The sequence below is a fragment of the Pantoea sp. genome (assembly GCF_028283705.1).
GTDB lineage: Bacteria > Pseudomonadota > Gammaproteobacteria > Enterobacterales > Enterobacteriaceae > Pantoea.
In genome coordinates this window covers 170617-226603 of the sequence record NZ_JAPWKD010000032.1, presented here as the reverse complement: position 1 = coordinate 226603, position 55987 = coordinate 170617, and the positions used below count along the sequence as shown (strand labels likewise).

General features: G+C 55.2%; 57 protein-coding genes, 3 tRNA genes and 2 rRNA genes (2 of these 62 running past the window's edge). 43 read left to right on the top strand and 19 right to left on the bottom strand.

Annotation, left to right across the window (positions count from 1 at the left end; translation table 11 throughout):
• The 4 genes from PW844_RS24095 to dkgB form a co-directional block, all read left to right on the top strand.
• Window positions 1–1132: ribosomal RNA gene (locus PW844_RS24095) — 23S ribosomal RNA — on the top strand; it begins 1772 nt to the left of the window's first position.
• Window positions 1133–1238: 106 nt separating this feature from the next.
• Window positions 1239–1354, top strand: a 5S ribosomal RNA gene (gene rrf, locus PW844_RS24090).
• Window positions 1355–1428: 74 nt separating this feature from the next.
• Window positions 1429–1505 (top strand) — tRNA-Asp (locus PW844_RS24085).
• Window positions 1506–1675: 170 nt separating this feature from the next.
• Window positions 1676–2479: a 2,5-didehydrogluconate reductase DkgB gene (gene dkgB / locus PW844_RS24080; protein ID WP_299457265.1), complete on the top strand. Its 804-nt coding sequence runs from the start codon at window positions 1676–1678 to the stop codon at window positions 2477–2479.
• Window positions 2480–2490: 11 nt separating this feature from the next.
• On the opposite strand, the gene yafC is transcribed toward dkgB, so the two are convergent.
• On the bottom strand, window positions 2491–3399 hold the full coding sequence (gene yafC, locus PW844_RS24075; RefSeq protein ID WP_299457263.1) for a DNA-binding transcriptional regulator YafC: 909 nt from the start codon (window positions 3397–3399) through the stop codon (window positions 2491–2493).
• A 98-nt stretch (window positions 3400–3497) separates the two neighbouring features.
• On the opposite strand from yafC, the gene PW844_RS24070 reads away from it, so the two are divergent.
• Complete coding sequence (locus tag PW844_RS24070) at window positions 3498–4676, top strand: MFS transporter (protein WP_299457261.1); 1179 nt, start codon at window positions 3498–3500, stop codon at window positions 4674–4676.
• A gap of 146 nt (window positions 4677–4822) precedes the next feature.
• On the top strand, window positions 4823–5626 hold the full coding sequence (locus PW844_RS24065; protein WP_299457258.1) for an endonuclease/exonuclease/phosphatase family protein: 804 nt from the start codon (window positions 4823–4825) through the stop codon (window positions 5624–5626).
• A 60-nt stretch (window positions 5627–5686) separates the two neighbouring features.
• On the opposite strand, the gene mltD is transcribed toward PW844_RS24065, so the two are convergent.
• Together mltD and gloB are read right to left on the bottom strand one after the other, a co-directional pair.
• On the bottom strand, window positions 5687–7066 hold the full coding sequence (gene mltD / locus PW844_RS24060) for a murein transglycosylase D (RefSeq protein ID WP_084872902.1): 1380 nt from the start codon (window positions 7064–7066) through the stop codon (window positions 5687–5689).
• Window positions 7067–7137: 71 nt separating this feature from the next.
• Window positions 7138–7893, bottom strand: a complete 756-nt coding sequence (gene gloB, locus PW844_RS24055; protein WP_299457255.1) for a hydroxyacylglutathione hydrolase — start codon at window positions 7891–7893, stop codon at window positions 7138–7140.
• A gap of 40 nt (window positions 7894–7933) precedes the next feature.
• On the opposite strand from gloB, the gene PW844_RS24050 reads away from it, so the two are divergent.
• On the top strand, window positions 7934–8668 hold the full coding sequence (locus PW844_RS24050; protein WP_299457252.1) for a class I SAM-dependent methyltransferase: 735 nt from the start codon (window positions 7934–7936) through the stop codon (window positions 8666–8668).
• Here the strand turns inward: PW844_RS24050 and rnhA are convergent.
• Window positions 8653–9219, bottom strand: a complete 567-nt coding sequence (gene rnhA, locus PW844_RS24045; protein ID WP_299458298.1) for a ribonuclease HI — start codon at window positions 9217–9219, stop codon at window positions 8653–8655. The two genes, PW844_RS24050 and rnhA, sit on opposite strands and share 16 nt — an antisense overlap.
• Here rnhA and dnaQ point away from each other — a divergent pair.
• Both dnaQ and PW844_RS24035 read left to right on the top strand, forming a co-directional pair.
• Window positions 9173–9904: a DNA polymerase III subunit epsilon gene (gene dnaQ / locus PW844_RS24040; RefSeq protein ID WP_299457250.1), complete on the top strand. Its 732-nt coding sequence runs from the start codon at window positions 9173–9175 to the stop codon at window positions 9902–9904. The two genes, rnhA and dnaQ, sit on opposite strands and share 47 nt — an antisense overlap.
• Before the next feature lie 134 nt (window positions 9905–10038).
• Window positions 10039–10115, top strand: a tRNA-Asp gene (locus tag PW844_RS24035).
• A gap of 90 nt (window positions 10116–10205) precedes the next feature.
• On the opposite strand, the gene PW844_RS24030 is transcribed toward PW844_RS24035, so the two are convergent.
• A complete protein-coding gene (locus PW844_RS24030) occupies window positions 10206–11702 on the bottom strand; it encodes an NCS1 family nucleobase:cation symporter-1 (protein WP_299457248.1) in 1497 nt (498 codons plus the stop codon).
• A 145-nt stretch (window positions 11703–11847) separates the two neighbouring features.
• Between PW844_RS24030 and PW844_RS24025 the strand changes: the two genes are divergently transcribed.
• From PW844_RS24025 to puuE, 3 genes are read left to right on the top strand one after another with little or no spacing between them, the layout of a single operon-like run.
• Window positions 11848–12564, top strand: a complete 717-nt coding sequence (locus PW844_RS24025; RefSeq protein WP_299457246.1) for a GntR family transcriptional regulator — start codon at window positions 11848–11850, stop codon at window positions 12562–12564.
• Window positions 12564–13295, top strand: coding sequence for an allantoin racemase (gene hpxA, locus PW844_RS24020; protein WP_299457244.1), 732 nt, complete (start codon window positions 12564–12566; stop codon window positions 13293–13295). Before PW844_RS24025 ends, hpxA begins: the two co-directional genes overlap by 1 nt.
• A gap of 34 nt (window positions 13296–13329) precedes the next feature.
• The gene (gene puuE / locus PW844_RS24015) at window positions 13330–14292 is read left to right on the top strand and encodes an allantoinase PuuE (RefSeq protein ID WP_299457243.1); all 963 of its coding nucleotides are present in this window, start codon (window positions 13330–13332) and stop codon (window positions 14290–14292) included.
• 67 nt (window positions 14293–14359) lie between these two features.
• Here the strand turns inward: puuE and hpxZ are convergent, their stop codons facing one another.
• From hpxZ to PW844_RS23995, 4 genes are read right to left on the bottom strand one after another with little or no spacing between them, the layout of a single operon-like run.
• Entirely contained in the window at window positions 14360–14743 is a 384-nt protein-coding gene (hpxZ, locus tag PW844_RS24010; RefSeq protein WP_299457241.1) for an oxalurate catabolism protein HpxZ, read from the bottom strand.
• A gap of 2 nt (window positions 14744–14745) precedes the next feature.
• Window positions 14746–16143 carry an AtzE family amidohydrolase gene (locus PW844_RS24005; RefSeq protein WP_299457239.1) on the bottom strand — a complete coding sequence of 466 codons (1398 nt, stop codon included), beginning with the start codon at window positions 16141–16143 and terminating at the stop codon, window positions 14746–14748.
• On the bottom strand, window positions 16140–16325 hold the full coding sequence (hpxX, locus tag PW844_RS24000) for an oxalurate catabolism protein HpxX (protein ID WP_084872924.1): 186 nt from the start codon (window positions 16323–16325) through the stop codon (window positions 16140–16142). Before hpxX ends, PW844_RS24005 begins: the two co-directional genes overlap by 4 nt.
• A gap of 11 nt (window positions 16326–16336) precedes the next feature.
• On the bottom strand, window positions 16337–17923 hold the full coding sequence (locus PW844_RS23995) for a gamma-glutamyltransferase family protein (protein WP_299457233.1): 1587 nt from the start codon (window positions 17921–17923) through the stop codon (window positions 16337–16339).
• A gap of 122 nt (window positions 17924–18045) precedes the next feature.
• Between PW844_RS23995 and hpxU the strand changes: the two genes are divergently transcribed.
• The 9 genes from hpxU to uraH all read left to right on the top strand — a co-directional run bounded on the left by hpxU (window position 18046) and on the right by uraH (window position 25262).
• Window positions 18046–18885, top strand: coding sequence for a MurR/RpiR family transcriptional regulator HpxU (gene hpxU / locus PW844_RS23990; protein WP_299457231.1), 840 nt, complete (start codon window positions 18046–18048; stop codon window positions 18883–18885).
• 192 nt (window positions 18886–19077) lie between these two features.
• The gene (locus PW844_RS23985) at window positions 19078–19863 is read left to right on the top strand and encodes a transporter substrate-binding domain-containing protein (protein WP_021186143.1); all 786 of its coding nucleotides are present in this window, start codon (window positions 19078–19080) and stop codon (window positions 19861–19863) included.
• 12 nt (window positions 19864–19875) lie between these two features.
• On the top strand, window positions 19876–20544 hold the full coding sequence (locus PW844_RS23980; protein ID WP_299457226.1) for an amino acid ABC transporter permease: 669 nt from the start codon (window positions 19876–19878) through the stop codon (window positions 20542–20544).
• On the top strand, window positions 20541–21197 hold the full coding sequence (locus PW844_RS23975) for an amino acid ABC transporter permease (RefSeq protein WP_299457224.1): 657 nt from the start codon (window positions 20541–20543) through the stop codon (window positions 21195–21197). Before PW844_RS23980 ends, PW844_RS23975 begins: the two co-directional genes overlap by 4 nt.
• The gene (locus PW844_RS23970; RefSeq protein WP_299457222.1) at window positions 21178–21909 is read left to right on the top strand and encodes an amino acid ABC transporter ATP-binding protein; all 732 of its coding nucleotides are present in this window, start codon (window positions 21178–21180) and stop codon (window positions 21907–21909) included. Before PW844_RS23975 ends, PW844_RS23970 begins: the two co-directional genes overlap by 20 nt.
• Window positions 21910–21930: 21 nt before the next feature.
• Window positions 21931–23166 (top strand): alanine--glyoxylate aminotransferase family protein, encoded by a 1236-nt coding sequence (locus PW844_RS23965; RefSeq protein ID WP_299457220.1) that lies wholly within the window; start codon window positions 21931–21933, stop codon window positions 23164–23166.
• Window positions 23163–24422, top strand: coding sequence for an allantoate amidohydrolase (gene hpxK / locus PW844_RS23960; RefSeq protein ID WP_299457218.1), 1260 nt, complete (start codon window positions 23163–23165; stop codon window positions 24420–24422). Before PW844_RS23965 ends, hpxK begins: the two co-directional genes overlap by 4 nt.
• 13 nt (window positions 24423–24435) lie before the next feature.
• Window positions 24436–24930 carry a 2-oxo-4-hydroxy-4-carboxy-5-ureidoimidazoline decarboxylase gene (gene uraD, locus PW844_RS23955; protein ID WP_299457216.1) on the top strand — a complete coding sequence of 165 codons (495 nt, stop codon included), beginning with the start codon at window positions 24436–24438 and terminating at the stop codon, window positions 24928–24930.
• The gene (uraH, locus tag PW844_RS23950; RefSeq protein WP_299457214.1) at window positions 24927–25262 is read left to right on the top strand and encodes a hydroxyisourate hydrolase; all 336 of its coding nucleotides are present in this window, start codon (window positions 24927–24929) and stop codon (window positions 25260–25262) included. The genes uraD and uraH overlap by 4 nt, the downstream gene beginning before the upstream one ends.
• Before the next feature lie 9 nt (window positions 25263–25271).
• Here uraH and PW844_RS23945 read toward each other — a convergent pair whose 3' ends face one another.
• The gene (locus PW844_RS23945; RefSeq protein ID WP_299457212.1) at window positions 25272–26039 is read right to left on the bottom strand and encodes an amidohydrolase; all 768 of its coding nucleotides are present in this window, start codon (window positions 26037–26039) and stop codon (window positions 25272–25274) included.
• Complete coding sequence (locus PW844_RS23940) at window positions 26027–27187, bottom strand: pyridoxal phosphate-dependent aminotransferase (RefSeq protein ID WP_299457210.1); 1161 nt, start codon at window positions 27185–27187, stop codon at window positions 26027–26029. Before PW844_RS23940 ends, PW844_RS23945 begins: the two co-directional genes overlap by 13 nt.
• A gap of 132 nt (window positions 27188–27319) precedes the next feature.
• Here PW844_RS23940 and PW844_RS23935 point away from each other — a divergent pair, with 132 nt between their 5' ends.
• The 3 genes from PW844_RS23935 to PW844_RS23925 are packed head-to-tail and all read left to right on the top strand — an operon-like array spanning window position 27320 to window position 29158.
• Entirely contained in the window at window positions 27320–27934 is a 615-nt protein-coding gene (locus tag PW844_RS23935) for a methylthioribulose 1-phosphate dehydratase (RefSeq protein ID WP_299457208.1), read from the top strand.
• Entirely contained in the window at window positions 27931–28614 is a 684-nt protein-coding gene (gene mtnC / locus PW844_RS23930) for an acireductone synthase (RefSeq protein ID WP_299457206.1), read from the top strand. Before PW844_RS23935 ends, mtnC begins: the two co-directional genes overlap by 4 nt.
• Before the next feature lies 1 nt (window position 28615).
• Entirely contained in the window at window positions 28616–29158 is a 543-nt protein-coding gene (locus tag PW844_RS23925; RefSeq protein WP_299457204.1) for an acireductone dioxygenase, read from the top strand.
• 55 nt (window positions 29159–29213) lie between these two features.
• Here PW844_RS23925 and mtnA read toward each other — a convergent pair whose 3' ends face one another.
• Window positions 29214–30233, bottom strand: a complete 1020-nt coding sequence (gene mtnA / locus PW844_RS23920; RefSeq protein WP_299457202.1) for an S-methyl-5-thioribose-1-phosphate isomerase — start codon at window positions 30231–30233, stop codon at window positions 29214–29216.
• 105 nt (window positions 30234–30338) lie between these two features.
• Between mtnA and mtnK the strand changes: the two genes are divergently transcribed.
• On the top strand, window positions 30339–31538 hold the full coding sequence (gene mtnK / locus PW844_RS23915; protein ID WP_299457200.1) for an S-methyl-5-thioribose kinase: 1200 nt from the start codon (window positions 30339–30341) through the stop codon (window positions 31536–31538).
• Window positions 31539–31585: 47 nt separating this feature from the next.
• On the opposite strand, the gene fadE is transcribed toward mtnK, so the two are convergent.
• Window positions 31586–34030: an acyl-CoA dehydrogenase FadE gene (gene fadE, locus PW844_RS23910; RefSeq protein WP_299457198.1), complete on the bottom strand. Its 2445-nt coding sequence runs from the start codon at window positions 34028–34030 to the stop codon at window positions 31586–31588.
• A 254-nt stretch (window positions 34031–34284) separates the two neighbouring features.
• Between fadE and lpcA the strand changes: the two genes are divergently transcribed.
• Entirely contained in the window at window positions 34285–34863 is a 579-nt protein-coding gene (lpcA, locus tag PW844_RS23905) for a D-sedoheptulose 7-phosphate isomerase (protein ID WP_208714109.1), read from the top strand.
• 52 nt (window positions 34864–34915) lie between these two features.
• Window positions 34916–35683, top strand: a complete 768-nt coding sequence (locus tag PW844_RS23900) for a class II glutamine amidotransferase (RefSeq protein ID WP_084872965.1) — start codon at window positions 34916–34918, stop codon at window positions 35681–35683.
• Here PW844_RS23900 and dpaA read toward each other — a convergent pair.
• Entirely contained in the window at window positions 35654–36400 is a 747-nt protein-coding gene (gene dpaA / locus PW844_RS23895; protein ID WP_084872968.1) for a peptidoglycan meso-diaminopimelic acid protein amidase, read from the bottom strand. The two genes, PW844_RS23900 and dpaA, sit on opposite strands and share 30 nt — an antisense overlap.
• Before the next feature lie 242 nt (window positions 36401–36642).
• Between dpaA and dinB the strand changes: the two genes are divergently transcribed.
• Window positions 36643–37701: a DNA polymerase IV gene (gene dinB, locus PW844_RS23890; protein WP_299457191.1), complete on the top strand. Its 1059-nt coding sequence runs from the start codon at window positions 36643–36645 to the stop codon at window positions 37699–37701.
• 29 nt (window positions 37702–37730) lie between these two features.
• Here the strand turns inward: dinB and PW844_RS23885 are convergent, their stop codons facing one another.
• The 4 genes from PW844_RS23885 to pepD form a co-directional block, all read right to left on the bottom strand.
• Complete coding sequence (locus PW844_RS23885) at window positions 37731–38801, bottom strand: sugar ABC transporter substrate-binding protein (protein WP_299457189.1); 1071 nt, start codon at window positions 38799–38801, stop codon at window positions 37731–37733.
• Between the two features lie 27 nt (window positions 38802–38828).
• Entirely contained in the window at window positions 38829–39827 is a 999-nt protein-coding gene (locus PW844_RS23880; protein WP_299457186.1) for an ABC transporter permease, read from the bottom strand.
• The gene (locus PW844_RS23875) at window positions 39824–41329 is read right to left on the bottom strand and encodes a sugar ABC transporter ATP-binding protein (RefSeq protein WP_299457184.1); all 1506 of its coding nucleotides are present in this window, start codon (window positions 41327–41329) and stop codon (window positions 39824–39826) included. Before PW844_RS23875 ends, PW844_RS23880 begins: the two co-directional genes overlap by 4 nt.
• Before the next feature lie 259 nt (window positions 41330–41588).
• Window positions 41589–43049 carry a beta-Ala-His dipeptidase gene (gene pepD / locus PW844_RS23870; RefSeq protein ID WP_299457183.1) on the bottom strand — a complete coding sequence of 487 codons (1461 nt, stop codon included), beginning with the start codon at window positions 43047–43049 and terminating at the stop codon, window positions 41589–41591.
• Between the two features lie 255 nt (window positions 43050–43304).
• On the opposite strand from pepD, the gene gpt reads away from it, so the two are divergent.
• From gpt to crl, 3 genes are all read left to right on the top strand, one after another.
• A complete protein-coding gene (gpt, locus tag PW844_RS23865) occupies window positions 43305–43763 on the top strand; it encodes a xanthine phosphoribosyltransferase (protein WP_021186168.1) in 459 nt (152 codons plus the stop codon).
• A gap of 120 nt (window positions 43764–43883) precedes the next feature.
• Window positions 43884–45131 carry an esterase FrsA gene (gene frsA, locus PW844_RS23860; RefSeq protein WP_299457177.1) on the top strand — a complete coding sequence of 416 codons (1248 nt, stop codon included), beginning with the start codon at window positions 43884–43886 and terminating at the stop codon, window positions 45129–45131.
• Window positions 45132–45177: 46 nt separating this feature from the next.
• A complete protein-coding gene (gene crl / locus PW844_RS23855) occupies window positions 45178–45579 on the top strand; it encodes a sigma factor-binding protein Crl (RefSeq protein WP_084872982.1) in 402 nt (133 codons plus the stop codon).
• Between the two features lie 67 nt (window positions 45580–45646).
• Here crl and PW844_RS23850 read toward each other — a convergent pair whose 3' ends face one another.
• Window positions 45647–46762 carry a porin gene (locus tag PW844_RS23850; RefSeq protein ID WP_299457171.1) on the bottom strand — a complete coding sequence of 372 codons (1116 nt, stop codon included), beginning with the start codon at window positions 46760–46762 and terminating at the stop codon, window positions 45647–45649.
• Window positions 46763–47013: 251 nt separating this feature from the next.
• Between PW844_RS23850 and proB the strand changes: the two genes are divergently transcribed.
• From proB to PW844_RS23790, 12 genes are all read left to right on the top strand, one after another.
• Window positions 47014–48117, top strand: coding sequence for a glutamate 5-kinase (gene proB / locus PW844_RS23845; RefSeq protein WP_299457168.1), 1104 nt, complete (start codon window positions 47014–47016; stop codon window positions 48115–48117).
• A gap of 10 nt (window positions 48118–48127) precedes the next feature.
• Window positions 48128–49381 carry a glutamate-5-semialdehyde dehydrogenase gene (gene proA, locus PW844_RS23840; protein ID WP_299457166.1) on the top strand — a complete coding sequence of 418 codons (1254 nt, stop codon included), beginning with the start codon at window positions 48128–48130 and terminating at the stop codon, window positions 49379–49381.
• Window positions 49382–49625: 244 nt separating this feature from the next.
• Window positions 49626–50357, top strand: a complete 732-nt coding sequence (locus PW844_RS23835) for a S24 family peptidase (protein WP_299457164.1) — start codon at window positions 49626–49628, stop codon at window positions 50355–50357.
• 307 nt (window positions 50358–50664) lie between these two features.
• A complete protein-coding gene (locus PW844_RS23830; RefSeq protein ID WP_299457162.1) occupies window positions 50665–50943 on the top strand; it encodes a hypothetical protein in 279 nt (92 codons plus the stop codon).
• A gap of 160 nt (window positions 50944–51103) precedes the next feature.
• Window positions 51104–51571 (top strand): glycoside hydrolase family protein, encoded by a 468-nt coding sequence (locus tag PW844_RS23825; protein WP_299457160.1) that lies wholly within the window; start codon window positions 51104–51106, stop codon window positions 51569–51571.
• The gene (locus PW844_RS23820) at window positions 51568–51918 is read left to right on the top strand and encodes a hypothetical protein (protein WP_299457158.1); all 351 of its coding nucleotides are present in this window, start codon (window positions 51568–51570) and stop codon (window positions 51916–51918) included. Before PW844_RS23825 ends, PW844_RS23820 begins: the two co-directional genes overlap by 4 nt.
• A 29-nt stretch (window positions 51919–51947) precedes the next feature.
• A complete protein-coding gene (locus PW844_RS23815; protein ID WP_299457156.1) occupies window positions 51948–52085 on the top strand; it encodes a hypothetical protein in 138 nt (45 codons plus the stop codon).
• Between the two features lie 134 nt (window positions 52086–52219).
• Window positions 52220–52295 (top strand) — tRNA-Thr (locus tag PW844_RS23810).
• 99 nt (window positions 52296–52394) lie between these two features.
• Window positions 52395–52625 carry a hypothetical protein gene (locus PW844_RS23805; protein WP_299457154.1) on the top strand — a complete coding sequence of 77 codons (231 nt, stop codon included), beginning with the start codon at window positions 52395–52397 and terminating at the stop codon, window positions 52623–52625.
• 157 nt (window positions 52626–52782) lie between these two features.
• Window positions 52783–54738, top strand: coding sequence for a hypothetical protein (locus PW844_RS23800; protein ID WP_299457152.1), 1956 nt, complete (start codon window positions 52783–52785; stop codon window positions 54736–54738).
• A gap of 200 nt (window positions 54739–54938) precedes the next feature.
• On the top strand, window positions 54939–55403 hold the full coding sequence (locus tag PW844_RS23795) for a DUF6130 family protein (RefSeq protein ID WP_299457151.1): 465 nt from the start codon (window positions 54939–54941) through the stop codon (window positions 55401–55403).
• A 283-nt stretch (window positions 55404–55686) separates the two neighbouring features.
• A protein-coding gene (locus PW844_RS23790; RefSeq protein ID WP_299457150.1) for an HAAAP family serine/threonine permease crosses the window boundary here: on the top strand, window positions 55687–55987 show its beginning. It continues 989 nt past the right edge of the window; 301 of the gene's 1290 nt are visible here — the first part of the coding sequence; the start codon lies at window positions 55687–55689; its stop codon lies beyond the right edge, outside the window.

Sequence of the window (55987 nt, the reverse complement as noted above, 5' to 3'; positions counted from 1 at the left end):
TGTTTATTAAAAACACAGCACTGTGCAAACACGAAAGTGGACGTATACGGTGTGACGCCTGCCCGGTGCCGGAAGGTTAATTGATGGGGTTATCCGTAAGGAGAAGCTCTTGATCGAAGCCCCGGTAAACGGCGGCCGTAACTATAACGGTCCTAAGGTAGCGAAATTCCTTGTCGGGTAAGTTCCGACCTGCACGAATGGCGTAATGATGGCCAGGCTGTCTCCACCCGAGACTCAGTGAAATTGAAATCGCTGTGAAGATGCAGTGTACCCGCGGCAAGACGGAAAGACCCCGTGAACCTTTACTATAGCTTGACACTGAACATTGAGCCTTGATGTGTAGGATAGGTGGGAGGCTTTGAAGCGTGGACGCCAGTCTGCGTGGAGCCGGCCTTGAAATACCACCCTTTAATGTTTGATGTTCTAACGTAGGCCCGTGATCCGGGCTGCGGACAGTGTCTGGTGGGTAGTTTGACTGGGGCGGTCTCCTCCCAAAGCGTAACGGAGGAGCACGAAGGTTGGCTAATCCTGGTCGGACATCAGGAGGTTAGTGCAATGGCATAAGCCAGCTTGACTGCGAGAGTGACGGCTCGAGCAGGTGCGAAAGCAGGTCATAGTGATCCGGTGGTTCTGAATGGAAGGGCCATCGCTCAACGGATAAAAGGTACTCCGGGGATAACAGGCTGATACCGCCCAAGAGTTCATATCGACGGCGGTGTTTGGCACCTCGATGTCGGCTCATCACATCCTGGGGCTGAAGTAGGTCCCAAGGGTACGGCTGTTCGCCGTTTAAAGTGGTACGCGAGCTGGGTTTAGAACGTCGTGAGACAGTTCGGTCCCTATCTGCCGTGGGCGCTGGAGAATTGAGGGGGGTTGCTCCTAGTACGAGAGGACCGGAGTGAACGCACCACTGGTGTTCGGGTTGTCATGCCAATGGCATTGCCCGGTAGCTAAGTGCGGAAAAGATAAGTGCTGAAAGCATCTAAGCACGAAACTTGCCCCGAGATGAGTTCTCCCTGACCCCTTGAGGGTCCTGAAGGGACGTTGAAGACGACGACGTTGATAGGCCGGATGTGTAAGTGCAGCGATGCATTGAGCTAACCGGTACTAATGACCCGTGAGGCTTAACCTTACAACGCCAGAGGCGTTTTGGTTGAGAGACCAGAGAAGATTTTCAGCTTGATTCATCCGGATAGATTCGTGCGGCCTGAGAGGGCGGTGCGGATAAACAGAATTTGCCTGGCGGCTGTAGCGCGGTGGTCCCACCTGACCCCATGCCGAACTCAGAAGTGAAACGCCGTAGCGCCGATGGTAGTGTGGGGTCTCCCCATGCGAGAGTAGGGAACTGCCAGGCATCAATTTAAGGTACTTACCTGAAAAGGTAACACCGGTTATCAGCGAGACCCCGCTGGTAATGCAGTATTCGGTGGTGCGGTAGTTCAGTCGGTTAGAATACCGGCCTGTCACGCCGGGGGTCGCGGGTTCGAGTCCCGTCCGCACCGCCACTCTCTTGATTAGCCCTGACTGAAAAGTCAGGGCTTTTTCATTTCTGGCATATCAACATTGATTGTTGACTGAAACGCAAAATTCCTCTGCTTATAAGCGGATTTTTCAGCAGCAATGATACTGTCACAATATCCCTCATCGAAATATTCCATTCACTGATGAGGAAATCATGACAATTCCAGCTTTTGGTTTAGGTACTTTCCGTCTGCAAGACGACGTTGTTATTCATTCAGTTAAAACTGCACTTGAGCTGGGTTATCGTACTATCGATACCGCTCAGATCTATGAAAACGAAGCCGCAGTAGGTCAGGCGATTGCCGAAAGTGGCATCGAACGTAGTGAGCTGTTCGTGACGACTAAGATCTGGGTAGAAAACCTCTCTGCCGAAAAACTGATTCCCAGTCTCAAAGATAGCTTGTTCAAATTGCGCACCGACTACGTCGATCTTACCCTGATCCACTGGCCATCCCCAGGAGCCGCTGTTTCAGTGAAAGAAAGTATGCAGGCATTAATGGCTGCCAAAGAAGCGGGTTTGACGCGCCAGATCGGCATTTCAAATTTCCCCATCGCGCTGATGAAAGAGGCAATTGAAGCCGTAGGTGTGGAAAATATCGCGACGAATCAGATCGAGCTGCATCCGTATTTGCAGAATGAGCAGGTAGTGGAGTTTGCTCAGGAGCAGGGCATTCGCATTACCTCCTATATGACGCTGGCTTATGGCCAAGCGCTGAAAGACGAAGTCATTAAGGCGATTGCGCAAAAACATCAGGCCACTCCTGCACAGGTTGTGCTGGCGTGGGCAATGCAGCTGGGTTATGCGGTGATTCCATCATCGACCAAACGTGAGAACCTTGCAGGCAATCTGCATGCGCAGGATCTGACGCTGGATCGTGAAGATATGGATAAGATCCATGCTCTGGATCGAGCACAACGTATGGTCAGCCCGGAAGGTCTGTCACCGTCCTGGGATTAAGCGTGAAATGATCAGTCCTGGCTACGCCAGGGCTGGTTCTGCACCCACTCGCTAAGAAAATCAATAAATGCCCGCACACGCTGGCTCACACCAAGATCACTGTAGTAAACCGCATTAAAGGGCATTTCTACCGGTAGACGCAGCTGCATCAGCAATTCCACCAGGGTCCCCTCAGCAATTTCTTTATCGACCATATAGTCCGACAAACAGGCAATACCATTGTCATTCAGGCAAAGCTGTTTCAGTGTCTCTCCGCTGTTTGACGACATACCTGGCTGGATATCATAAAGTTCGCCATTTTCCTGTGCCACTGGCCAGCGATTGAGGCGTAAGGGTTCAACGAAGCCCAGACATTCATGACTGGCCAGATCGGCCACCGACTCAGGAATGCCATATTTCGCCAGATAAGCCGGCGTTGCGACCAATTTACGGTAGCTGATAAACAGCAGGCGAGCGCGCAGGGTGGAGTCCGTCAGTGTTCCTGCCCGAATGGCAACGTCGACTTTTCGCTCAATAAGATTAATAAAGCTTTCTGAGGAGATGAGCGAGAGCGTGACATCTGGATAACGTTCGCGAAAAGGCTTAATCATTGGCAGCAGCAGATGCAGAATCACCGGTGTTGCTGCATCAATACGCAGCAAACCCTGCGGAGCTTGCTGACGTTCAATCAACTCGTTTTCGGCAGTCGACATTTCCTGCATCAATTTCTGTACGCGACGGAAATAGTGTTCGCCTTCATGAGTGAGTGCCAGCTGACGCGTAGTACGGGTCAATAAAGCCACTCCCAGCTTAGTTTCAAGCTTTTTAACCGTGCGGCTGACGGCCGAATTGGCCATATTTAACTGCTCTGCAGCGCGGCTAAAACTGCCACTTTCGACCACAGCGATGAACACCTTCACTTCATCTGACGATGCCTTCATTATCCCTCCATAAGCAAAAGTCTATTGTTACTTTGCACCTTTTTGTCATTAAAGCATAAGCAGATACTGACGCCCATCAAAACCAATGGGAGTCAATCATGCCACTTGCACTCTGGGCGCTGACCATCAGCGCCTTCGCTATCGGAACAACTGAATTTGTCATCGTTGGGTTAATCCCGACCATTGCGCAACAGCTCGCCATCACGCTTCCTTCTGCCGGGATGCTGGTCTCTATCTATGCTCTCGGGGTTGCCGTAGGTGCGCCGATACTTACTGCTCTCACCGGGAAATTGCCGCGTAAGCATTTGCTGATGGGATTGATGGCACTATTTACTCTGGGGAACCTGGTGGCCTGGCAGGCACCGAACTATGAAACGCTGGTAATTGCCCGTTTGCTAACCGGCCTGGCTCACGGTGTATTCTTCTCTGTAGGCTCCACCATCGCTACCAGCCTGGTAAGCAAAGAGAAAGCGGCCAGTGCGATTGCGATTATGTTTGGTGGTCTGACTGTCGCGCTGGTGACGGGGGTGCCGCTGGGAACGCTGATAGGACAGCATTTCGGCTGGCGTGAGAGTTTTCTTGCAGTATCTATGCTGGGGGTGATTGCCCTGATCGGTAGCATGTTGCTGGTGCCGCGTAACATTGCACAGCCGCCCGCTACGTCGTTACTGCAACAGGCCCGGGTGCTGACCAATCCACGTTTATTATTGATCTATGCGATTACTGCGTTGGGCTATGGTGGCGTGTTTACGGCCTTTACCTTTCTGGCACCGATGATGCAGTCTCTGGCAGGCTTCTCTCCCTCAGCCGTGAGCATTATTTTGCTGGGATATGGTATCGCTGTGGCAATAGGTAATATCTGGGGTGGAAAACTGGCGGACCGTCGGGGTGCCGTGCCAGCCCTGACCATAATATTCGCTGCCCTGGCGATTTTGTTAGCCGTCTTTCAGTTCACGGCCAATACGCACTACCTGGCGTTAGCGACAGTGATCATCATGGGCATCTTTGCCTTCGCCAACGTGCCTGGCTTGCAGGTTTACGTGGTACAGAAGGCAGGACACTATGCCCCCGGAGCGGTAGACGTTGCCTCTGGACTCAACATCGCCGCCTTTAATATTGGTATCGCACTGGGTTCTACGGTTGGCGGGACTATTGTGCAGCATTATGGATTAGCACAAACGCCGTGGGTGGGGGCAGTGATTGTCTTTATTGCCTTGTTGCTGGTACGCCTCAGTGGTTTGCTGGATAAGCCACGCACCTTTATGGCTGCGGAATAATCTTCAGAAACAGCCTGCCAAATGTCAGGCTGTTTACGTTTAAGCCGAAATATCCACTCCGACAATCAAGAACACCAATTGAAACCCCGCGCTAAAATCCCTATAACAGTCAGGTGAAGTATGTTTGTAACTAGCCAGGCGGGAAAGTGCGGAAAAAAACCTATGCAATGCGTTATGTAGCAGGTCAGCCTGCCGAGCGGATCTTTCCGCCGGGGGCGATGCTGCATCTTGGGCAGGCACTGCCGCCCGGCGCGCCATTGCCAGCCAACCCAACGTTGAGGGTCCTGGTCTGGAACATCTTTAAACAGCAACGAGCAGACTGGATGTCAGTGCTGCAGGGCTTTGGCAAAGATGCGCATCTGGTGTTGTTACAGGAAGCACAGACCACGCCTGAGCTGGTCAGATTTGCTACCAGCAATTATCTGGCTGCCGATCAGGTGCCCGCATTTGTCCTGCCTCAGCATCCTTCTGGCGTGATGACGCTGGCATCGGCGCATCCTGTTTATTGCTGCCCATTGCGTGAGCGTGAGCCGTTACTGCGGCTGGCAAAATCAGCACTGGTGACGGCTTACCCGCTACCGAACGGCGAAATGCTGATGGTGGTGAACATTCATGCGGTGAATTTCAGCCTTGGCATTGATGTCTATAGCAAACAGCTGGGGCCGATTGGCGAGCAGATTCAGTATCACCGTGGTCCGGTGATTATGGCGGGCGATTTCAACGCCTGGAGTCGTCAGCGCATGAAGGCGCTGTTTCGCTTTGCTCAGGAGATGTCATTAAGGGAAGTGACTTTTACTGATGACCATCGACGGAAAGCCTTCGGCCGCCCACTGGATTTTGTGTTTTATCGCGATATGAAAGTGAATGAGGCGTCGGTACTGGTGACTCGAGCTTCAGACCACAACCCATTGCTGGTTGAATTTAACTCCACCTGGGCAGCAGCGCGCTAAAACCGATTTTCCCCGATAAGAAAATGAAAAAGGCCGACAAATGTCAGCCTTTTCGAGCCATTAGGTATCTGGCGTTGCGCTATTATGGACAAACAGCGTGAGGTTATCCCCCGGCTGAATGCTTTTCGCAGCAGTTAATACACTGTTCCAGCGCATAACGTCCTGGATGTTAACACCATGACGTCGCGCGATACTGGCAAGAGAATCACCCTTACGAACACGATAGGTGATGCTGTTGCCGTTATCGGCCAGCTGCGAGCCTTTGTCGCCAACGGTCAATTTCTGACCGATTCGAACTGAGGCACCGCGCAGGTTATTCTGCTGTTTCAGTGCATTGACGCTAACACCGAGCTTGCTGGCAATGCCAGACAAGGTGTCACCTTTGCGCACCGTGTAGCTGCTAACGGCATCACTGGCTTTCGCCAGCTGCGGCTGCACGGAGGCAATATCACCGGATGCCAGTGAATTGCGTAGCTGAGCAACATTGGACTTGGGCACCATAATGTAGTGCGGTCCATTCGGCGCTGTCGTACCGTGTTTATAGCCGGCATTGAAGCTTTTCAGCTTACTTAACGACATACCAGCCATATCTGCGGCCTGCGTCAGCTCAATCTGCTGACCCACTTCCACGCGAGCCAGTGCACGGCTCTCATTTGGGGTCGGCAATTTGATGCCGTAACGCTTGTTGTTCTTGAGAATATCGCTCAAGGCCAACATTTTCGGAACATAAACCGTGGTTTCGCGTGGCAGCGACAGGTTCCAGAAGTCGGTCGGCTTACCGCGCGCCTTGTTCTGTTTAATCGCTTTCAGCACTCGTCCCTCACCGCTGTTATAGGCGGCGATGGTCAGTAACCAGTCACCGTCAAACATGGTGTTGAGACGCTGCATCATATCCAGCGCAACCTTGGTAGAAGCCACCACATCGCGGCGACCGTCATACCATTGGTTCTGTTTCAAACCATAGTTTTTGCCCGTTGTTGCAACAATCTGCCAGATGCCAGCGGCATTCGCAGAAGATGTTGCATGTGGGTCAAAAGCGCTCTCCACTATGGGTAGCAGTACCAGTTCCATCGGCATTTTACGTTTCTGTATCTGCTCGACAATCCAGTACATGTACGGCTCTGCCCGTAATGTTACATCGTGGAGATAGCTCTTATTTCTTAAGTACTTTGTTTTTTGTTCGCGGATCCGGGGGTTATCCGGAATCCCCATCTTCAACTCGTCACTAATGTGATTCCAGAGATCAGTGTCTTCTGCGAGGCTTGTTCCATCATCTTGCCAGCGCGGCGACAACAAGCGATCTCCGTACTTTCCATTTTCACCTTGACCAGCTGAAGACAGGCTCTGAGCATGCTGTTCTGGGATCGTGGCGTCATTCCTTGATGCCTGACATCCTCCCACCAGCAAGACAGAGGCGATTAATATCGCTTTTGCCTTCATGTGTGTGTCAATAGTTCGCTTAAAAGACGAGCAATCATACGTGACGGTCTGACACAACACAACCATAAAAATTAAAAACGATCTTTCTTCTCGCGTAGAACAGCAAAAGTTTGCCATAGCGGGGCGGTTGCTAAATTAACGCCTAAAGCCTTTTGCAAATCAGGATCTTGCGTGCGCAAAAATAAATTTATTTCCCTCTCCAGCGCCAGGTTTGTGGGCAAAGTAATGCGATTTTCTGCACGTAAGTCCTTAATTTGCTGATACCTTGCCAAAATTTTCGGGTCATGAGGCAGAATAGCCGCAGCAAACTTCATATTGGATAAAGTGTACTCATGGGCACAGCAAATTAAGGTGTCGGCAGGGAGTTCATTAAGCTTTTGAAATGAATCAAACATTTGCTGCGCAGTGCCTTCAAATAATCTGCCGCAACCGCCAGAAAACATCGTGTCGCCACAGAAAAGATAAGGCGAGCTGAAATATGAGATATGTCCTAAAGTGTGTCCGGGGGTCGCGATGACACGAAAATTTCTCCCTGACAGCGTAAATTCATCTCCATCGGCAACAATGTGCTTTGCCCCTTTATCTGCAGTTTCCTGTGGACCGAAAACGGCCATATCGGGGTAATGCTGGAGCAATTCGCTGACGCCACCCACATGGTCGTGATGATGATGAGTCAGTAAAATCGCCACCGGATGCCAGCGATTGGCCTTAATTTTATCCAGTACCGGTTGAGCTTCACCAGGATCGACAATCAGGCAATTTTGCTGGTCATCCGTCAGTGTCCAGATGTAGTTATCCTGCAATGCGGGAATACTGGTAAGATTCATAAACACCTCTCAGGCCGTAGAAAAAGGAAGATGGTAAAGCATGAAGCCGGCTAAAACACGCCAAATCCTGACTGCGCCGCGCTCCTGGCGCGACATGCCCTGGGGCGACTACTTTCGCGACGCACTCACACAGCAACTTCAGCCTTCGCTCGGCAAGCTGTATGGCTTTCATATGCTTAAAATTGGCAGCCTTAGCGCAGAAATCAATACCAGCCATTGTGCTATTTCGCATCAGGTTAATGTCGGCGAAGAGGGTGAAGGGCTGCAGGTGATTGCCCGTGCTACTCAGCTGCCATTTGAAGCCAAATCGATTGACGCCTGCTTGCTGGCACATACGTTAGCCTGGAGCCAGGACCCGCATCGCGTGCTGCGCGAAGTGGACCGGGTCCTGATTGACGATGGCTGGATGATTATCAGCGGTTTTAATCCCTTTAGCCTGCTCGGTATCAGCAAAGGCATTCCGGGCTTACATGGTCGTGCACCCTGGAGCGGACGGATGTTTAGCCAGATGCGACTGCTGGACTGGCTGAATCTGCTGAATTACGAAGTCGTCTACCGTACCCGCTTCCAGGTGGTGCCGTGGCACCGGCAGGGCGGCAAAGTGATCAGTGCGCATCTGCCTGCGCTGGGTTGCCTGAATGTGGTGGTGGCACGTAAACGCACCTTCCCGTTAACGCCCACCAAAGTGAAAAAAAGCCTGAGTAAAACGCAGCTGCGACAGGCGGTGAACGCTACGCGGCAGTTTCGGAAAATGAAGGATCAGGATTCGGGCTGATAGCCAATATCGTCCTGCGACGGCTGGCTGGCGGCACTGCGCGCCAGTTCGTCACAGCGTTCATTCTCCGGGTGACCGGCATGGCCCTTTACCCATTCCCACACTATCTGGTGTGAACTCAGCGCCAGATCCAGTCGTTGCCACAGATCGACATTCTTCACGGGTTTTTTATCTGCGGTTTTCCAGCCACGTTTTTTCCAGTTGTGGATCCAGCTGGTAATACCCTGGCGCACATACTGGCTATCGGTGCTGATCACCACTTCACACGGCTGCGTCAGCGCTTCCAGCGCGACAATGGCGGCCATCAGCTCCATACGATTATTGGTGGTGAGGTGATAACCGGCACTGAAGGTTTTTTCATGCTGGCGATAACGCAGAATGGCACCATAGCCACCAGGACCGGGATTGCCAAGACAGGATCCATCGGTGAATATTTCTACCTGTTTACGCATCTCTGGTAGACTTCCTTCTGACAAAACGCCAAGTCTGACATAAACGAGTCCTATGAGCACTGCAAATAACCGCCAGATCGTCCTCGATACAGAAACCACCGGCATGAACATGATCGGTGTGCACTATGAAGGACACCGCATCATTGAAATCGGTGCGGTTGAAGTTATCAATCGCCGCCTGACCGGCAACAACTTCCATATCTACCTCAAGCCCGACCGGCTGGTGGATCCGGAAGCCTTTGGTGTGCATGGTATTGCCGATGAGTTTCTGGCGGATAAACCCAGCTTCAGTGACATCGCTGATGAGTTTCTTGAGTATATCCAGGGTGCTGAGCTGGTGATTCATAACGCAGCGTTCGATATCGGCTTTATGGATTACGAGTTTGCCATGCTGAAACGCGACATTGGCAAAACGGAAACCTTCTGCCAGATAACCGATAGCCTGGCGATGGCGCGTAAGATGTTCCCCGGCAAGCGTAACAGCCTTGATGCGCTCTGTAACCGTCTCGAAATTGACAACAGCAAGCGTACGCTGCATGGCGCATTACTCGATGCCGAAATCCTGGCGGAAGTGTTCCTGACCATCACCGGTGGCCAGACGTCGCTGGCATTCTCGCTGGACAGTGAGCAAAGCAACCAGGCCGATGGTGAAAATATTCAGCGTATTGTGCGTCCGGCATCCGGGCTGCGCGTGGTCAGCGCCAGTGATGAAGAATGTCTGGCACATGAAGGGCGTTTAGATCTGGTGATGAAGAAGGGCGGCAGCTGCCTGTGGCGCGCCTGAAATCGCTGATTTTGCGTGGAAAAGCGGCGTTAAGTCGAAAAAAGCAGCAAACGAAACAAAGCCACAGAAAAAGCGTTGACGGCTGATCGCCCTGCCATTAATATGCGCCTCGTTCCCGACGGGGAACACAGCGCGGTGCGGTAGTTCAGTCGGTTAGAATACCGGCCTGTCACGCCGGGGGTCGCGGGTTCGAGTCCCGTCCGCACCGCCAATCTCTTTAAAGAAGCCGATTCAGCAATGAATCGGCTTTTTGCTTTTTCAGCGACATAAATCAAACGGCGCGCTAATCGCGCCGTTCGGGTTAATCCTTCTGTACCGCCACCTTGCCACGATACGCCCCTGCTACCGGAGCTTCACGTTCAGCACGTGCCAGCCAGCGATAGCAACCCATGCCCAGTGCCACACCGATAAACCAGCTAAAATTTGCCACCTCATGCAATGACGGAATAAAGCTGATAATCAGACCAATTCCCACCGAAGGCAGCAGCGCGGCGATCGCTTTCGGGTTAAAGCCCCCTTGATACCAGTAGCGACCTTTCGACGTATCATCAAACAGGTCATCGACATACACCTTGCTGCGTTTGATCAGATAGAAATCGGCGATCAAAATGCCAAACAGTGGCCCGATAAAGGAACCCAGCACATCCAGCGTGTAATGAATCAACTCAGGTGACTGGAACAGGTTCCACGGCGTCAGCAGCACGGAACCGACGGCGGCGATCATGCCTCCAGTACGGAAGCTGATTTTCTGCGGTGAGCAGTTGGAGAAGTCGAAAGCCGGTGAAACGAAGTTCGCCACGATATTGATACCGATGGTGGCGGTGATCATGGTCAGCAGGCCAATCGCCACCGCCAGATCGTTACCCACCATGCTGACCGTTTCAATCGGGTCGGTAATCATGCGGCCAAACAGCGAATTGCTGCCGGAGACAATCACCACGGTGACGATGGAGAACAGCAGGAAGTTAAACGGCAGACCCCAGCGATTGCCGCGACGAATCTCGCCCATATTCTTGCCATAACGGGAGAAGTCACCAAAGTTGAGCAGCGGACCGGAGAAGTAAGACACCACCAGCGCCGTGGCGGTGATCATCTGCCAGGTCTGCTCACCGGCACTTAACTGCTTGCTGGCGAGGGTAAAGGAGATACCGTTAAAACCAGTCTTGTATACAATCCATCCGGCCAATGCCACCATCACGACGTATACAGCCGGGCCGGCAACATCGATGAAACGTTTAATCGCGTTCATCCCGTGCCAGAACACCAGCGCCTGCAGGAACCACATGATACCGAAGCAGCACCAGCCCAGCTGCGATAAGCCCAGCCAGCTGCTGTGCGTCATGCTGGCGAGTGAGGGGAAGAACTTCAGCAGGACCAGCATCAATGCATTGGCTGCCAGGTAAGTCTGAATACCATACCAGGCGAAGGCGATCAGGCCACGAATCACCGCCGGGATATTAGCTCCGAAAACACCAAATGCCTGACGTGAAATGACCGCGTAAGGCACGCCTGCCATCTGGCTTGGCTTCGCCACCAGGTTGGCGCACAGCTGGACAATGCAAATTCCTACCAGCAGACACAGTAGCACCTGCCAGCTTGCCAGGCCGAGGGTAAAGAAGCTGGCAGCCACCACATAGCCGCCCATACTGTGTACATCCGACATCCAGAAAGAAAAAATGTTGTACCACGACCAGTTCTGGTCACGCGTTGGTGCCAGATCTTCGTTGCACAGTCGTGGGCTGTAATGGGCGTTGGCTTCAGAGGCCACCGCAGAGGTCACTTCAGAATGATTTGGCATGAAACCTGCTCCTCTCTTAATAATGAAAAAATAATCACAGCGTGAAACGGTATTGCAGGATCCAGGCCAGAATTGATTTCTTGTATACAAAAATTGTTTTTCGCGTATACGATGTGCTGTGCACAGACATTTACCGGAGCGGGAAATGAAGAGTGAAACAGGCCAGAGAACGGCCGCAGATCTGAATGATAGAGACGAACCCATCTACCAGGCGTTGCTGAACGCCATTGTCGAACATCAATTACCGCCAGGCAGCAAATTGCCGGAAGAAGCCTTATCCGAGGTGTTTGGTGTCAGTCGCACGGGCATTCGCAAGGTGCTGCAACGCCTCGCGGCGGTGCAAATGATTACCTTATCGCCCAGGCGTGGTGCACAGGTTGCGACGCCTGGCGTGGAAGAGGCGCGTGATATTTTCGCCACGCGTAGTTTACTGGAGTGTGCCAACCTGCCTGCGGTCGTCGCGCATGTCCAGCCGCCGCATCTGGCGGCGCTGGCGGGTCTGATTGCCGAGGAGCAGCAGGCACACGAACAGAATGATGGTGCCGCCGCTATCCGTCTGTCGGCTGCCTTCCACATCCAGCTGCAGGCGATATCCGGTAATCAGGTGCTGACCGAGATGGTGACGCGTCTGACGCAACGTTCCTCGCTGGTGATTGCCGCCTGGGGCGCGCCCTGGCAGCGTGGTTGCCGTTGTGATCATCACGATCGGCTGGTGGAGCTGTTGCGCCAGAAGGATCTGCCTGCACTGACGGCATCACTTCAGCATCATTTCGAACATATTGTTGCCAGCCTGCACTTTGAGCGCAGCGGTGAAACCCTCCCTGACTTTGCCCGGTTATTTGCCGGGAAAGGAGAACCGTAATGAGCCTGATCCAGGTCATCAATCCCAACACCAGCCTGGCGATGACGGAAACCATCGGCCAGGCGGCGCGTGCCGTTGCTGCACCGGGCACGGAAATTATTGCGGTGTGTCCGAGCCAGGGCGTACCTTCGATTGAAGGCCATTTTGATGAAGCCATTGCGGCGATTGGGGTGCTGGAACAGGTGACGCTGGGCAAAGCGCAGGGGGTGAGTGGGCATGTGATTGCCTGTTTTGGCGATCCCGGCTTATTAGCCGCCCGCGAGCTGGCAAGCGGCCCGGTGGTCGGCATTGCGGAAGCGGCGATGCACACTGCCACGCTACTGGCGACGCGTTTTTCCATCGTCACCACGCTGCCACGCACGCTAATTATCGCGCGCCATTTATTACAGCAATATGGTTTTACCCATCACTGCGCCGGGGTGCACGCCATCGATCTGCCGGTGCTGGCCTTAGAAGATGGCAGCGGAATTGCACAGGAAAAAGTACGTCAGCGTTGTATCCAGGCGAAGCGGGAAGACGGTAGCGGGGCGATTGTGCTGGGTTGTGGCGGGATGGCTTCGCTTGCTCAGGATCTGACCCGGGAACTCGGTCTGCCAGTGATCGACGGCGTCGGTGCGGCGGTCAAAATGGTGGAATCGCTGGTAGCGCTGGGCTTTGGCACCAGCAAACATGGCGATCTCGATTACCCGCTAGAAAAACCGCTCACAGGTGCTTTTCAGCACCTAAACTAAGCACTGGTTGAGGTTTACCACAGGAACTTACAGAATGAGTGATGTATCTGAAAAGAAAGAGTACAGCTTCAACAAAAACTATCCACGCGACCTGATCGGCTATGCCAGTCAACCACCCCATGCCCGCTGGCCGGGTAAAGCGCGCGTCGCGGTGCAGTTTGTCCTCAATTATGAAGAGGGTGCAGAGAATAACGTGCTGCACGGCGATGCCGGTTCCGAGCAGTTTCTTTCCGACATCATCGGTGCAGCCAGCTATACCGATCGCCATATGTCGATGGACTCATTATACGAGTACGGCTCACGCGCCGGTTTCTGGCGCATCCACAATGAATTTCAAAAACGCGGTTTGCCGCTGACCATTTTTGGTGTGGCGATGGCACTGGCTCGTCACCCGGAAATTGTCGAAGCGATCAAAGCCGCTGACTATGACGTCGTCAGCCACGGTTGGCGCTGGATCCACTATCAGGGCATGGATGCGAAAACCGAGCGGCAGCATATGCAGCAGGCGGTGGATGTGCTGAAGGATTTGTTCGGTAAAGCGCCAACCGGCTGGTACACCGGGCGCGACAGCCCCAATACCCGCCGTCTGGTGGTGGAGCAGGGCGGCTTTAGCTACGACAGCGATTACTACGGCGATGACTTACCGTTCTGGACCCAGGTCACCTGTCAGGATGGTACGGTTAAACCGCATCTGATCATTCCGTATACGCTGGAATGTAACGATATGCGCTTTGCCTCGCCGCAGGGGTTCAACACCGCCGAGCAGTTCTATACCTATCTGCGTGACACCTTTGATGTGTTGTATGAAGAGGGGGAAAGCGCGCCGAAGATGATGTCGATTGGTATGCATTGTCGTCTGCTGGGGCGTCCGGGCAAATTCCGTGGCCTGCAACGCTTCCTCGATCATATCCAGCAGCATGATCGGGTCTGGGTATGCACCCGCCAGCAGATCGCCGATCACTGGATGGAAACGTATCCAGCCCCGGTGGCTGGTTAATACGCCTGTAGCGGCGCGATGCTGGAAAAATCCGCGCGATAAATCGCGCCGCTACGGCAATATATCTTTAGTTCATCAAACTTACCTGCGCGGCAACAATACGCCAGCCGCACGGCAGCCGCACCCAGGTTTGCTGCTGACGGCCAATCCTCTCCGTTCCTTCACGGGTAAATTCGGTGCTGCACACCGCATAGTCATCGCCAAAGGTGGTGATCACCGTGTGGCGTAACGTACGATCCAGTCCGGTCGAGGGACGTGCGGCACGAAACGCGCGGATTTCTTCGATGCCATACAGATTCTCACCGGCACCGAGACGTACCGTGCGGCTGTCATGCCAGAACAGCTCATCCAGAACGTCCACGTCATTACTGATCAGCGCTTGCTCGTAGCGATAAAACGCCGCTGTCACTTCGGCGACAATTGCCGGACGATCAATATGTTCAGGTGTCATGCTTATGCGTCCATCAGGGTGGTTTGCGGCAGAGTAAGCCCTTGCTGTTGCAACGCCCAGGCGGCGCGCAATGCGAGGTGTTCTTTAAACGGTGCGGCGATCAGCTGTAATCCAATCGGCAGGCCGCTCGCCGTCGGCAGCGGTACGGTACACACCGGCAGGCCAAGGAAGGAGATCGGCTGAGTCAGCATCCCCATACTGGCGCGCGTCGGCAGATGCTGGCCGTTGATATGAATGGTTTCCTGGCCGATGGTGGTCGCGCTGCACGGCGTTGCCGGGGCGATCAACACATCGAACTGCTCAAACAGCGGCAGTATCTGTTGCTGGAAATGACGACGGAAGCGTTGTGCCTGCACGTACCAGGCGGAGGGCAGCATCGCACCAGCCAGCAGGCGTTCGCGTGAGTTCGGTTCGAAACGTTCTGGCATCTCGCGCAGTTTTGGCAGGTAGTGATTGCCTCCTTCCGCTGCTGTGAGGATAAAGGCGGCAGAGCGGGCAATCTCAGCATCTGGCATCGTGACTTCATCGTTGGCTGCCAGCGCTTTGGCCACCACGGCCAGCGCAGCTCGGGCATCATCATTGCACCAGGTGGAGAAGAAGCCGCCTAACACGCCACAACGTAACCCTGCCGATCCCTGCGTCAGTGTGTCGCTTGCCGTCATCACCGGTTGCGCGGCCTGAAAGGCATCGCTGGCGTCAGCCCCCTGCAAAATGTCATACACCAGGCTGAGATCTTCCACAGAACGCGCGAAGGGGCCGATATGGTCGAGGCTGGCGACAAACGGGTGGCTGCCGCTGCGGGATAAACGGCCAAAGGTAGGCTTCAGGCCGAAAATGCCGCACAGCGAAGCCGGGACGCGAATCGAGCCGTTGGTATCGCTGCCGAGCGAGAAGTGCACCAGCCCGGCCGCGACGGCGGCTGCCGATCCGCCTGAGGAACCGCCCGCCACCCGCGTCAGATCGCGCGGGTTGTGGGTGGGGCCATAATGGGTGTTCTCGGTGGTGAAGCCGTAGGCATAAGCATCCATATTCAGCATCCCGGAGAGCAGCGCCCCTTGTTGTCGCAGCTTGCTCACCGCCCAGGCATCTTCGCGCGCTGCCGGGCGTTCACTGAACAGGCTGGCACCGGCCAGGGTACTGTGACCGGCGACGTCAAACAGGTTCTTCACCGCATAGGGAATGCCCGCCAGCGCCGGTAAGGTTTCCCCGCGCTGGCGTTGTGCATCCAGCTGATCCGCTTCTTTCAGCATGCGCTGACCGGTGACTTCGGTCCAGGCGTTGAGTGCCGGGTTATGCTGTTCAATCGCGCTTATCGTGTGTTCGGCGATGTCACGCGCACTAATCTCGCCGTTGCTCAGTGCCTGTTGCAGCGCGCTGATTGAGAGGGCCGAAAGTTTCATAGCTTATACACTCCCGCCACTTCCAGACGATCGTCGAGCGGATAAGCCATCAGCGGTTCAGCCATCGCGGCAATGCGGTTAAATTGGGTCAAAAGTTCGGCGCGGCGCGCCTCATCCAGCTCCAGCGCCAGAATCTGTTCCATCTGGGCGATATAGGCGGCCCAGTCCGGTTGTGCACTCATCAGTATTCTCCTTAGAAACCAGCGGCGCTGCCGTTGCTGCGCGGATCAAACGCGCCTTCCAGCATGCCGTTGTTATGGCGAACGATGGCACCAGCATGGCCGACCACCTCGCTAAAATCAGGTAACAGCTCCACTTCATGACCCAGTGCGCGCAACTGCTGTACCGTTTCCGGTGCCACACGCGCTTCCAGCTTGAGGGAGTCAGAGGATTGGCCCCAGGTGCGGCCCAGCAGCCAGCGCGGCGAGCTCACCGCCTGTTGCAACGGTAATCCCTGGATAACATGGCGGGTAAAAATCGCCGCCTGGGTCTGTGGCTGACCGTCGCCGCCCATCGAGCCATACACCATGGTGCGGCCATCTTTCAGGCGTGCCGCCGCCGGGTTAAGGGTGTGGAACGGTTGTTTGCCGGGTGCCAGCGCCAACAGGTGGCCGGGCTGCAAACTGAAGGCCGCGCCACGGTTTTGCCAGGTGATACCGGTGCCTGGCAGGACCACGCCACTGCCAAATTCGTGATAAATGCTCTGGATAAAGGAGACCGCCAGCCCGCTGCTGTCCATCACCCCCATCCACACGGTATCTCCTGGACCTTTACCGGTGCCCCACGGGGCGGCATTGGCATCATCAATCTGCGCGGCCAGGCCAGCAAGATGATCAGCATCCAGCAGGCTTTGCACATCAATGTCGATATGGCGCGGATCGGTAATATGTTGATCGCGCAGGGCAAAGGCTTTCTTGGTGGCTTCAACGATGCGATGCACGGTCTGCGTTTCATCGGCATCCGCCATATTGAGCTGGTCGGTAATGCCCAGAATCGCCAGCGACACCAGCCCTTGGGTGGGTGGCGTCATGTTCCAGATATCGCCTTCGCTGTGCGCCAGATGCAGCGGCGTGCAGCGGCGTGCCTGCTGGCGTTGCAGATCTTCGAGGGTGACCGGCATGCCGAGTGCCGACATTTCCCGTGCCAGATGATGCGCCAGTTCACCGCGATAAAAACTGTCTAATCCCTGCTCGCACAGCAGGCTGAGGGTATTGGCCAGAGCCGGTTGGGTGAAACGGCTACCTGCCGCAGGCACTTCGCCATCGGGCAAAAAGGTGGCAGCAAACCCCGGCTGATCCTGCAATTCATGGCGTTTAGCGGCGGTTGCGGCGGCCTGCGAGTCTGTGACGGGAATGCCGTCAGCCGCATAGCGGATAGCGTCACGCAGCAGGCGTGGCAGCGGCAATGCTGTGGCTCCCAGCTCGGCAGAATAAGCCAGGGCTTCCTGCCAGCCGCTGACAGTGCCTGCCACGGTGAGCGCCGCTTTCGGTCCGCGATGTGGAATTTTTGTTGCGCCGTGATAAAAATCGAAGTGCGCCAGTGAACCGGCAGCACCGCTGGCATCGATAGCGATGGGATCGCCACCCGGCGGCACAATCAGCCAGAAGCCGTCACCGCCCAGCCCGTTCATATGCGGGTAGACCACGGCGATAGTGGCGGCAGCCGCGACCATGGCTTCAATGGCGTTGCCACCTTCGCGCAGCACCGCTAAGGCGCTTTCGCTGGCGAGATGGTGCGGGGTTACGGCCATGCCTAATGGCGCCATATTGCTCTGTATCATAGTGAACTCATTTTTCGGGTACGTGGGGAAGTTATAGCAAGAGCTGTTCCAGTTTTGGCAGGAAAACCATTGTGGATCGATTTATGCTAGCTTGTGATGAAACGAAAGTTACAGGACGAATGATGAAACAGTTAGATGAACGCCTCCGTAGCCACTATCCGCAACTGTCGCCGCAGGAGCAGCGCATTGCCGATTTTGTCTTTGATCATTTTGACGACCTGATCAGCTATAACAGCGCGGAACTGGCGCGGCTGAGTGGTGTGTCAAAAGCGACGGTGAGCCGCCTGTTCAAGCGCCTTGGCTACGAAAAATACAAAGACATGCGTGATGAGCTGCGCACGCTGCGCCAGAGCGGTATGCCCCTGACGGACAACCGCGATGCAGTGCAGGGCAATACGCTGCTGTCGCGTCATTACAAGCAGGAGATGGCGAACCTGACGCAGTGGGTCAACAGCATTGATCCGCAGCAGTTTGGCGAGGTGATTCAGGCGCTGGCACAGGCGAAACGGCTGTTTATCGTCGGCATGCGTAATGCCTATCCGGTAGCGCTGCATCTGCGCCAGCAGCTGATGCAGGCGCGTCCTCAGGTCCATGTGCTGCCGCAACCCGGCCAGACGCTGGGTGAGGAGCTGGTGGATATCACCCCGGAAGATGTGGTGGTGGTGATGGCGTTTCGCCGTCGGCCCCGCATCCTCCGCCCGCTGATGCAGCAGCTACAACAAAGTAATATCCCGGTGCTGGCGCTGTGTGAACCGCAGGCGCAGGGCGTGCTTACCCTGGCGCGCTGGCAACTGTGTGCACCGCTCGACAGCGTCTCCGCCTTCGACAGCTATGCCTCCGCCATGAGTCTGGTGAATCTGCTGGCTAATGCCCTGTTGCATGAAATGTTGTCGCAAGGTCGACAGCGTATCCATCAAATCGCCGACCTCTACCAGCATCTGGATGAGCTGGAACACCGTTAAAGGGCACCGTTTTGGTGCTTTGCACCTTTTTTGATCGCTTTAACGTCCCGACGCTGCGCCGGTTTTTTTCACCCTGATAAAGCTGCAACCCTGATTTTTCTTGGAAGTGTTCTTTTTGTTTCGGTTGGCACATTAGTTGCAGAACGATTCATCAAGAATCTTTTGTTTCACGTAAACTCACCGGGGTGCATAATGAAAAAAGTTTTAATGGCAGTGGCAGGCGCTGCGTTAATGATGGCGCAGGTCGGTAGCGCGATGGCCGATCAGCTGCAGGACATCCAGAAACGCGGTGTTATCCGCATTGCCGTACCGCAGGACTTCCCGCCGTTTGGTTCCGTCGGCACCGATTTACAGCCGCAGGGCTATGATATCGACATGGCGAAGTATCTCGCCAAAGAGATGAAACTGAAGTTGCAGCTGGTGCCTGTCTCCAGTGCTAACCGCGTGCCGTATCTGCAAACCGATAAGGTCGATCTGGTGATCTCCAGCATGGGGAAAAATGCCGAACGTGAAAAAGTGATCGACTTTAGCCGTGCTTACGCGCCGTTCTTCCTGGGTGTGTTTGGTCCGAAAGGCGAAGAAATCAAAGATGCAGCGGCTCTGAGCGGTAAATCCATCGGCGTTACCCGTGGTGCAGTCGAGGATATGGTACTGACCGGCATCGCACCGAAAGACGCCGAGGTGAAACGTTACGAAGATAACAACACCACGCTGTCGGCTTATCTGTCTGGTCAGGTGCAGTTTATCGCCACAGGCAACCTGGTCGTGGCGGCGATTGCGCGTCAAAACCCGGCCAAGGCTCCGGTCGCGCAGTTCATGCTGAAAGATTCCCCGTGCTTTATCGGTCTGAAAAAGGACGAGCCTGCGCTGAAAGATAAAGTGAATGCGTTGATCGAGCAGGGCATTAAAGACGGCACCCTGAACAAGTTGTCCGAAGAGTGGCTGAAAGCGCCACTGCCGGCCAACCTCGGCGCATAAGAAGGACAGCCAATGATTGGGCAACTTAACTTTGCTGCACTCTGGCCGCATTGGCCGGAGCTGCTGGCGGGGCTGTGGGTCACCATCCAGCTGACGGTACTGGCGACCGTAGGGGGCGTGTCGCTCGGTATCCTTGGTGCGGCACTGCGCAGCGGCAAACCCAGCTGGCTGAGCCGTATCTGGGGCGTTTATGTCGAGCTGATTCGCAACACCCCGTTTGTGGTGCAGCTGTTTTTTATCGTCTTTGGTTTGCCCAATCTTGGTCTGAAACTGACGGCGGGCGAAGCAGCGCTGTTGGCGATGCTGATTAACCTCGGTGCCTACAGCACTGAAATCATCCGTGCCGGTATCCAGGTGACGCCGAAAGGGCAATGGGAGGCTGGACGAGTGCTCGGCCTGACCCGCAGCCAGACGTTTCTGCGCGTGGTGTTACCGCCCTCCTTGCAACGTATTTATCCGGCACTGGTCAGCCAGTGCATCATCGTGATGCTGGGATCGTCAGTGGTGTCGCAGGTCTCCTATGAGGAACTGACCTTCGCCGCCAACCTGATTCAGTCGCGAACCTTTTTGAGTTTTGAAGTCTATCTGGTGACCACGTTGATTTACCTGGCGTTGTCGATTGCCATGCGTCAGCTGCTGCTGGCAGTGGGACGTAAATGGTTTGGAGCGCTGCCATCATGACGACCTTTACCGACTGGGACATCCTGCGCAACCTGCTGCTGGCGGCGCGCTGGACGATTTTGCTGTCGCTGGTGGCCTTCTTTGGTGGCACGCTGGTGACCCTGCCGCTGCTGTTTTTGCGCCTGCTGCGTAAACCGTGGCTGATGCGGTTGATCCGTGGTTACACCGAATTGTTTCAGGGCACGCCACTGCTGATGCAGCTGTTTCTGGCGTTCTTTGGCGTCGGGTTGTTCGGTATCGACGTTGCCCCCTGGACCGCCGCCTCACTGGCGTTGACGCTCTACACCAGCGCGTTTCTGGTGGATATCTGGCACGGTAGCATCCGTGCGTTACCGAAAGGCCAGTGGGAAGCGTCGCGCTGCCTCGGCCTGACTTTCGGCCAGACGTTGTACCGCGTGATTGCTCCGCAGGCGATCCGCATTGCTATCGCGCCGACCGTCGGCTTTGCCGTGCAGGTGATTAAAGGCACGGCGCTGGCGTCCATCATCGGTTTTGTCGAGCTGACCAAGGCCGGCACCATTTTGACCAATGTGACTTATCAGCCGTTTAAGGTATTTGGCCTGGTGGCGTTGGGTTACTTCCTGATGTGTTATCCGCTGTCTCGCTACAGCCAGTACCTGGAGAAAAAATTCAATGCCGCTCATCACCATTAATCAGGTACAGAAGTACTACGGCGACAACCATGTGTTGAAAGGGGTCGATCTCGATATCGAAATGGGCGAGGTGATCTCCATCATCGGCCGCAGCGGATCGGGTAAAAGTACCTTGCTGCGCTGTATGAACGGGCTGGAAGGCTATCAGGAAGGCAGCATCAAACTTGGCGGCATGACCATTACCGATCGGGAATCCCAGGCGCGTGACATCAGCCGTTCGGTCGGCATGGTGTTTCAGAGCTTCAACCTGTTCCCGCATATGACGGCGCTGGAAAATGTCATGCTGGCACCGCGTCGCGTGCTGAAAAAGAGCGAGGCGGAGTGCCGGGAACTGGCAAAACAGATGCTGGAAAAAGTTGGCCTCGGTGAGCGCCTCGACTATTACCCGGCCAATCTTTCGGGCGGTCAGCAGCAGCGCGTGGCGATTGCCCGTGCGCTGGCGATGCAGCCCAAAGTATTACTTTGTGACGAGATCACCTCGGCGCTTGACCCTGAGCTGGTAGGCGAAGTGCTGAAGGTGCTGGAGCAACTGGCGGCTGAGGGTATGACGCTGATTCTCGTGACACATGAAATGAACTTCGCCCGCGACGTGGGCGATCGTGTGGTCTTTATGCATCAGGGACGCGTCTGGGAACAGGGTGACAGCAAAACGCTGTTCTCCAATCCGCAAACAGCGGAACTGAAACAATTTATCTCGACGGTTCGTCTCTAAGCCAATAACAAGGAATTCATCATGGACATCGCGCAGTTTCCGCAAATCAATCCACCGCAACGCCTGCTGATGGGGCCGGGGCCGATCAACGCTGATCCGCGCGTACTGCGCGCGATGTCTACACAGCTGATTGGTCAATACGACCCGGCGATGACGAATTATATGAATGAGGTGATGGCGCTGTATCGCGGCGTATTCCGTACCGAAAACCGCTGGACCATGTTGATCGACGGCACCTCACGCGCCGGGATCGAAGCGATTCTGCTGTCGGCGATCCGTCCGGGCGACAAAGTGCTGGTGCCGGTATTCGGTCGTTTTGGTCATCTGCTGTGTGAAATTGCCCGCCGCTGCCGTGCGGAAGTGCACACCATTGAGGTGCCGTGGGGCGAGGTGTTTACGCCGGATCAGATCGAAGATGCCATCAAGCGTATCAAGCCGCGCCTGCTGCTGACTGTGCAGGGTGATACCTCTACCACCATGCTGCAACCGCTGGCTGAGCTGGGTGCCATTTGCCAGAAATATGGCGTGTTGTTCTACACCGATGCCACCGCCTCCCTCGGTGGTAACGCGCTGGAAACCGATGCCTGGGGGCTGGATGCGGTTTCGGCGGGGATGCAGAAATGCCTCGGCGGTCCGTCGGGTACGTCACCCATTACCCTTAGCCCGCAGATGGAAGCGGTGATCCGCAAACGTAAATGTGTGGAAGAGGGGATCCGTACCGCCGATCATCAGGACGGCGAGGACGAGATGATCTACTCCAACTACTTCGATCTCGGCATGGTCATGGATTACTGGGGCCCGGAGCGTCTGAACCACCATACCGAAGCCACCACGGCGTTGTTTGGTGCGCGTGAGTGCGCGCGTCTGATCATGCAGGAAGGGCTGGATAACGGTATCGCCCGTCATAAGCTGCATGGCGATGCGCTGCTGAAAGGTATTCAGGGCATGGGTCTGGAAACCTTTGGTGACCTGCAACATAAGATGAATAACGTGCTGGGTGTGGTGATCCCGCAGGGCGTGAACGGCGATCAGGTACGTAAGCGGGTGTTGGAGGATTTCGGTATTGAGATTGGTACCTCGTTTGGCCCGCTGCACGGCAAGGTTTGGCGTATCGGGACCATGGGCTACAACGCGCGCAAAGATTGCGTGATGCAAACCCTGACGGCGCTGGAAGCGGTGCTGAATCATCTGGGCTTCCGTTCCACACAGGGGGCGGCGCTACAGGCGGCCTGGGATCATTACGGGAGCCACGCATGAGTGAAAGCCTGATGACTGCCAGCGAGGCGCAGTCAGCCGCCGCACGCGTCATGGCACGCTGCGATGCGCTGGCTGAGATCAGTGAAACTGAAGATGGCCTGATGCGGGTCTACCTCTCGCCGGAACAAATGCGTGCTAATCAGCGCGTCGGTGAGTGGATGCAGGCCGCAGGTATGACGGTATGGCAGGATGCGGTTGGCAATATCTGCGGCCGCTATGAATCCGCCACGCCGGGGGCACCGGCGCTTCTGCTCGGTTCACATCTCGATACCGTACGTAACGCCGGTCGCTACGATGGGATGCTTGGCGTATTGAGCGCGATTGAAACCGTACAGTGGCTGCACGATCACCAGCAGCGCCTGCCGCTGGCGATTGAGATTGTTGGCTTCGGCGACGAAGAGGGCACACGTTTTGGTATTACCCTGCTGGGCAGCCGTGGCATCACCGGCAGCTGGCCGGAAAGCTGGGTCACTCATCCCGATGGCAACGGCATCACTGTCGCGCAGGCGATGCAGGATGTTGGTCTGGATGCAGCGAACATCCTTGACGCCGCGCGTGATGTTAACGACATCGCGGCCTATCTGGAGCTGCATATCGAGCAGGGGCCATGCCTCGAGCAGGAAGATCTGGCGCTTGGCGTGGTGACGGCCATCAACGGGGCGCGTCGCCTGAATTGTCGTTTTACCGGCGAAGCAGGCCATGCGGGTACGGTGCCGATGACGCATCGTAAAGACGCGCTGGCCGCGGCTGCTGAGTGGATGGTGTTTATCGAGCAGGCCACCCGTGAGCTGGATCCGCAGCTGGTGGCGACGGTGGGAACGCTGCACTGCGCACCGGGGGCGGTGAATGTCATCCCGGGTGACGTGCAGTTGTCACTGGATGTGCGCGGTCCTCAGGATGAACCGCTGGCACGTCTGCTGTCGCAGTTACTGACCCAGGCGGAAGCCATCGCCTTACGCCGTGGCCTGACCTTCAGCGCGGACGAATATTATCGTATTGCTGCGACTGCCTGCGATACGCGGTTGCAACAGGCGCTGAGCCATGCGCTGGAAACGGTGCAGGGGCGCAGTTTGTCGCTGCCAAGCGGTGCCGGACACGATGCGATAGCCATTGCTGAGCGCTGGCCGGTGGGGATGTTGTTTGTGCGCAATCATCGCGGCATCAGCCACCATCCGGCGGAGTCGGTGCAGACGGCGGATGTGGCGTTGGGGGTGCAGGCGTATTTGCAGGCCGTGTGCGATCTGGCACGAGCATAACAGGAGTGGTGGCATGAATCTGGAGAGCTTTAATCAGTTGTCACCCGCGCAGGCTCAGGCGGCGATTGCCCATTGTGTCGCCATTCCCGCCTGGCAACAGGCGTTGGTAGCGGCCCGCCCGTTTGCCGATAGCGCCCGGCTGATCGCTGAAGCCGAGGCGCTGGCCCAACGGTGGCAGGGGGCGGAACTGGAACAGGCGCTGAGCGCTCATCCACGCATTGGTGAGAAAGCCCAGGGCGAGGGCAAAGAAGCCACGTTTTCGCGCAGTGAGCAGTCAGCCATGAATGAGGCTGACGGCGCGTTGCAGTTTGCCATGCTGGCGGGTAATCAACGCTATGAACAGCGCTTTGGCCGGGTCTTTCTGATTCGTGCCAAAGGTCGTAGCGGCGAGGAAATGCTGGCGGAGTTGCAGCGCCGCCTTAATAATGATGCCGCAACAGAACAGCAGGAAGCGCTGGCACAATTACGGGAAATTACTTTGTTACGGCTGAAGGAGAGCATCATATGAGCACCATCACCACGCATATTCTCGATACGGCGCTGGGTAAACCGGCGATTGGTGTGGCGATTTCGCTGGAACAGAACAGCCCGGAAGGCTGGCTGCCGCTGGCTCAGGGCAAGACCGATACCGACGGGCGGATTAAAGATTTAACGCCAGAGCCATTAGCGCCGGGGCATTATCGTCTGACTGCTGAAATCGGTGATTATTTTGCCGCAGCGGGCCGTGATGCGTTGTACGTCACTGCGCAGATTGATTTTGTGCTGGGGGAAACCGGCAGCCATTATCATCTGCCGTTCCTGATTTCCCCGTGGTCGTGGTCAACCTATCGCGGCAGCTGACAGACAAAATTACAACGTGAACGCATCCGCATCGCGCCACGCCGGGAAGCGTTCACGATAAGCCTGCAACTCCTCCAGCGACAACTCAGCATCAATGCGCGCCCGCGCAAACGGTTCAGCGGCGGCCAGGATGTCACCCAGCGGTGAAATAATCCGGCTATCGCCGCTGTACTGGTGCTGATTACCGTCGCTGCCGACGCGGTTACAGCCCGCGACATACACCTGGTTCTCAATCGCCCTTGCCAGCAGCAGTGACTGCCAGTGCAGCGCACGCGGCGCGGGCCAGTTGGCGACAAACAGCGCCAGATCATAATCGTTGCGGTTGCGGGTAAAGACCGGGAAACGCAGGTCATAACAAATCTGTGGCAGAATACGCCAGCCACGCCAGGTAAACACCTCGCGCGTATCACCCGCGACATAATGCTGATGCTCATTCGCCATGCGGAACAGATGGCGCTTGTCATACTGATGCAGCGTGCCATCCGGCTCAACCAGCAGGAAACGGTTTACCGCGCCTTTTTCAGTCTGGATTGCCGCGCTGCCGCCGACCAGCGCATTGCTGGTTTTGGCATGCTGGTGCAGCCACGCGACGACTTCTTCCTGAGGCAGCGAGCTTTCCGCTGCTTCCATCGCGAAGCCGGTAGTAAACATCTCTGGCAGCAGGATCAGATCACGCCCTTCAATGCCTTTCAGCACGCCGTCGAAATGGCGCAGATTCGCTGCACCATCCATCCAGCTCAGGGTTTCCTGCAAAACGGTAATTTTCAAAGCTGACATAAACGCTCCGCAGCGGCGTCGAGCGTCGCTTCCTGTTTGGCAAAGCACAGGCGGATCAGCTTATGCGGGAAAGGATCGGCGCAGAACACCGACAACGGAATCGCTGCCACACCGACTTCTTTGGTCAGCCACTGACAGAAACTCACGTCATCCAGATCGGAGATCGCGCTGTAATCTGCCAGCAGGAAGTAGGTGCCCTCGCAGGGCAGCACTTCGAAACGGCTTTTTGCCAGCGCCTGAACCAGACGGTCGCGGCGGGCGCGATAAAACTCGGGCAGCTCACGATAATGCTCCGGCTCAGCGCGTAGCATATCGGCAATCGCCAGCTGTGCCGGGGTATTCACCGAGAAGGTCAGATACTGGTGCACTTTGCGGATTTCCGCGCTGATCGCCGCAGGGGCCACGCAGTAACCCACTTTCCAGCCGGTCATATGGAAGGTTTTACCAAAGGACGACACGGCAATCGCGCGCTGACGCAATTCGGCATGGGCCAGCACACTGGCATGTCCCTCTTCGGCGAAGCAGATGTGTTCGTAAACTTCGTCGCTCAGCACATAAATTTCCTGTGCGGCGATGGCCTGCCACAGCTGCGCGTAATCACTCTTGCGCCAGACAGTGGCGGAAGGGTTGTGCGGCGTATTCAGAATCACCAGGCGGGTTTTGGCGCTCAGCAGGCTCTGGAATGCGTTCCAGTCCACGCGGAAACCCGGAGGCTGCAAGGCAATGCGTTTCAGCACGCCACCGGCCAGCTGCACGGCAGGGGCATAGCTGTCGTAACTCGGGTCGAAGCAGATCACTTCATCGCCCGGACGCACCAGCGCGGTAATGGCGGCGTACAGCGCTTCGGTCGCCCCGGCAGTGACGGTGATGTCGCTGTTGACGTCGGGTTTATGACCGTAAAGTTCAGCCGTTTTGTCGGCGATGGCTTCGCGTAACGGTAATGCACCGGTCATTGGGGCATACTGGTTGGCACCCTGGCTGACGTGATACGCCAGGCGTTCCTGGAGATAGCGCGGACCGTCAAAATCAGGGAAACCCTGCGACAGATTTATCGCGTTATGAAGCTGCGCCAGCGCGCTCATTTGGGTAAAAATGGTGGTGCCGAGCGCCGGTAATTTGCTCTCGGGAATCAGGTTGTGCTGCGTCATTGATCTTTTGCCTTAAGCGCGAATGTCGTTGCGGAGTTAACCCTCTGTTGCTGCCACTATAAACAGGATGTTAATATTTGGCAATCGAGACGCTTAGACGTCCAAACTAACCTGCGGGATATCAACATCGCTATGACCGATTTTCTTCCACTGGAACAGCTGGTGGCTGCCTGCCACTGGATTGGCGCAAAAGGCTGGGCACCGGCCACGGGCGGTAACATGTCGGTACGTCAGGATGACGAATATTGCCTGCTGAGCGCATCGGGCAAGGATAAAGGCCGCCTGACGCGTGATGACTTTATTCAGGTGGAGATTGCCACTAACGAGGTGCCGTCCGGGCGTAAGCCGTCGGCGGAGACCGGCCTGCATACCCTGATTTATCGTCTGTTCCCGGAAGCCGGTGCCGTGCTGCATACGCATACTGTCAATTCGACGGTATTGTCACGGGTGGAAAAGGGCAGCGCGCTGCTGCTGAGCGGTTATGAAATGCAGAAAACGCTCGCCGGTCAGGACACCCATCTCAACACCGTGGCGATTCCACTGTTCGATAACGACCAGGATATCGATGCCCTGGCTGAGCGTATTGCGGCCTTTGCTGTTGAAACGCCGCTGCGTTATGGTTTTCTGCTGCGTGGCCATGGCCTGACCTGCTGGGGTAAAGACGTCAACGAGGCCCGTCGTCATCTGGAAGGGCTGGAATTTTTGTTTGAATGTGAACTACAACGTCGGCTGCTGGAGGCCAGATGATTCGCGCAATTGTTACCGATATTGAAGGCACCACCAGCGATATCCGCTTTGTCCACAACGTATTATTCCCGTATGCCCGTCAGCATCTGGCGACTTTTGTACGCGAGCATCAGGCGGAGCAGGCTGTGGCCGCCGCGCTGGAGGCGGTGCGTCAGGAATCCGGCGCATCCGAGGCCACGCTGGATGAAGTTATCGCCACCCTGCTGAACTACATCGATCAGGATCGCAAATCACCCGGCCTGAAAGCGTTGCAGGGCATGATCTGGCGTGATGGTTATGTCGAAGGCCAGTTTACCGGCCATCTCTATCCTGATGTGCTGCCGGCGTTTGAACGTTGGCGTCAGCAGGGTAAAGCGCTGTATGTATATTCCTCCGGTTCGGTGGCGGCGCAGAAATTGTTATTTGGCTACAGTGACGAAGGTGATTTAACGTCGTTGTTTAGCGGCTATTTTGATACTGGCGTCGGTGCCAAGCGTGAAAGCCAGTCCTACCACAATATCGCTCAGCAAATCGGTCATGATGCGTCTGAACTGTTATTTCTGTCTGATATTCACCAGGAGCTGGACGCGGCGGCTGAAGCAGGCTGGCGCACCCTGCAATTAATTCGCGGCGAGGCGGATAGCGAAAGTCGCCATCGTCAGGTAAACGATTTTTCCCAGATTAACCCGGAGTCGATTTAGGATGAGTGCACTGACCATTTTTACCGATACTGAAGCCAGCCAGCCGGTGTGGCACAGCACCGATGCAGAAGCGATTCGCGAGCGTCTCAACGCCAAAGGCGTCCGTTTTGAGCGCTGGCAGGCCGATCGCGATCTGGGTGCTAACCCGGATTCTGACACGGTGATTAACGCCTACCAGCATGCGATTGATCGTCTGGTGGCGGAGAAAGGCTATCAGAGCTGGGATGTGCTGAGCATGCGTGCGGATAACCCGCAGAAAGAAGCGCTGCGCAGTAAGTTTCTTAACGAACATACCCACAGCGAAGATGAAGTGCGTTTCTTTGTCGAAGGTTCCGGTTTGTTCTGCCTGCATCTTGATGGTCAGGTGTATCAGATTCTGTGTGAAAAACAGGACCTGATTTCCGTGCCAGCCGGAACGCCGCACTGGTTCGATATGGGTTCTGAACCACACTTCACCGCGATCCGTATCTTCGATAATCAGGAAGGCTGGATTGCCAATTTCACCGGCGATAGCATTGCGGATGCGTATCCGCGCCTGGCCTGATAATTTGCTGACTCGTAACGGCGCGATAAATCGCGCCGTTACCACCGTGCTTCATTTATGGTTGAAATATACCTTCCTGAACCTGCTCAGGCGTCACCACGCCGGTATCCAGCACCCAGCCACTGATAAGCTGAGCGGGGGTCACATCAAATGCCGGGTTGTAAACAGCGGCATTCTCCGGTGCCCATTGCACGCTGCCAAAACTGCCGGATACGCCGGTGACTTCGCTGGCGGCACGCTGTTCAATTGGAATTGCGTCTCCGTTCGGGCACAGGCGGTCCAGCGTGGTATGCGGTGCAGCCACATAGAACGGAACGCCGTGATAATGCGCCAGCACCGCCAGACTATAGGTGCCGATTTTGTTCGCCACATCGCCATTGGCAGCGATGCGATCCGCACCGACCCAAATCGCATCCACCACGCCGCGCGCCATCAGGCTGGCGGCCATCGAATCGGTGATCAGGTGATAAGGAATCCCCAGTTCACCCAGCTCCCAGGCGGTAAGGCGGCCACCTTGCAACAGCGGGCGGGTTTCATCCACCCAGACATTTTTCACTTTGCCCTGCTGATGCGCATGGGCGATCACTCCGAGCGCGGTGCCGACACCCGCCGTCGCCAGGCCGCCGGTGTTGCAGTGGGTCAGCAACTGGCTGCCCGGTGTGACCAGTGCGCTCCCCGCGCGGGCGATGTTGTCGCACAGTTGTTTATCTTCCGCCACCAGACGCAGCGCTTCTGCCGTCAGTGCGGTGACAAAATCGTTCTCTGCCAGCGCCACTTTCATGCGGTCCAGATTGTTCATCAGGTTGACCGCCGTCGGGCGTGCTGCCCGCAGCACCTCCAGCGCCTCCGCCAGACCGGATCTGTTCATCCCTTGTCCGGCCAGCAGCGCCAGCAGCAGACTGGCGGAAAGGCCAATCAGCGGTGCGCCACGCACACGTAACGCGTGGATATGAGCTACCAGCTGCGCGACATCGTGCGCGGGTAGCCAGTTTTTCTGCTGCGGCAATGCCTGCTGGTCAAGGATCCACAGCTGGTTATCACGAATTTCCAGGCTGGTTGTGCGAAGTGTTTGCATGGTGTGAAATCTCTGTTGCGTTAATGGCGGCTATTGTGCCAACATGCGTGACGGATGTATAGACGTCTGAACGGCTTATTACTTACGATTCACGAGGAACAGGCAATGTCGCAATACCGTACGTTCACCGCTGCCGATGCTGTGGAATATGCAAAACAATTTGGCGGTGTGGACGATCCGTCAGCGCTGGTGAGCGCCGAGGAGATCGGTGATGGGAATCTCAACCTGGTGTTCAAGATTTACGACAATCAGGGCGTCAGCCGTGTGGTGGTGAAACAAGCGCTGCCATATGTTCGTTGCGTGGGTGAATCCTGGCCGTTAACCCTTGACCGCGCACGCCTTGAGGCGCAGACGCTGGTGGAGCACTACAAACATTGCCCGCAGCACACTGTGCATGTCACCCATTATGACGCTGAGCTGGCGGTGATGGTGATGGAGGATCTCTCCAGCCATCATATCTGGCGTGGCGAGCTGGTGAAAGGCGTGTATTATCCGCAGGCCGCCAGTCAGCTGGGCGAATACCTGGCGCAGACCCTGTTCCATACTTCGGATTTCATCCTGCATCCGCATAAGAAAAAAGCGGAAGTGGCGCGCTTTATTAACCCGGAAATGTGTGAAATCACCGAGGACCTGTTCTTTAACGATCCTTACGTCGATCATGAACGCAATAAATACCCGGCGGCGCTGCAATCGCTGGTGGAAAGCCTGCGTAGTGATGACGCACTGCGCATTGCGGTGGCCGGTCTGAAGCATCGCTTCTTCGCCGATGCCGAAGCCTTGCTGCACGGCGATATCCACAGCGGATCAATCTTTGTGGCGGATGGCAGCCTGAAAGCGATTGATGCCGAGTTTGGCTACTTCGGGCCGATTGGTTTTGACGTCGGTACCGCGCTGGGCAACCTGCTGATTAACTACTGCTGCCTGCCGGGTCTGCTGGCCCCGCGTGAAGCGGCGGAAGCGCGTGAACGTCGCCTGAGCGATGTGCATCAGGTATGGAGCACCTTTGCCAGCCGTTTCCTCGAACTGGCGCAGGCCAAAACCACCGATGTGGCGCTGGCGTATCCCGGCTATGCTGCGGCTTTCCTGCGCAAAGTGTGGAGCGACACCATCGGTTACTGCGGCACCGAGTTGATTCGCCGTACCGTGGGTATGTCACATGTCGCTGATTTCAAAAATATTGGCGATGACGCCATGCGTACCGAGTGCATCCGCAACTGCATCACACTGGGGCGCACGCTGATTCTGGCGGCCAACCATATTGATGATGCGGATGGGTTGATTGCCCGCATCCGTCAGGCGAGTTAAATAATAAAGCCTCCCGCCAGGGAGGCTTGTTGATCGTGCCGCGATGCTTATGCTGCTTCGCTGGCGCGTGCGGGTGTTTTAGTTTGTGGCTTTGGCACGGCCAGGGCTTCCGGCGCAAACTCATCCACGTTGATGGCACGCAGACGGCTGGCCTCGGCGCGGGTCAGGATCTTCGCTTCGGCTTCGTCAATCCAGCCCTCTTTCAAACCACGTTGTGCCAGCTGATCCAGCCGGGTGAAGGAAATATTTTTCTTCAGTTGCAGGCACAGACGATCGTGAATCACTTCCGCTGCCATCACATCCTGTAACGCCTGTTCCAGTTGGCCCGCCGGGTTGTGTGCGCTCGGCGTCAGATACTGACCACGACCCAGACGCGTGCGCGTCGCGGAGGGCAGTTGCAGCAGTTTCGCCAGCTTATGATCAAGCTTATCAGACGGGGCCGGACAGTGATGTCCACCGACGAAGATCACCATACGCAGCGCACCGGCGACAAAACGATTTGGGAAGTTGCGCAGCAGGTCGTCAATGGCCGCTTCTGCCTGATGCAGTGCATCCTGGACGCCCCAGTGCACCAGAGGCAGATCGGCTTCGTTACGACCTTCGTCCTCATAACGTTTTAAGGTTGCTGATGCCAGGTAAAGCTGGCTCAGGACATCCCCCAGACGCGCAGAGATGCGCTCACGACGTTTCAGACTGCCGCCCAGCACCGCCATGGCAACATCAGCCAGCAGCGCCAGGTTAGCGCTCAGGCGGTTCATTTGCTGATAATAACGGCGGGTAGCGTCGCGGGTGGGTGTCGCGCTGGTGCGGCCACCGGTCAGACCCAGCCACAGGCTGCGAACTTTATTGCTGCCCACATGGCCGATATGGCTGAACAGCGCACGGTCAAAGGCCGCCAGATCGTTTTTCGCCGCGGCATTCATCTCTTCCAGTACCCACGGATGGCAGCGAATCGCACCCTGGCCGAAGATAATCATGCTACGCGTCAGAATATTGGCCCCCTCGACGGTAATGGCAATCGGTGCGCCCTGGTAGGCACGGGCGAGGAAGTTATTCTCGCCGAGCATGATGCCTTTGCCCCCGGCGATATCCATCGCATCAATGATCGACTGCTGACCGCGATGGGTGCAGTGATATTTGACGATCGCCGACAGCACTGCCGGTTTTTCACCCAGCATAATGCCGCTGGTGATCAGTGTTGCTGCTGCATCCATCACGTAGGCATTTCCGGCAATGCGTGCCAGCGGTTCTTCGATCCCTTCCATTTTGCCGATGGACACTTTGAACTGACGACGAATGTGCGCATAGGCACCGGTCGCCAGCGCGATACTTTTCAGGCTGCCAGTGGAGTTGGACGGCAGGGTGATACCACGTCCTACCGAGAGGCATTCCACCAGCATACGCCAGCCCTGACCGGCCATCGCCGGGCCGCCGATAATGTAATCAATCGGTACGAAGATATCTTTGCCTCGCGTCGGGCCGTTCTGGAACGGCACGTTCAGCGGGAAGTGGCGGTGACCAATTTCCACGCCTGGCGTATGGGTGGGGATCAGCGCGCAGGTAATGCCCAGCTCCTCGGTATTGCCCAGCAGGTGTTCCGGGTCGGAGAGTTTAAAGGCCAGGCCGAGCACGGTAGCAATCGGTGCCAGGGTGATATAGCGCTTGTTCCACGTCAGGCGCATGCCGAGCACTTCTTTGCCCTGCCATTCACCCATACACACCACGCCGGTATCCGGGATGGCTCCGGCATCAGAACCGGCTTCCGGGCTGGTCAGCGCGAAGCAGGGAATTTCGTCGCCGCGTGCCAGTCGTGGCAGGTAGTGATCTTTCTGCGCATCGGTGCCGTAGTGTTGCAGCAGTTCGCCTGGACCGAGAGAGTTAGGCACACCAACGGTGATGGCGAGGATACCGGACACGCCCGCCAGTTTTTGCAGCACGCGCGCCTGAGCATAGGCAGAGAATTCGAGGCCGCCATATTCTTTTTTAATGATCATGGCGAAGAAACGATGTTCTTTCAGATACGCCCACAGCTCCGGCGGCAGATCGGCCATTTCGTGGGTGATCTGAAAATCATTCGCCATACGGCAGGCTTCTTCTACCGGGCCATCGAGAAAGGTTTGTTCCTCTTCTGTCAGACGTGGCTGTGGATAGTTGTGCAGTTTCTGCCAGTCCGGCTTGCCGCGGAACAGATCACCTTCCCACCAGGTAGTACCGGCGTCGATGGCTTCTTTTTCAGTACGCGACATCGGCGGCATCACTTTCTGAAAGCTGTGCAGCATCGGCTTCGAAAACATACTGCGACGCATCGCGGGCAGGTTAAAGGGTAACAGGATTATGGCGAGCGGCAGCAGCAGCCAGGGCGTCCACAACCCGCTGAAGGCGAGGGCTGCGGTCCACAACAACAGGATAGCGCTGCTGAAACGCAGGGAAAGTTGATGGTAGAAGAGGGCGCTAATCAATATCAGCGTCGCAACGATTGAGGCAACCAGCATAATGAACCGCTCCGTAAGTTGTAAGAGGTCTGACCTGTTATGTATAGAGGTTTAGAGCAGCGCTGGAAATTTATCAATTTGTTTACAACACAATTACAACCCAACTCACAAAATCGCCGGGATAGGTTGATCTGACACACGACTTCACGCTTTTTACCCTTCAGGGCCGGGCTTTCACCTGCGCCTGTGCTTTGCGCCTCCACGCCATTCCGTTAAACTTGCAGGGGTCAATCTTTCCTCTAAAGGACATCCCTATGTATCAGGACATTATCCGGTCAGAACTTAATGAAGCCGCCGATACGCTGAACAATTTCCTCAGCAATGAAGCCAACATCCATGCGATTCAGCGCGCGGCAGTGTTGCTGGCGGATAGCTTCAAAGCGGGTGGCAAAGTGCTCTCCTGCGGCAACGGCGGCTCGCATTGCGATGCCATGCACTTCGCCGAGGAGCTGACCGGGCGCTATCGTGAAAACCGTCCTGGCTACCCGGCGATTGCCATCTCTGACGTCAGCCATCTTTCCTGCGTCAGCAATGACTTTGGTTACGATTACGTGTTCTCGCGTTATATTGAAGCGGTGGGGCGTCCGGGCGATGTGCTGCTTGGCTTGTCTACGTCCGGCAATTCCGCCAACATCATCAAGGCGGTGGAAGCGGCGCGTGCGCAGGGGATGAAGGTCATCACCCTGACTGGCAAAGACGGCGGCAAAATGGCCGGTACCGCAGACATTGAAATCCGTGTGCCGCATTTTGGTTATGCTGACCGCATTCAGGAAATTCATATCAAAGTCATCCATATCCTGATGCTGCTGATTGAAAAAGAGATGGTGAAGTAAGTCGTGGCTTTTCCTCCCACGCCGGTGGGAGGATTTTACTAAGGCGGTAGCTATGTGCGAATTGCTCGGGATGAGCGCCAATGTCCCCACGGATATCTGTTTTAGTTTTACCGGGCTGGTGCAGCGTGGTGGTGGGACCGGACCGCACAAAGATGGCTGGGGCATCACCTTTTATGAAGATAAAGGCTGCCGCACCTTCAAAGATCCGTTGCCGAGCTATAACTCGCCGATTGCCCGTTTGGTGCAGGAATATCCAATCAAATCACATTCGGTGGTGGCGCATATTCGCCAGGCCAACCGCGGTGAAGTGTCACTGGAAAATACCCATCCGTTTACCCGCGAGCTGTGGGGCCGTAACTGGACCTACGCCCATAACGGTCAGTTGAAAGGCTATCGTCAACTGGAGACCGGTCATTTCCGCCCGGTGGGGGAAACCGACAGTGAAAAAGCCTTCTGCTGGATCCTGCATAAACTGACCCAGCGTTATCCGCGCACGCCCGGCAACTGGCCAGCGGTGTTTCGCTATATCGCGGAGCTGGCGGCGGAGTTACGGCAGAAAGGGGTGTTTAACATGCTGCTGTCGGATGGACGTTATCTGATGGCGTTCTGTTCCACCAATCTGTTCTGGATCACCCGTCGCGCGCCGTTTGGCAAAGCCAAGCTGCTCGATCAGGATGTGGAGATTGATTTTCAGCAGCAGACTACGCCGCAGGATGTGGTGACGGTGATTGCTACGCAACCGCTGACGGGGAATGAAACCTGGCACCGGATAGTGCCAGGCGAGTGGGTATTATTTTGCCTGGGAGAGCGCCAGGAATGATTTTGAAGCAGCGTCTGGCGCGGTCATTACCGCCGGGCTGCTGTTTACCGCGTACTGGCCGCTGCCGGTGACGTTCACCGTCGGTGGCTGGTGGTACTTCGCAAAGTACGCATAACCCGGCTGCAGCTGACGCCAGAAGCTGGCGTAAGTAGAGTAGCGGTGACGCTGCATGTTGCTGTCGGTCATACGGAACGGGAAGATGCCTAACGACACTTCTTCCTGCCCGTTACGCAGCGCAGCGTTAACGTAGGTGTAGATCTCATCCATATAGGCGTTGGTCATGGCATAGCAGCCAATGGATTTACAGTCGCCGTGGATCATCAGATATTTGCCGCTGTAACCATTGTCACGGTCAAATTGGTTCGGAAAACCGGTATTAATCGCGCGATAATAATGGCTATCCGGTTTTAACTGATTCAGTTTGACGCTATAAAAACCTTCCGGGCTTTTAAAATCCCCTTCGCGGCGCTTGGGACCCAAACCGCCAGAGAAATTACAAATGCGGTAGCTATCCAGCAGACGATATTCATTACCGATCTTGCCGTACAGTTCCAGCGTACGCTCTTCCTTGAAAATCTGAATATAAACCGGGGTGCCAAGTAATTGTTTTTTTAGTTCTTTGCTTACCGGAGCCTCGGGGTTAACTGGCTCGGGATTGATTGCCCAGCTAAGGACCGGCATAAAAATCATCGCAAGCAAGAATGCGATTCTGCCCATTCTGTGTGTACCTTGAAGTGAAGAGGAACTCTGACGCATAACGTCTCTTATTGCATTATCGGAAATATCCGCTACCGCAGCGCAACATTAACATTGTCTGGCGTTTAATCAAGCCAGTGTCTGAGAAAATAGCCATTTACCTCAGGGATTACGGCGATAAATTTGTAAACTTTAATGCGTGCCCCGACAAATATTGCTGATATTTTGCAGTGCTGTATACTTATCCAGTATCTGGAGGGGGTATGCGTAAGATCATTCATGTCGATATGGACTGCTTTTTTGCAGCGGTTGAAATGCGCGACGATCCCTCTTTGCGTGATATCCCGATCGCCATTGGTGGCAGCCGAGTGCAACGTGGCGTGATCAGCACCGCTAACTATCCGGCGCGGGAGTATGGCGTGCGCAGCGCGATGCCCACCGCCACGGCGCTGAGACTCTGCCCACATCTGCGTCTGTTGCCCGGTCGCTTCGAAGCCTATAAAGAAGCCTCCCGCCAGATCCGTGCGATCTTTTCGCGTTATACCTCTTTAATTGAACCGCTGTCGCTGGATGAAGCTTACCTTGATGTCACTGATAGCCCGCATTGTCAGGGGTCTGCAACGCTAATGGCACAGGCGATTCGCGCCGATATTCTGCGGGAAACCCAGCTGACCGCTTCGGCAGGTATCGCGCCAATCAAGTTTCTCGCCAAAATTGCTTCCGACCTGAACAAACCGAATGGCCAGTTCGTGATCACGCCGCAGGTGATGCCTGATTTTCTGCTGACGCTGTCGCTAAGCAAAATCCCCGGCGTCGGCAAGGTGTCGGCAAAAAAACTGGAAGAGATGGGCCTGCGTACCTGCGGAGATGTACAGCAGGCGGATTTGGCGCAGCTCCTTAAACGCTTCGGCAAATTTGGCCGGGTGTTATGGGAACGCAGCCACGGTATCGACGAGCGCGGCGTAGTGGTGGAGCGGGAACGTAAATCACTCGGCGTTGAGCGTACCCTGATGGAAGATATTCATAGCTGGGAACAATGCCTTGAAATCATTGATTATCTCTACGAGGAGCTGGATCGCCGCTTGACGCAGATTCGCCCGGACAAGTTAATCGCCCGTCAGGGAGTAAAACTGAAGTTCAATGATTTCCAGCTGACGACCCAGGAGCATATCTGGCCGGTGCTGAATAAAGAGGACATGATTGCGGTGGCGCGCAAAACCTGGGACGAACGCCGTGCCGGGCGGGGTGTCCGGCTGGTGGGGCTGCATGTGACGCTGGTGAATCCACAGCTGGAGAGGCAGTTATTATTGGGATTGTCGTAGCGGCGCGATAAACCGCGCCGCTCCAGCCATTATTTGTTGCCGTACTTCGCTTCCAGCGTGGCAAACCACGGTGCGACGAAATCGTGGTTCTCACCCCAGCCTGGGATGATTTTGCTCAGCGATGCCACGTTTACCGCACCCTGCTCGCTGTTCAACTGCTGCTGAGTAATCGAGGAAGCCTTAAACTCGTAGCTCGCGGGGGTGCTTTCACCAGCAATCTTATTCGCCACCAGACGCATATTCACCGCGCCAATGGTTTTCGGATCGACTGCCACAGTCTGCACCCACGGGCTATTCTTCTCGTGCATCAGCTGCAGATCCTGGTTGGAGACGTCAATGCTGTACAGCTTGATCTCAGTACGGCCATTCTCCTGCAACGCTTTGTAGGCACCCTGGCTGAAGGCATCCCAGGAGCCCCAGATCGCATCAATTTTGCCTTTCGGGTACTTCGCCAGAATCGCACCAATCTTGTTAGCGGTATCGCCCTGCACGTCAGAAGAGACCGCACCGATTGACTCCAGCTGATGGATGCCCGGATTTTCCTTCATCAGTTTTTCATACACCACCTGACGACGATCCATGGCCGGGAAGCCTGCGACCCACAATTTGACGATGTTCGCCTTGCCGTTAAAGTCTTTGATCAACTGACCAAGGGATTCCTGCGCCAGTGAGGCGTCATTCTGGGCGGTGACCGTCACGCCGTTCACCGGCGTATCAACCGGGGTATCAAACACCGACACCTTAATACCAGCATCAGCAATGCGTTTTACCAGCGCGGTGGAGTAGGGTTCTTTGCCATGCGACAGAATAATGCCGTCATATTTCTGGCTGATCGCCTGGCTGACGAAGTCCTGGAAACGTGCGTCATCACCGTTGCTCAGGAAGGTGCTGACTTTGAAGCCCAGCTTACGTCCCTGCTGGATGGCACCAGCAACAAACTGGGTGGTGTTATCGTCAGAGCCGAGGTTACGGATAATGGCGATACGCACCGGTCCCTGGTGATTAGCGATGGCGGCAGGCACCGGTACTACGGTGTCGGCAAAGGCGGCGCTGACATTCAGCAGGCCTACGGCCAGCAGTGAAAGGGTGATTTTTTTCATGTTGTTCTCTTTCTTCAGGGAAGCGCCTTAGCGGCGCTGAATATAGGTAATCGCCAGGGCCAGAGCCAGCACCAGGCCTTTAATAATGTCCATGGCGTAGTAGGGCACGGAAAGCATCACCAGTCCGTTTTGCAGCACGCCAAGGATGATCGCGCCGACCAGGGTTCCGAGTGCATTCGGTTTGCCGGAACCGGCCAGCGAGAAGCCGATCCAGGCCGCCGCCACCGCATCCATCAGGTACCCGCCACCGGCATTCACCTGGGAGGAACCAATACGCGAAGCCAGCAGAATGCCGCCGACCCCGGCCAGCAGTGAAGAGATGACATAAGCCAGCACGCGATAACGGTTAGTCCGGATGCCGGAGAGACGAGCGGCTTCCGGATTGCCGCCGAGGGCATACATGCGACGGCCATGTTTGGTGAGCGACAGCGCCAGCTGTGCCACCACGGTCACCACCAGCATAATGATGACGATGGTGGGGACCTGGCCGAGCAGGTTAAAACCGGCCGGAATGGTACCTTCCGCCATATCCCCGTTCGGCATCACCATATTTTCGGTAATGGAGCCGCCAAAGCTGTAGGTCATCGCCACGCCCTGGACCACAAACAGCGTCGCGAGGGTCGCCAGCATGTCAGGGATGCGCAGAATCACAATCAGGAAGCTGTTAAACAGCCCGACCAGGGTACACAGCAGCAGGGTGATGACGATGGCTTCGGTGGAATTGAAGCCGTACCAGACGAACAGCGAAATCACCAGCGCATTCGCCAGCGAGGCGGTAGAGCCGACAGACAGGTCAAAGCCGCCAATGGTCAGCGAAATCGACACGCCAATCGCAATGACTGTGACAATCGCGATGGAGCGCAGAATGTTGATGATGTTGGTGGGCTCAAGGAAGCTGTCTGAGGCGAGGCCAAATGCGGCGATCAGGATCACCACCGTCAGCAACATGCCCCATTTATAGAGAAAATCAAACAGCTGATGGCGCAGAGAAGGCTGCGGGTTCAGGATTATATCTTTGCTGCTCACGCAGGGGTTCCTCCGGTGGAATAAAGCAAAAGCGTCTCTTCTGTGGCCTCACGTCCTTCCATTTCTGCCACAATGCGCCCGTCCCAGAGCACACAAATTCGGTCACACAGGCCTACCAGCTCGGAAAACTCACCCGAGGCATAGATGATGCCTTTGCCTTCCCGCGCTAATCCGTCGATCAGGCTGAACAAATCGGTTTTGGCCTTGATATCGACCCCTTTGGTCGGTTCATCAAAAATCAGCACATCGGCGTTATTACGCAGCCATTTACCAATCGCCACTTTCTGCTGATTCCCACCCGACAGACGGCGCAGCGTTTGTGCCGGTCCGGTGGTGCGCACGTTGAGGCGGTTAATCACCTCTTCCGCCCAGCGCCACGCTTGACGATGGCCGAACAGGCTCCAGCGCGAAAAACTGCTATCGGCGCTGACGCTGAGGTTCATCGTCACCGATTCATCGATAAAGATGCCTTCTTTACGGCGTTCTTCCGGTACCAGCGCCATGCGGTTTTCCACCGAGTCATGCGGTGAACGCGGACGCCACGGTTTGCCATGCAATTCGCCGTGGTTGACGCGACTTTTGCTGGCACCAAACAGCGCTTTGCACAGCTCGGTTTTACCGGCTCCGGCTAATCCGGCGATACCGAGGATTTCACCTTTATGCAGGCGCAGCGAAATATCCTGGAGCAACTGGTCATCATGCAGGCCTTCCACCGCCAGCAGTAGCGGCTGTTGCTGACGTTCACTGCGCGGCGGATAAACATCGGTCAGTTGGTGGCCGAGCATCTTCTCCACGATCTGTTCGCCGCTCAGTGCCGCCATCGGGGCGGTTTCGATCAGGCGTCCATCGCGCAGCACGGTCAGCTGGTCGCAAATCGCTTTCAGTTCGTGAATGCGGTGGGAAATAAACACCACGCCGATGCCATTGCCCTGTAAACGACGCACCACGCTAAACAGACGCTCGCTTTCATGCTGGTCGAGCGGCGCGGTCGGTTCATCAAGAATCAGGAAGCGGCAGTGATGGGAGAGGGCGCGGGCCAGCAAAATCTGCTGCTTTTCCGCCAGCGAGCAACGTTCCACCAGGCGTTTGACGTCAATATTCACTTCCAGCTGGGCCAGCAGGGCGTGCGCCTGACGGCGGATTTCACCCCAGCGATAGCCGTGACCCGGTTCGGCCAGCTGATCAAGCAGGATGTTTTCCGCCACGCTGAGCTGTGGCACCAGGGCCACGTCTACTTCCTGCTGCACCAGATGGATGCCCAGCTTTTTGGCATCACGCGGTGAGCGGATGGTGACGGGTACATCATCGAGCAGGATCTCGCCGTGATAATGGCTGTGTGCGCCAGAGAGCACCGCCATCAGCGTCGATTTGCCCGCACCGTTGGCACCGGTCAGTGCATGCACCGAGCCGCCGTGGGTGACAAAGTCCACCTCGGTCAGCGCGGCAAAACCGCCAAAAGCGATGGAGATATTACGCATCTCCAGGCGGTTAATCACACTCATGGACGGGGCCTTTTAAAGAGAGAATTGGGCGCATTTTTTCCTGAACATCCAGGCTCGGCAACAAACGAAAGCGCATAAGCTAGCACAAAATCTTATTAGCCATCCAGACATCTGGGTGTAACGGCGTCTAAAACTGGCAGGAAGCTGACAGGGTAGTGAAAGAGGGTAGTGAGGTTAGAATTTATCAGCATATTATGCTGGTTTGTTAACAGGCATAAAAAAACCAGGCCGAAGCCTGGTTAGTTACTTAAAGAAATAATTACACTTTTTCTGGTACCACGTTAAGCAGTGAGGTCAGTAATTGCCAGTAAAGGCCAACGCTGGCGACATGTACCTGCTCATCCGGGGAATGCGGGCCGGTAATGGTTGGGCCGATGGAAACCATATCCATGTCAGGATAAGGTTTCTTGAACAGGCCACATTCCAGACCGGCGTGGATCACCTGGATGTTCGGCGTTTTGCCAAACAGCGCTTCGTAGGTCTTACGCGTCAGCGCCATGATCGGCGAATCAGCATCCGGCTGCCAGCCCGGGTAGCCGCCTTTTGGCGCGGTTTTGGCACCGGCCAGTTCACCCAGTGAGGTCAGCACTTCCACCACGTAATCTTTACCGGTATCGATCAGCGAACGAATCAGGCAGATGATCTCGGCATTATCCTGATTCATGGTCACGACGCCGACGTTGAGCGAGGTTTCCACCACGCCTTTGGCCACGTCTGAATTGCGGATCACGCCGTTCGGGGTGGTGTTGAGCAGGTTAAGGAAACGATCGCGGCAGTCAGTGGTCAGCGCCTGGCCCTGATGCGCCAGCGGTTCGCTCAGCAGCGTGATGTTTTTTTCTTTAATACCCAGCTCGTTTTGCAGCGTGGCCTGGAAATGTGCCGCAGCAGATTTCAGGGCATCCACTTTGTGGCTGTCGATAGCCAGGGTGGCAAAAGCTTCACGCGGGATAGCGTTACGCAGCGTACCGCCAGTGAATTCGATCAGACGCACATCCAGATCGCGCGCATGTGCTGCCAGGAAGCGTGCCAGCAGCTTGTTGGCGTTGCCCAGGCCCAGATGGATATCCGCACCAGAGTGACCGCCTTTCAGTCCTTTCAGCGTCAGACGCAGGGATTCATAACCGGCTGGCACCGCTTCACGCGTCAGGGGCAGGGTGGTGATAAAATCGATACCACCAGCGCAACCCATATAGATCTCACCTTCTTCTTCTGAGTCGGTGTTGATCAGAATATCGGCCTGCAGCCAGTTTGGCTGTAAACCAAAGGCGCCATCCATACCGGATTCTTCCGTCATGGTCAGCAGCACTTCAATCGGGCCGTGTGTCAGGCTGTTGTCGGCCAGCACCGCCAGCGCCGATGCCATACCGATACCGTTATCGGCACCCAGCGTGGTACCACGTGCTTTCACCCATTCGCCATCCACATACGGCTGAATCGGGTCTTTGGTGAAGTCATGCACCGTGTCATTGTTCTTTTGCGGCACCATGTCGAGGTGAGCCTGCAGCGCGACCGGAGTGCGTTTTTCCATGCCTTTGGTAGCGGGTTTACGAATCAGGATATTTCCGACCTGATCGCGTTCCACCCAAAGTCCCTGCTCTTTGGCCCAGCCGACAATGTATTCGGCCAGGGCTTCTTCATGGTAAGACGGGTGTGGAATGGAGCAGATTTTGGCGAAAATATCCCACAGTGGCTGGGGTGAAAGTTGCGACAATTCAGACACAACGCGTCTCCTGTGTCAGCGTGGCGGACGAGCCGCTCGCACGCGGGGTTCCAGTGAAAGATCGCCGTCAGCTCATCTGACGTGATGGGGCTGAGAATACCACTGTTTCTGACAGGGTGCGTAATCAGCCGCGCTAAAAAGCCGCAACCGATGCGTCAGATGCTGGTTTTTAACGCGACAGATCCTTATAATCTCGCGCAACCTTTTCCCCCTTGCACATTTTTAAGCCAACTTCAATTGGCCGGGACTCCTTTTATGAGCGAAAAATACGTCGTCACCTGGGACATGCTACAGATCCATGCCCGTAAACTGGCCCAGCGCCTGCTTCCTGTGGAACAGTGGAAAGGTATCATCGCGGTCAGCCGTGGTGGTCTGGTTCCGGCATCGCTGCTGGCGCGTGAACTGGGTATTCGCTATGTCGATACCGTGTGCATCTCCAGCTACGATCACGATCATCAGCGTGAAATGACCGTGCTGAAGCGTGCCGAGGGCGATGGTGAAGGATTTGTGGTCATTGACGACCTGGTGGATACTGGCGGCACCGCGCAGGCGATCCGTGATATGTATCCCAAAGCACGTTTTGTCACCATTTTTGCTAAGCCTGCTGGCCGTGCTCTGGTGGACGACTATATTGTCGATATTCCGCAGAACACCTGGATAGAACAGCCGTGGGACATGGGCGTGGTCTACATTCCCCCCATCGTTAAAAGCTGATTGATGCAACGCAAACAACGCCCGGTTTCGCCGGGCGTTGTGCTTTCTGGATATCGCACAGCACCGCAGTGTGCAGTAAACTGATCCCTGCCGTGACTGCCGCAGGAAAGAGAGTTTACGATGCCCAGCAAAAATCTCAGCGAAGAGCTATTTAAGCCGCGTTTCAAACATCCTGAAACCTCCTCACTGGTGCGACGAGAGCACCATCACCCCATCCAGGTTCATACCGCACTGGAGGGCGACACCCAGCATTGCTGGTATCGCATGCTGAATAAGCTGCTGTGGACCTGGCGTGGACTGTCTCCGCAGGAAATCAGCGAAGTGCTGGCGCGTATCGCCATCTGCAATCTTGAACATACCAGCGATGCCCTGTTGGATACGGTGATTGGCTACCGTGGCGGTAACTGGAACTTCGAGTGGACGAAGCAGGCAGGGATGTGGCAGCAGGAAGCGATGCAGTGCGAAAACCATGATCTGGCGGGTCAGCACTGGCTGCATGCAGCAAACCTCTACAGCCTTGCGGCTTATCCTTATATTAAAGGCGATGAATTGGCCGATCAGGCTCAGGTGCTCGCCAATCATGCCTATGAAGAAGCCACCCAGCGGCTGGCTGGCGAATTGAAAACTCTGACCTTTCCTATCAGTGGCGGCAGTCCGGTGACGGGCTTCCTGCATATGCCGGCGCAGGCGCAGGCACCGTATCCGACGGTGATGTTATGCGGTGGCCTGGATTCGTTGCAGATTGACCATTATCGCCTGTTCCACGATTACCTCGCACCGCGCGGCATCGCGATGCTGACGCTGGATATGCCATCGGTCGGCCTGAGCAGTAAATGGACGCTGAACCAGGACACCAGCCAGCTGCATCAGCAGGTACTGCGTGAGCTGAGTAACGTGCCATGGATTGATCACACCCGCGTGGGGTTGTTTGGTTATCGTTTTGGGGCCAATGTGGCGACGCGACTCGCCTATCTGGAAGTGCCGCGCCTGCGTGCCGTGGCGACGCTGGGAGCGATGGTGCACGGCGTGTTTGTCGATGAACAGCGTCAGGACCAGCTGCCGGATATGTATATGGATATGCTGGCAAGCCGTCTTGGCATGTCGTCCACCCCGGACAGCAATCTGCGCACGGAACTCAATCGTTACTCCCTGAAAGTGCAGGGCCTGCTGGGACGCCGTACGCCGATACCGATGCTGGCGGCGTACTGGAACAACGATCTGTTTAGCCCCGAAGAGGATGCGCGGATGATTGTCAACTCCTCGGCGCAGGGTAAAGCCCTGTTGATTCCGGCTGCGCCGGTTTTCAGCAGTTTCGACAAAGCGCTAAATCAGATTTGCGACTGGCTGGCAAAGCAGTTAAAAGACTAAGTAGCGATCGTTAAAAGGTCTGTTAACCAGTTAAGGGAGAATTAGCATGTCGTTACCGAGTGGTCACCCCCGTAGTCGCCTGCTTAAGCGTTTTACTGAGCTGGGGCCCTATATCCGCGAAGGGAAATGCGCAGAAACACGCTTCTTTTTCGATTGCCTGGCCGTGTGCATCAATGTGAAACCGGCACCGGAAAGCCGTGAGTTCTGGGGCTGGTGGATGGAACTGGAAGCGCAGGAAGATCACTTCACCTACCAATACACGTTTGGTATGTTTGATAAAGCGGGGAACTGGAGTGCCTCAGCGATCAAGGGCAAAGACAATAACGCCAGAGTAGAAGAGACGCTGCGCAACTTCCACGAGCGTCTTAAAGCCACACTTCATGAACTGAAGCTGGATCTCAAACCTGCTGCTGGATTTGATGAGCAGCCGGTAAAATTAAGCGCCTGACGGCGATAAAAAAAGGGCAGGTGATGAGCCTGCCCTTGGTTTCAGACACATTGAGGGTAAAGCTAAATCAGAACTGGTAAGTCATACCCACAGCCACGACGTCGTCGCTGTTGAGTGCCAGTTTGTTGTCGTCAGACAGCTGGTTGATCTTGTAATCCACCATCACAGACATGTTTTTGTTGAAGTAGTAAGTCGCACCCACGTCGATGTATTTCACCAGGTCGGCATCGCCGATACCGTTTTCGATATCTTTGCCTTTGGTCTGTACGTAACCCAGTGACGGACGCAGGCCGAAATCAAACTGATACTGTGCAACCAATTCGATGTTTTGTGCTTTGTTCGCTGCACCAGAAACTGACGCACCCTGATAAGTCCCGCTGATTGGGGTCATGTTGCGGGTTTCGGTGTAGATAGCCGCCAGATACACGCTGTTGGCGTCATATTTCAGACCAGCACCCCAGGATTCAGCTTTCTGGCCTTTACCGTAGGTACGGGCTTCCTGCTGATTGGTACGGTCAGAAGAAGTGATGGCACTGATCGCGCTGATGCCGGTATCACCAAAGCTATAACCCAGTGATGCACCGTAACCGTCGCCATTCTGACGAGAAGTATCGGTGGCGCTACCACGGGCGTTGGCGCTGGTGGAATCGTTTTTGCCCTGGTATTGCAGCGCGAAGCGCAGACCATCAACCAGGCCAAAGAAGTTGTTGTTACGGTAAGTGGCTACGCCAGTAGCACGCTGAGTCATGAAGTTATCCGCACGCGCAGTACCGTCGCCGCCGAATTCCGGGAATACGTCAGTCAGACCTTCCACGTCATACAGCACGCCGTAGTTACGACCGTAGTCGAATGAACCGTACTGGCTGAATTTCAGACCGGCAAAGCCCAGACGGGTTTTGTTGCCGGTGTTAGCGTCTGAACCTTCAGAGTTGTTGACGTTGTACTGATATTCCCACTGGCCGTAACCGGTCATCAGGTCGTTGATCTTTGTCTGACCTTTGAAGCCGATACGAACATAGGATTTGTCACCGTTTGAGCTTGCGTTATCGCTCATGTAGTTTTCGGCTTTAACTTTGCCGTAGAAGTCCAGTTTGTTACCGTCTTTGTTATAAACTTCAGCGGCATGCGCGGTTGAAGCCAGAGCCAGCGCGGATACGACTAATGCCAGTTTGCTTTTCATCATTTTGCTATCAATCCCAATGAGTAAAATTTGTTGTGCTCGTGAAAGAGCTTGTAATAAAACACGGGGACTTTTTACCGGTTAGCGATGAAAGTTTTATGACAGTTTTTCTGATTTCTTGTTAATCGCGAACTTTTGGTCTACCGCATTGTCCGGGGATTTTTGTGCTTTTCCCCCGGCGGCTGTTGGCTTCCTTGCTCACTCCTGATAAAACGTCCCTTCGCAGAACTTTTTTCTTATATGGCAGGAAAAACATGAGTGGCAGTCAGACCCTTGTGGTCAAGTTGGGTACCAGCGTTCTTACCGGCGGTTCACGTCGGCTGAATCGGGCGCATATGGTGGAGTTGGTTCGTCAGTGTGCGCAGCAGCACGCGGCGGGACATCGTATTGTTATCGTCACCTCGGGCGCGATGGCGGCCGGGCGCGAACACCTGGGTTACCCTGAACTGCCACCTACCATCGCCTCAAAGCAGCTGCTGGCTGCGGTGGGGCAGAGCCGTCTGATCCAACTGTGGGAACAGCTGTTTTCGATTTACGGCATTCATATCGGGCAGATGCTGCTGACGCGTGCTGATATGGAAGACCGTGAGCGTTTCCTATACGCACGCGACACGCTGCGCGCGTTGCTTGATAACCATATCGTGCCGGTTATCAACGAAAACGATGCTGTTGCCACTGCCGAAATTAAAGTTGGCGATAATGATAATTTGTCGGCGCTGGCCGCCATGCTGGCGGGTGCTGACAAGCTGCTGCTGCTGACCGATCAACAGGGGCTGTTCACGGCCGACCCGCGCAATAATCCGGAAGCATCGCTTATCAGCGATGTGCATCAGATTGACGATGCGCTGCGCACGCTGGCTGGTGGTAGCGTCTCGGGTCTCGGGACCGGTGGGATGGCGACCAAGCTACAGGCGGCGGATGTTGCCTGTCGTGCGGGTATCGATGTGATTATCGCCGCAGGCAGCCGCAGCAACGTGATTGGCGAGGTGATCGACGGGAAACCGGTTGGCACCCGCTTCCACGCGCAGCAAACGCCACTGGAAAACCGTAAGCGCTGGATCTTTGGTGCGCCACCGGCCGGTGAAATTACCGTGGATGACGGCGCGCTGACCGCGATTCTTGAACGCGGCAGCTCGTTACTGCCAAAAGGCATCCGTGAGGTGCAGGGCAACTTCTCACGTGGGGAAGTGATCCGTATTCGCAGCCTTGAAGGGCGTGATATTGCCCATGGCGTAACACGTTATAACAGCGATGCGATGCGCATGATCGCCGGACATCACAGCCAGCAGATCAGCGAGATCCTCGGTTACGAATATGGCCCGGTAGCCGTGCACCGTGACGATATGATCGTCAGTTAAGGAGCGATTGATGTTAGAAGAAATGGGTAAAGCGGCGCGTGCGGCGTCGTACAAACTGGCGGAACTCTCCACCGCAGAAAAAAATCAGGTGTTGCTGACTATCGCCGATCGGCTGGAAGCGGAAAGCGCCGATATCCTTGCGGCGAATGAGCAGGATCTGGCTGATGCGCGCCAGAATGGCATGAGTGCCGCGCTGCTGGATCGTCTGACGCTCAATCCACAGCGCCTGAAAGGCATTGCTGATGATGTCCGTCAGGTGTGCCGTCTGGCCGATCCGGTCGGACAACTGATTGATGGCGGGTTGCTCGATAGCGGCCTGCGTATTGAGCGCCGCCGGGTACCCTTAGGCGTGGTAGGAGTGATTTATGAAGCACGTCCTAACGTCACGGTGGATGTTGCCTCGCTGTGCCTGAAAACCGGTAACGCAGCGATTCTGCGTGGCGGTAAAGAAACTTATCGTACTAACGCGGCGACGGTGCGGGTGATTCAGAACGCGCTGGTGCAACACGGCTTACCGGCGGGCGCCGTCCAGGCAATTGAGAACCCGGATCGTGAACTGGTTAATCAGCTGCTGAAGCTGGATCGCTATGTCGATATGCTGATCCCGCGCGGTGGTGCCGGGTTGCACAAACTCTGCCGTGAAAACTCGACCATTCCGGTGATCACCGGGGGGATTGGGGTGTGCCATCTGTATCTTGATGAAACCATGGACACAGAAGCGGCGCTGACGGTAATCGTCAACGCTAAAAAGCAGCGCCCGAGTGCCTGTAACTCACTGGAAACACTGCTGATCCATCGTGACCAGACCGAGCGTTTCCTGACTGCTTTCCTGCAACGTATGGCGCAGGAAAACATTGCATTGCATGCTGATGAGAACATCATCGCACTGGTGCAGAACGGTCCGGCCAGCGTGGTGGCGGTTAAGGCTGCCGAATATGACGATGAATGGCTGTCGAACGATCTGAATATCAAGCTGGTGGATAGCATTGATGAGGCGATTGACCATATTCGGCTTCATGGTACTCAGCACTCGGATGGCATCCTGACACGCAGCATCGGCAACGCCAACCGTTTCGTGAATCAGGTCGATTCGTCGGCGGTTTACGTTAATGCCAGCACGCGCTTCACCGATGGCGGCCAGTTTGGTCTGGGGGCCGAGGTCGCGGTCAGTACGCAGAAACTTCATGCGCGTGGGCCAATGGGCCTCGAAGCCTTAACCACCTACAAATGGATTGGCTGGGGCAACGATACGCCACGCGGTTGATGTTTAATCAGAGTAAAACAAGCATCCTGAAAGGGTGCTTTTTTTTTACCTTGGATCCTGGCTTTTCCTGCGCATTTTGACTTTCTGCCATTCATTGCTGATTTGTGACGTCAGTAAGGGGATAATGATCATTCAGTTTGATTGATAAAAGCGGTTAGGTAGTAAACTAGCGGTAATATAAAATGAACTGGTAGCAAAGATAAAAACCCTACTTCGTCTCTACCTGATGGCAGATTATTAACTGATGGTTAAAAAAGACAGTGCAAAACAGGATTTTACTGCCAGGCTGGTTGCTGCATGCGATAGCGCGGGGATTGCTGGACACGGGCGGAACCAACAGATTGCGAAAGCCTTGCAGGCAAGAGGATGCAAAATCTCAGCGCCGGGCGTCTGGAAATGGTTCAACGCCCAATCTATTCCAGATGACAGCAACCTGCTGGCGCTGAGTCAGCTGCTGGATGTGCGCGTGGAATGGTTACAGTATGGTATGGAAAAACCGGCAGCAAGGGTGACTCAGTATCCTTTCAACCAACAGCGGCCCGTATTTCGGGTTGAGAGTCTCGATATCGGACAGCACAGCGCACATGGTATTGCGGCTCGTGACCAACTGCTGGAAACCCTTCAGGCAATCGAATATAGCCCTGACGAAGCACGCCTGTTATTCAACGGGCGATCGGCAGAGCATATCCGTCTGATCGCCATAAACAGTGACTCGATGGCCGGCACGTTTGCGCCGCGTGACCAGCTATTTGTCGATATCAGCGTACAGCGTTTCGATGGCGACGGTATTTACCTGTTTACACTGGATGAGCAGTTTTATCTGAAACGCCTGCAATTACAGCATCACCGTGTCGCGGTTATCTCAGACAACAAACGCTATGAAACCTGGTATCTGACTCTGGAAGAGGCCGCTCGTCTCCAGGTGATTGCCCGGGTTGTCATGAGTCAATCACGCAATTATCAATTTCCCGGTTAGTCTTAACGGTTAAAAATATTCTGGCTGAAATCAGAAATTTAACTGATGGTAAATAAAAAATTAACTATTGGTGTTTGATAAAGCATAAGAATACGTTAATAATTTGAGCATGCAAGGACATCATCGTGGCTGAGGAATAGCCTGCTCTTAAACAATCGAGGCGCTGCACAAGCGCGATGCATACCATCCAAAGTCAGTGGATTTTGGGATGGGGTGGATACGCATGTTGCAGTGTTACCGGTTGTTCTCCGTTGTTACTCTCCCATGCGGCCCCCCCATCGCCAAAGACTCATTCACAGGAGGAGTTATGGCGATTATCCAGTATGGCAAATCTGTATTTCCCGGGAATGCGCGCACGCGTCGACACCGACGCCGTCAGTCTCTCAGTCGTCTGAAGTGCTGCATTGATAACGCGTTTGGCCTGGAACCGATGACGTTAACACTGCGCAATGCAGAGCGCATTTGCCAGCGTCAGCATCTTTCCAGGGTTGAACGGGCCGTCATCGCACCTTTGTTTCTTCGCTGCAAACCAGTCGTGTTTGATCACTGCGGCCTGCCCCATGTTCATCTCTACGCCGTGCGCTAACTCTTAGCCAGCGGTTTTCTCCAGATTTAAGTGGAACACTTCATTTTTCCCATTAATTAACGGCGCTTGAGCGAAGTGCAGATGTGCTGCGGCGTTTTTACGGCTGATTGATCAGCAGGTTTTATGTTTTACGCCGCGCCAAATCAACGAGGAGGATGTTATGAGCCAGATTATTGCCATTTTGAATTTTGAAGAGGGCTATCGGGAAACGCCTTATCTCGATAGTCAGGGGTTCCCGACGGTGGCCGGGGGGATTCGCATCGGTCCAAAAGGGGCCACTCTGAGCAACTATATCTTTTTGGTACCGCGCCTGGTGGGCGATACCTGGAAGCAATTGATTGTTGAAGGCAAGGCCCAGCAGATGCATAGCCGGGCGGCATTGCAGCAGGCATTATCCCAGTGCAATGAAGCGCGTTGTGACGTGCTCTACAGCATGGCGTATCAGCTCGGGGTTGAGGGTCTGGCGTTGTTCAGAAATATGCTCACGGCCATCACCCAGAATGACTTTGATGCTGCCGCTGATGCCATGCTCAATAGCTTGTGGGCGAGCCAGACGCCAGGGCGGGCACGTCGCCATGCTGAGGTCATGCGCAGCGGTACTTACGATATCTACCGGGGGCTGCTATGAAATGGCTAATGTTCCTGGTCGCGGTACTTACCGTGGTCATCATTCTGCTGTTACTCCAGCGTTTTACTACGCTGCAATTCGTTTCTCATGCTCGCCTGTTGTTTAAAACCTGGTCAGTGTGGTTGGCTTCACTCGGTTCGATCCTCAGTGCCTGGGTGCAATCTTTTCCTTCTTCCGCCCTGACGGCATGGAACACGCTGCCTGAAGATGTCAAAGCGGTGCTCCCGCACAACTACCTCGGTCTGATAGGTGCATTTATGGTGGCGATGGGGGTAATGGCCCAGTTCGTCCGCCAGAAAAACCTGCTGAAAGAACAACAGGAGGAAATCCATTCAAATCAATCCTGAATCCTTAACGTATGCCTGAGGAGGCTAAGATGATTGAAAGTAATTTATTTGCTGAACTGGATGCGAGTTTGCCAGCGCAGTCTGGTGAGGTTGCAATATTAAAACGCGACTCGGTTTTCAGGGGGAGGGAGCGTTTTATCGCACAGATTTTGAAAGGGGCACGATAAATCGCGTCACGACATTTTGTTTACGGTATAAGCAGTTTTGGCCGGTAATGCGGGAAAAGCAGTCGCACCTTTGCTGGTCCTTGACTCATCTGCCGGTTTTTTCTAACTTATTTCACCGTAGTTCCCGCCCCAACGCCGGTATAGCTCAGTTGGTAGAGCAGCGCATTCGTAATGCGAAGGTCGTAGGTTCGACTCCTATTACCGGCACCAGTCACGCTAAATAAAGCGGTGCTGGAATAACCCCGTTGTAAACCCCCTGATGTCAACACCTCTTGTCAATTCACCTGAATCAATTTTGAGGATCCAACCATGCAAACGATCTCTATTGCCCTGACCAGTAACTGGACTCAGCTCGCCACTGGCACAGGTATCGTCACCGCGCAGCTGATCGATCAAAGCACCGCTTACCTTTATATTGGCGACTCGGCTCCCTCTGATAATGCTCCGTGCCTGCGTATACCCGCTGACGGTGTCACCCTGGCGAATGGCGCCATCGCGTGGGTCAAAGGGTCGGGTACGTTGGTCGCCGCGACCGTGTAAGGGGGAGCCAAACGATGGCAAAATTCTCCCACAAAACGCGTCCCGTCTGATCCCCTCGCGCTGATCCCCCGCTAAATAACCCGAACCCATTAACCTCACGGCTCCTGCTGTGGTGGGGTTTGCGCGTGTCTGAAATTCAACTGAGTAAGGATTGAAAATGTTAAAAATTGGTAATACTGATGGGCTTACCGTACAGGAAGCCACCACGATTTCCCGGACAAATCTGGCCGGAGTCAGCACTTTCGCATCGCTCAGAGCACGTCGACCCGCGTTTGAAGGGGAGCGTGTCTGGATTAGCGGCCACACCAAAATTGGCTGGGGTGCTGGCTGGTTTAGGGGGCACCTCAGCACCGGCAAGGATGACGGCGGGTTTACTGCCGCTGGAACTGGCTGGTACTGGACCAGAGAGTGTGATCTGAATGATCTGACCGTTTGTGAATTTGGAGCCATCCCGGATGGTGTCACAGACGCAGGCCCCGCATGTACCGCGATGCTGGAATTTATGCTGAGTGGCGTAGCGGTAGCTGTCGCAGGACTCAGCACCATCAAGCAGGCAGGCATTAAGTTTCCGGCAGGAACATTCTTTATCAAGCCTCTGGATTGGCGCGGGTACGGTACTGCCATAGCCTCGGGGTCTGCTGACCTGAAGTATTATCCTTCAGGATACACCGCCCATGGTGGCATCCGCATTCAGGGTATGAGCACCCCTTACGGTAAGCAGATATTCACCCGGATTATCAGCGATGGCTCAGCCAGCACCGTGTTTCAACTGAACCACCGCCGGATGATTGTCGAGGGTATCGCCTGGGACGGTCAGCAGAAAACCGCATACGACACTAGTAGCTACCTGCTCAAGGGGGCAACCCTGGGGGTATTTAATGATACCGCCTCGAATAAGCAGGGCTTTATGTCGAATGAGTGCGTGGCGGGATGCTATATGTACCTGAAAAATTGTTCCGCTACGAATACCGGCTCCTACATGTTCTATGTGCTTGATACGCTGGACAGCATTGTTGAGCAGGTGTACGGATCTGTCACCGCTGGGCCGGTGGTGCAGGTGGGGTGGTCGAATTACCCCGCTGGCGTATGGGATCACAGCACCTCTCTGGAAATCCGTAACTGTAACTTCCTGACCAACCTGGCCCCGGCTATCTGGGCGCCGCGCTGTCAACAGGCCATTATGCGTAACGTCTGGTTCAGCGGACCGGGTACGACACCGTTCGATATCAATAACGGTCAGTGGATTCTGGACATGGTATGTATTGAAGGATGTGTGCATAACCCGGTGCTGTATGCCTGTAAGGGACAAGGTAACGTGATCTCTGTGCCGACCGGTAACGCCCTTGACTACGACACCACCCCGAACGGTGGCAGCTGGCCAAGTTACAGCACAAACCCGGATGGCTCTGGCATTACATCATGGCTGAGTAACTATGAGCGTGGACACATCAGGGTTGAAAACCACGGTGTGGAACTGTTCGGCACCCTGAAGACTAAATGGACTTCAGGTGTTCTGCGCGGTACTAACAACTCAGAAACCCCCCTCTGGCTGAATATTGGGGCATTCTCATTCCCAACGGTAGGGCAAATCTGGGAGATAGAGATTATCTGTCGTAACGGGTACAGCACTATCGGTAGCGGGAACTATAGCCCTGCCGGTGCGGATCGTACCCCAGGCAAGACCATCATCAAGTTGCAGAGAACCAGCGCGACTCAGCAGATTGTTCAGTACTGGCATGAGGGGGCAAGTGGTGTGACGGCGGTGCAATACCCCACCAGCGCCTACAGCACAGATCTCACCGCATTGTGGATTCGATTTGCTGCTTACACGGGTGAGTACGTCATCAACGTTAAAGGCACCGGCCCAACCCGGTTTGATGCGGGTACCTGTTCGCTGTTCACGCCGGACGGTAGTACGCAGACCGACTCTCCCGGGCTGAATGACGCCACGCCACGCTTCAGTCTGCACAACGGGAGTGCTGGAGTCGGAGCGCAGGGTTCCCTGCTGGCCTTGGCTTCCGCGACAGGAACCCCCGCTAATTCCACCAAGCCTGGCGGATATCTCCAGGTTGTGGTTAATGGCAATGTTGTGTTTCTGCCCTATTACGCCTAGCTGAAGTCTCCCCTGGCGGCTGAAACAGGAAGCGTCAGAACACATAACAAACGCCGCGCCGCCACTTTTTTGCATCCCACAGTATCTCTGCGTCCGGCTGTTACAACGCGATACATCACGCCCCATAACGCAAACAAGCTCGATACATCCGCGTGGTCTTCTGTACAGGACGTCATGAACGACTCACTGGAGAAACGACTATGTTGCGTAAACTGATCCTTATTTCACCCATTTTATTCTCATCTGCCACCTGTGCATGGGCTGCTAATGTCGGCGATCTCAGCGCGGGCGACGTGCTGGGGCCAGCAGCTGTTGCGCCGCTGGAGAAACCTCAACCACCGGCAAGACTGATTGTTGATGCACCTCTCGCCGGCCCACTGCGTAAGGGGGCGGTGTTTATTCAATATCGGGCAGAAAACCTGCGTATCGAACCCGTTTTTGGCCCTGAGGCCTTAAAAGTGACGCCCCGCATCGGTCACCTCCACATCATTGTGGATAACAACCCCTGGCATTGGGCCGATACCAGCGGTGAACCAGTGATTCTGGTCGGGTTGCCTGCGGGTAAGCATAAGGTCACCCTGATCCTTGCCGACCCAACGCATAAGCCGCTGGATAGCAAAACAGTTGAGTTTATCGTGCCAGAGCACACTGCCACGATGCATTAAGCGTTTAGGCTCGTGTTAACTCCGGCAGTGATGTTCTTACTTGCACTCTCCCGATGTCTCAGGTCAAATAGCGCCCAGGCAAACGGTTGCGCGGTTATTTTGTGCGTTTATGTCGATTAAATGGTCGATGTGACTATTAATAACCCCATTAGTGACCGTTTTTTGCGTTTATGCCATCCGTGCCATCAAAAAACGGTTAGCATGAGGGCGTCGCGCCGACCGCGTCATAATTCGCAGCCGATACCGGCTGTGCTTTGGATCAAGATTCATTCTGGAGAGACAGATGGAAACCACGCAAACCGGCACGGCGGGTGCCGTCGAGGTAGCCGCAAAGGGCTGGCGAAAAAGTGATACCGTGTGGATGCTGGGTTTGTACGGTACGGCGATTGGGGCAGGGGTGTTGTTTCTGCCCATCAATGCCGGGGCAGGCGGTTTGATTCCGCTGATTATCATGGCGATTCTCGCCTTTCCGATGACGTTTTATGCCCACCGTGCACTGACGCGGTTTGTGCTCTCCGGGAAAAATCCCGGCGAAAATATCACTGAAGTGGTGGAAGAACATTTTGGCGTGGGCGCGGGTAAGA

Excerpts from the sequence above, each read along its gene's own strand:
- proB (WP_299457168.1), top strand. The coding sequence starts at position 47,014 with ATGAGTGGCAGTCAGACCCTTGTGGTCAAGTTGGGTACCAGCGTTCTT.
- mtnA (WP_299457202.1), bottom strand. The coding sequence starts at position 30,233 with ATGCAAACACTTCGCACAACCAGCCTGGAAATTCGTGATAACCAGCTG.
- hpxK (WP_299457218.1), top strand. The coding sequence starts at position 23,163 with ATGAGTGAAAGCCTGATGACTGCCAGCGAGGCGCAGTCAGCCGCCGCA.
- hpxU (WP_299457231.1), top strand. The coding sequence starts at position 18,046 with ATGAAACAGTTAGATGAACGCCTCCGTAGCCACTATCCGCAACTGTCG.
- PW844_RS24050 (WP_299457252.1), top strand. The coding sequence starts at position 7,934 with ATGAAGCCGGCTAAAACACGCCAAATCCTGACTGCGCCGCGCTCCTGG.
- PW844_RS23945 (WP_299457212.1), bottom strand. The coding sequence starts at position 26,039 with ATGTCAGCTTTGAAAATTACCGTTTTGCAGGAAACCCTGAGCTGGATG.
- crl (WP_084872982.1), top strand. The coding sequence starts at position 45,178 with ATGTCGTTACCGAGTGGTCACCCCCGTAGTCGCCTGCTTAAGCGTTTT.
- PW844_RS24005 (WP_299457239.1), bottom strand. The coding sequence starts at position 16,143 with ATGAAACTTTCGGCCCTCTCAATCAGCGCGCTGCAACAGGCACTGAGC.
- yafC (WP_299457263.1), bottom strand. The coding sequence starts at position 3,399 with ATGAAGGCATCGTCAGATGAAGTGAAGGTGTTCATCGCTGTGGTCGAA.
- hpxA (WP_299457244.1), top strand. The coding sequence starts at position 12,564 with ATGAGCCTGATCCAGGTCATCAATCCCAACACCAGCCTGGCGATGACG.
- PW844_RS23875 (WP_299457184.1), bottom strand. The coding sequence starts at position 41,329 with ATGAGTGTGATTAACCGCCTGGAGATGCGTAATATCTCCATCGCTTTT.
- dnaQ (WP_299457250.1), top strand. The coding sequence starts at position 9,173 with ATGAGCACTGCAAATAACCGCCAGATCGTCCTCGATACAGAAACCACC.
- hpxX (WP_084872924.1), bottom strand. The coding sequence starts at position 16,325 with ATGAGTGCACAACCGGACTGGGCCGCCTATATCGCCCAGATGGAACAG.
- PW844_RS23970 (WP_299457222.1), top strand. The coding sequence starts at position 21,178 with ATGCCGCTCATCACCATTAATCAGGTACAGAAGTACTACGGCGACAAC.
- PW844_RS23805 (WP_299457154.1), top strand. The coding sequence starts at position 52,395 with ATGCAAACGATCTCTATTGCCCTGACCAGTAACTGGACTCAGCTCGCC.
- mltD (WP_084872902.1), bottom strand. The coding sequence starts at position 7,066 with ATGAAGGCAAAAGCGATATTAATCGCCTCTGTCTTGCTGGTGGGAGGA.
- hpxZ (WP_299457241.1), bottom strand. The coding sequence starts at position 14,743 with ATGACACCTGAACATATTGATCGTCCGGCAATTGTCGCCGAAGTGACA.
- PW844_RS23975 (WP_299457224.1), top strand. The coding sequence starts at position 20,541 with ATGACGACCTTTACCGACTGGGACATCCTGCGCAACCTGCTGCTGGCG.
- PW844_RS23900 (WP_084872965.1), top strand. The coding sequence starts at position 34,916 with ATGTGCGAATTGCTCGGGATGAGCGCCAATGTCCCCACGGATATCTGT.
- PW844_RS23830 (WP_299457162.1), top strand. The coding sequence starts at position 50,665 with ATGGCGATTATCCAGTATGGCAAATCTGTATTTCCCGGGAATGCGCGC.
- PW844_RS23885 (WP_299457189.1), bottom strand. The coding sequence starts at position 38,801 with ATGAAAAAAATCACCCTTTCACTGCTGGCCGTAGGCCTGCTGAATGTC.
- PW844_RS23940 (WP_299457210.1), bottom strand. The coding sequence starts at position 27,187 with ATGACGCAGCACAACCTGATTCCCGAGAGCAAATTACCGGCGCTCGGC.
- gloB (WP_299457255.1), bottom strand. The coding sequence starts at position 7,893 with ATGAATCTTACCAGTATTCCCGCATTGCAGGATAACTACATCTGGACA.
- gpt (WP_021186168.1), top strand. The coding sequence starts at position 43,305 with ATGAGCGAAAAATACGTCGTCACCTGGGACATGCTACAGATCCATGCC.
- PW844_RS24030 (WP_299457248.1), bottom strand. The coding sequence starts at position 11,702 with ATGCCAAATCATTCTGAAGTGACCTCTGCGGTGGCCTCTGAAGCCAAC.
- PW844_RS23850 (WP_299457171.1), bottom strand. The coding sequence starts at position 46,762 with ATGATGAAAAGCAAACTGGCATTAGTCGTATCCGCGCTGGCTCTGGCT.
- frsA (WP_299457177.1), top strand. The coding sequence starts at position 43,884 with ATGCCCAGCAAAAATCTCAGCGAAGAGCTATTTAAGCCGCGTTTCAAA.
- PW844_RS24070 (WP_299457261.1), top strand. The coding sequence starts at position 3,498 with ATGCCACTTGCACTCTGGGCGCTGACCATCAGCGCCTTCGCTATCGGA.
- puuE (WP_299457243.1), top strand. The coding sequence starts at position 13,330 with ATGAGTGATGTATCTGAAAAGAAAGAGTACAGCTTCAACAAAAACTAT.
- PW844_RS23835 (WP_299457164.1), top strand. The coding sequence starts at position 49,626 with ATGGTTAAAAAAGACAGTGCAAAACAGGATTTTACTGCCAGGCTGGTT.
- PW844_RS23795 (WP_299457151.1), top strand. The coding sequence starts at position 54,939 with ATGTTGCGTAAACTGATCCTTATTTCACCCATTTTATTCTCATCTGCC.
- PW844_RS23815 (WP_299457156.1), top strand. The coding sequence starts at position 51,948 with ATGATTGAAAGTAATTTATTTGCTGAACTGGATGCGAGTTTGCCAGCG.
- proA (WP_299457166.1), top strand. The coding sequence starts at position 48,128 with ATGTTAGAAGAAATGGGTAAAGCGGCGCGTGCGGCGTCGTACAAACTG.
- PW844_RS23935 (WP_299457208.1), top strand. The coding sequence starts at position 27,320 with ATGACCGATTTTCTTCCACTGGAACAGCTGGTGGCTGCCTGCCACTGG.
- PW844_RS23985 (WP_021186143.1), top strand. The coding sequence starts at position 19,078 with ATGAAAAAAGTTTTAATGGCAGTGGCAGGCGCTGCGTTAATGATGGCG.
- PW844_RS23820 (WP_299457158.1), top strand. The coding sequence starts at position 51,568 with ATGAAATGGCTAATGTTCCTGGTCGCGGTACTTACCGTGGTCATCATT.
- dinB (WP_299457191.1), top strand. The coding sequence starts at position 36,643 with ATGCGTAAGATCATTCATGTCGATATGGACTGCTTTTTTGCAGCGGTT.
- mtnK (WP_299457200.1), top strand. The coding sequence starts at position 30,339 with ATGTCGCAATACCGTACGTTCACCGCTGCCGATGCTGTGGAATATGCA.
- PW844_RS23980 (WP_299457226.1), top strand. The coding sequence starts at position 19,876 with ATGATTGGGCAACTTAACTTTGCTGCACTCTGGCCGCATTGGCCGGAG.
- PW844_RS23965 (WP_299457220.1), top strand. The coding sequence starts at position 21,931 with ATGGACATCGCGCAGTTTCCGCAAATCAATCCACCGCAACGCCTGCTG.
- PW844_RS24025 (WP_299457246.1), top strand. The coding sequence starts at position 11,848 with ATGAAGAGTGAAACAGGCCAGAGAACGGCCGCAGATCTGAATGATAGA.
- PW844_RS23925 (WP_299457204.1), top strand. The coding sequence starts at position 28,616 with ATGAGTGCACTGACCATTTTTACCGATACTGAAGCCAGCCAGCCGGTG.
- uraD (WP_299457216.1), top strand. The coding sequence starts at position 24,436 with ATGAATCTGGAGAGCTTTAATCAGTTGTCACCCGCGCAGGCTCAGGCG.
- dpaA (WP_084872968.1), bottom strand. The coding sequence starts at position 36,400 with ATGGGCAGAATCGCATTCTTGCTTGCGATGATTTTTATGCCGGTCCTT.
- uraH (WP_299457214.1), top strand. The coding sequence starts at position 24,927 with ATGAGCACCATCACCACGCATATTCTCGATACGGCGCTGGGTAAACCG.
- PW844_RS23995 (WP_299457233.1), bottom strand. The coding sequence starts at position 17,923 with ATGATACAGAGCAATATGGCGCCATTAGGCATGGCCGTAACCCCGCAC.
- dkgB (WP_299457265.1), top strand. The coding sequence starts at position 1,676 with ATGACAATTCCAGCTTTTGGTTTAGGTACTTTCCGTCTGCAAGACGAC.
- lpcA (WP_208714109.1), top strand. The coding sequence starts at position 34,285 with ATGTATCAGGACATTATCCGGTCAGAACTTAATGAAGCCGCCGATACG.
- fadE (WP_299457198.1), bottom strand. The coding sequence starts at position 34,030 with ATGCTGGTTGCCTCAATCGTTGCGACGCTGATATTGATTAGCGCCCTC.
- mtnC (WP_299457206.1), top strand. The coding sequence starts at position 27,931 with ATGATTCGCGCAATTGTTACCGATATTGAAGGCACCACCAGCGATATC.
- PW844_RS23825 (WP_299457160.1), top strand. The coding sequence starts at position 51,104 with ATGAGCCAGATTATTGCCATTTTGAATTTTGAAGAGGGCTATCGGGAA.
- PW844_RS23800 (WP_299457152.1), top strand. The coding sequence starts at position 52,783 with ATGTTAAAAATTGGTAATACTGATGGGCTTACCGTACAGGAAGCCACC.